The sequence below is a fragment of the Corynebacterium sp. MSK019 genome, from assembly GCF_030232425.1.
GTDB classification, from domain to species: domain Bacteria; phylum Actinomycetota; class Actinomycetes; order Mycobacteriales; family Mycobacteriaceae; genus Corynebacterium; species Corynebacterium jeikeium_D.
This window is the reverse complement of record NZ_JASPJT010000010.1, coordinates 57,672-114,750: the sequence shown is the minus strand read 5'-3', so window position 1 is coordinate 114,750 and position 57,079 is coordinate 57,672. Positions and strand designations below refer to the sequence as shown.

Sequence of the window (57,079 nt, the reverse complement as noted above, 5' to 3'; positions counted from 1 at the left end):
CGCTTCGAGGTGGGCAGGCCAACGTATGCGCATTCGATGGCCGAGCGCAACCACGCGGCGGCCTCGGGTGCCTCGTACTCCAGGAAGGGCGCGAACTCTCCCCAGGTAACGGGGCCGTCGATGAGGAGCGCCTCGCGAGTGGTGACGCCACGGAATTTCACTGCCATGGGCAGAGCCACGACGTGGGCGCGGCCGAGGATGTCGTCGATTGGCGGAAGCTGGATGTTGGGCGCAGCGGACACAGACATACCCCTCATGCTAGAGACCTTTATGCTGGAAGCCATGACTGATACCGCGAAGTACTCGACCGATAACCCCTTCCGCCCTGAGCAGTGGAAGACGGTTGATGGTTTTGAGGATTTGACCGACATCACCTACCACCGCCACGTCGGCGAGGGCCGCGAAAACGGCATTGTGCGCATTGCTTTTGATCGCCCGGAGGTTCGTAACGCGTTCCGCCCGCACACTGTCGATGAGCTCTACCGCGCGCTCGACCACGCGCGTCGCACCCCGGATGTCGGCGTTGTGCTGCTGACCGGTAACGGCCCGAGCACCAAGGACGGTGGCTGGGCATTCTGTTCGGGTGGTGACCAGCGCATTCGCGGTCGTTCCGGCTACCAGTACGCCACATCCCACGAGCATGACGACGCTACCGCGGACGCATCCACCATCGATACCGCGCGTGCCAAGGTCGAGGGTGGCCGCCTGCACATCCTGGAGGTGCAGCGCCTGATTCGCACTATGCCGAAGGTTGTCATTGCCGTGGTCAATGGTTGGGCCGCAGGTGGCGGACACTCCCTGCACGTGGTGTGTGACCTGACACTGGCATCCCGCCAGGAGGCCCGCTTTAAGCAGACCGACGCTGACGTGGGATCTTTCGATGCCGGCTATGGCTCGGCCTACCTGGCGAAGCAGGTTGGTCAGAAGTTTGCCCGCGAGATTTTCTTCCTCGGCCGTTCCTACGACGCTGAGACCATGCACCGCATGGGCGCTGTCAACGAGGTCGCCGACCACGCTGAGCTGGAAGATGTCGCGGTGGAGTGGGGCCGCATGATCAACGGTAAGTCCCCAACGGCGCAGCGCATGCTGAAGTTCGCTTTCAACCTGACCGATGACGGACTGATGGGCCAGCAGGTCTTCGCGGGCGAGGCTACTCGCCTGGCGTACATGACCGACGAGGCCGTCGAGGGCAAGGAAGCGTTCCTGGAAAAGCGTGACCCGAACTGGGACGAGTTCCCGTTCTACTACTAGGGGCAGTTAGGGGGGCGCCGGCTGGGGCGCTCGTCGGGCCCTGCACTTTAGCGCTCATTCGTGGCTGTAGAACAGCCGAGAGCGTGCGCTACAGTCACGGGTCTGCGCTAGAGTGCCTCCGACGCTTCGACCGCCAGCCCGCCATTGCGAGTCGGGAGCACCGCACCTTCTACCTGATAAACCTCTCGCAGCATAGCTTCATTAATGACCTCTGCCGGAGGCCCTGCACTGCTGACCCGACCATCGGCTAGAACAACCACATGTTCGCAAAAGCGCGCCGCTTGCCCCAGGTCATGAAGTGTCATCACTACCGCGCAGGGCAATTCCCGCGCACACTTGCGTACCTGCCCGAGAAGCATCAATTGGTTACGCAGGTCGAGTGCGCTGGTGGGCTCGTCGAGAAGCAATACCCGAGGTCGTCGCACAACCGCCTGCGCAAAACTCACCAACTGCCGCTGTCCCCCAGACAACTCAGACATCAGCCGCGATGACAACGCAACCAACCCAAGCCGTTCAATGGTGGCCTGCACTTCTGCCCGCACTGTGGATCCGACACGCAGTGCGGAAAACCCAGAAAACGACTGTTGCCGGGCAAGCAGGACGCTTTCGTACACGGTCAATGAGCTCAGCGGCGGAGGGTCCTGTGGCAAATATAGAGATCTTTCAGCACGTACCTGCCCCGAGCAGTTTTCAAGGCCCGCCAAACACCTCAGCAGTGTCGATTTGCCAGCTCCGTTGGGACCGACCAACGCAGTCACGCTTCCCATCGGAAGAGGCCCAACGTCGACATTGTGCAGGACATGATGGCCGTCGTAAGCAAAAGACACTCCTCGCGCGCTAAGAGCGGACGATTCTGGAGGGGTTTCGCCGAGGGGTTTACCGTCAGGTTTACTGGGGCTGTCGTGATGACCATGTACAGCGTCGTTCCCGACAAAGCGACTTGCCTTTAGCCAACCCACATTTTCCTCCTCTGGCCAGCGATAATCGCGACAAATACGGGCACTCCTACAATTGCGGTAATAATGCCTACGGGAAGAATTACACCCGGTTGAATCACCTTCGACACTGCCGATGCCGCAACCAGAAGCAGCGCCCCTACCAAAGTCGAAGCAGTAAGAAAATAACGTTGATCTTCGCCTACCAATAAGCGCGCAACGTGTGGGCCGACGAGACCGATAAATCCAATCGTACCGGCCATCGACACAGCGGTTGCCGCCATAAAGGACACCACGATAAGGGTCAGCGCACGCAGTCGATCAACGTCTACGCCAAGGGCTTTTGCGCGGTCATCGCCCATCCGGAATGCAGTCAGCGACCAGGCATTGAGGTAAAAGAAGAGTAGCCCCATCACGAATATCACCGCGAGCAACGCAATCTGCGTCCAGTTCGAGCGGGTGAGACTACCCATCGTCCAGAACACAACCTGTTCCAACTGCGTCTCCGAGGCCAGGTATTGCATCAGGGCCAGTAGAGCGTCGAAAAAGAATACAATCGCGATACCGAGGAGAATCATCCCCTCGACTCCTGGGCCACGAAATCGGGAAAAGAGCAGAATCGCAGCGCAGGCCAGCATCGCGAACACCCACGCAGTCCCGGCCATCCCCAGCACCGCACCGATTCCCTCAGAAGCGAAGCCGGTGACCACAGCCAGGGCAGCACCGAATCCGGCCGCCGCTGACACGCCCAGGGTGTACGGCTCGGCCAGGGGATTTCCCAGAATTGTCTGCATTTGTGAGCCCGCCGCTGCCAGCGTCGCTCCGACGAGCACTGCAGTCACGGTCATCGGAAGCCGAATGTCGAAAACAATCTGGTGGTCAATGGGTCGCGCACCAACCGGATGGGTCAATGTATGCAAAACTTCGCTGGCAGGCATGCTACCGCCACCGAGTAGAAAGTCAGCAAGCGATGTCAAAGCCAACACCACAGTAATCAGAGCGATTATCACCCACTTCTTCCGTGCTGCGCGCTGATACCAGTGAAAAGTTGACTGCACCATTACTCTATCAGGGCTGACTTCCTGCTCCCCGCGAACGGCGTCTCCGCTCCCCTGCGTTGTTGCCAGGTTTCCGTGCGAAACTTGCATGTTCGACATCACTCCAGCCCAGTCCAGAAGGTGCCCGAGGCCTCGATTGGCAGGAACTTATCGTGCAGGTCCTGTACCTCTCGTTCAGTGTCAATGTCGCCGAACAAGTCCGGGTGCATGGCCTTTGCAAACATCTCGACTGCCAGGAAGTTATATGGCGAATCGTAAAAATGATGCCATGCGACGAAAGTACGCTTACTTTTCACCGCGTCGACTTCACGCACAGCGGGCTGCTTACCGACGACATCGTGAAGGGCCTTTTGCGCCTCTTCCTTCGATTCCGAGTAACCCAGCGGTACGTAATTTCCTTCCTTGACCGGAGTCTTACCCTGATCCCAGTCTGCGCCTGTGGCAATGATGACTTCAGGATTCTTCCCGGCCAATGCCTCTGGCGATACCTGCCCTTGCTTCGCATCAATCATTTCGTCGCCAAGGTTTAGTCCACCGGCAAAATTGACAATCTGCGCCAGGTTGGACTTGGCGAAGGTTGAGCAGCAGTCAAAGTAACCGGGTGCTCGCCACAGGAATGTCGGTGTCGGTGCTGGTTTCTTCTCGGCAAGGCGGTCAGCGACCTTGTTGACCTTCTTCTCGTAGTAGTTGATAAAGTCTTCCGCCTGCTTTTCACGCCCCAGCAGTTGTCCCATCATTCGAATACTGGGCTCGGTGTTTTTCACTGGGTCAATGAAGTAGTCGACAGTCACCGTCGGCACGCCTGCCTTTTCTAATCCATCAACGATTCCAGCATCTTTAGCCGCGTCGAAGACACCCGCATTTACTACGAAGACATCGGGTCGGGACTCCAGAGCCTGTTCCAGCGACATAGTGTTGTTGTAAATCTCGCCTGTGGTCGGGATGTCCTTGATTTTGGGGAACTTCTCAACGTAGCGGTCGTAAGTGGCTTTGTCGTTTTCCTTCAGGTCCTCTGGCCAGGCAACGATCTTGTCAGTTGGATTGTCTGGGTTCAGAAGCGCCGTCGTGTAAAGCATCTTCTGCCCGCCCATCAGGATTCGCTCGACATTCTGCGGGACTTTAACTTCGCGTCCTAGCGCATCGACGACGGTACGCTTCTCACTGCTAGCGGATGCGTCTCCATTTCCATCTGAGCAAGCGGCGAGAAGGACGAGCGACATGCATAGGAGTACCGCGAAAAGCACCCTTGCGGGGAAGTCACGCAGTAGCACGCTTGGAGTAAGAGGAGAACTAACCTTCATTTTCTTCATTTTCTTCTTTCCGGAGCAGGCGGTCAGTCGACCGCATATTCAGCTCCTCGGATCCCCTTCGGTAGAGGGAAAACGTCATCTTTACGTGGATGGTTCAGACTATTTCTGGATGGGTGTTACGAAGCTTCGGTCGTCACACGGAACTAGTGGGTTGCAGGTGACGCTGCAGAGCGCGGTAAAGCAGAGCAGCGGTCGTGGAAAAGCCAAGGATGAGCCCAACCCAAACGCCATATCCTTCCCAACGAAGGCCAAGGCCAAGAATCAGGAGAGCTGGAACCCCCACCGCCCAGTAGCCCCAAAGGGTCGCACTGAGACCCGACTTCGTGTCGCGCAGCCCACGAAGGAGCCCCACCAGCACGTTCTGGGAGCCTTTAGCGAACTGCTGAAGCACGGCAAGGCACAACAAGATTGTCGCTATATGGCGTACATCGGGATTGGCACTAACGTTGGAATCAGTAAGGAACAGTCCAACGACGTACTTGCCCAGTAGCAACCAGAGCAAACCGACGACGGCAAGATAAATACCCACTGCGTGCAAAACCCGACGTGATACCTGTTTGACTGCCTCGGCACCATCCGCTAATGCACGGCTGACCAGTATAGATCCTCCGTGCGAGAAGCCGATACATACTTGGTAGACGATATAAGCGAGTTGGTTAACAACGGTGTGCGCTGCCAGCATGACTGGGCTAACCAGGCCCATCGCTAGACCTGCGATAGTAGTAATCGCAGCTTCAGAGCCGTAGGTAAGCGAAACTGGAATCCCAAGCCGAATAATGCGCCTCATGCATGCTGCGTCGCCGGGCCTCGGAATGACCGCGAAGAATTTCCGTAGCTGACGGTCTCTTTGCAGCAAGCCAGCAAAGGACAGCAGGGTAAAAACCTGGACGCAGGTGGTCGACAGACCGATGCCCACCAGTCCCCATGCAGTTCCCCATTCATTGACACTTGTTAGCCGGAGGAATCCAGCGTTGAGAGCAGCGTTGACAACGATGGAGATGAGCGTAACCACCAGCAGAGAGCCCGGCCGACGCATGCCGACTGCAAACTGCCGCAGGACATTGAGCCAAATCATCGGGATAAGGCCTGGTGCAAGTGCGACCGTCATCGAGAACGCTAGCTCGGCAACAGTGTCGTCGATGGGCAAGATGAGTGCAAGCGCACCAAATGAAATCACGATGAGGCCACCAATGATTGCAGTTGCGGTACCGACGGCCATGCAACTGCGTACCGCTTGGCGGATTCGCTCAGCCGCAACTTCCTCGCCTGTCTTTTCCCACTCCGACGCGGCCTCGGCTACTAGGTTGCCTCCGGCGGTGACCATACCGACACACATGGTGCGAATCTGGTTGTAGAACTGCATTGCGAGTCCGCCGCCGGCAATTGCCACTACACCGAGGGTCTGCAGCATCAGCACATCGGTCGTGGTTAGCGCAACCCCCGCTAGCTGAACGCCCGCGATGGGTAGCGCAAGCGAATAGACATCACGGTAGGACACGGTTTGCTGGCCAATTGCACGAGCTGGATTTATCACCCGGCCACCTCGAAGGAACTAGCAATGGCACGAGAATCACCATAGGCTCTGAGCATTCGCGAAACTTGACGCTCCATAACTTCTGAATACAAATGATTTTTCTGAAGCCAATCAGTATCAAAAATTGTGTCGAGATATTTCTCACCAGCATCACAAACAATGACGACCATTGTTGTTCCTGCCTGAAACTCGTGTAGATGACGCAAACCTTCGTAGATTGCAGCACCTGCTGTGCCTCCAACCATGAGCCCATGTTCCCTAGCCAACACTCGGGCCACGGCGAATGCCTTGACATCGCTAACTTTGACTCCATGGTCGATGAGGTCGTAGTGGGAGTTCGCGAGGCTCCAACTTTTTGGCAGTCCATTAGCGCGTATGGCATGCCGCTTTCATCGTCGTAGAGACTAATGGTGGTGTAGTACTTATCTGGGTTGTCGCTTCCGTGGCGATAAGAGGTCTTGTATCCAACGAGATCACGGTTGGCATCAAAACCGAGCATCGAAAAAGCAATCGAGTCCCGGCTCTCAACCGGTAAGTCAATCATCATTTTTGTCGGGCACTGCGAGGAACCTTCCGCGAATGCCAAGTATCCATCTTCTACTGCACGGATAACCAGCGAAGGTTCGAGTTCGATATCTTCCAAGTCCGATCGGGTCAAAAGTCGAAGCCTTGGAGTTTTTGAATCAATCAATAGAAGTCCTTCAAGCAAGTAACGATTGATAGCCAACCATTCAATCAACAACAGGATAGCCTACAATATCCACCATAGGTATGGCTACCCTAAGTTCTAAATTCTATCGGCGATCACAGGCAGTGAAGGTTCAATGACTCCAAGCTGGGCGCTAAGTAATATCGCTACTCTAAGGCGACGACGCCGTCGCACACGGCGGCGAGAAGCCTGTGTTCATGGCTAATCATGAGAACACCGCCGCCAGATACGGCGAAATCCCGGATGACCTCGACGATTGCCGCGGAGTTGGCGGCGTCGAGCATGGCGGTCATCTCGTCGCAGATGAGGTAGCGTGGACCGGCGGCCAGGGTGCGAGCGACTGCGGCACGCTGGAGCTGCCCGTCTGAGACCTGGCTAGGGAAGCGATCGAGAAGGTCCGGAGTCAGCCCAACGTTTCGGATGAGCTCGTCGATGTCCACACTTTTCCCGGTTCGCTGACCATCCCGCCGCCCTTGCCGCCCCTGTCGTGCGGCTGAGCGAATGGTGCGCCCCAAAGTCATCCGCGGGTCGCAGGACCTTCGGGGAGACTGAAACACCATCCCAATCTGGCCACGAACCCGCTGCCCGGCGCGGCTGCGCACAGCGCCGACCGGCACCCCGTCGCAGAAGCACTGCCCTAAATCGGGCACTTCCAGGCCTGCGAGGATACGGCCGAGCGTGGACTTGCCAGCCCCCGAAGGCCCACGAAGCCCGACGATCTGCCCTGGATCAACCCTGATGGAAACGTCCGATAAAACGACTCTCGCAGAGCCGTCCTTGGCGCCGAATGACTTCGACACGTTCTCGGCGACCAGCGCTTTGCCACTCGCCTGCGCGTCACAGCTCACCGAAGCCTGCTCACTCACCAACGCCTTACTCACCACAGCCTCCTCGTTCATTTCCCCGCCTCCTCGAGCCTGCGCGCGTAGCAATAGTCCTCGTCCAGGTTCGTCAAGCTCGGCACCACGCCGGGCATCGGCCGCATGCCGTTTTCGGGCAGCGCTGCGAGCAGGTCGCGCATGTATTCGCTGGCTGGGGCCTCAATCACCTGTTTTGCCGGTCCCGTCTCCTCAAGGCGCGATGCGTACATCACTGCAACTCGGTCGGCGATGCCGCTATCGCGCAGCTCGGAAATGTCGTGCGTAATTAGCATGACTCCCACACCACTGTCGGCGATTTGGCGAAGCATGCGCAGCAGGGCCATGGTCAGGTCGGGGTCGAGGGAGGCCGTCGGCTCGTCAGCAATCACCAGAGCAGGGTCGCCAGCCAGGGCGAATGCCACTGCTGCGCGCTGCGCCATACCCCCGGAAAGTTCGTGGGGATACAGCGCCGCGACCTCCGCATCCAGGCTGACTCGCCGCAGCATCTCCTCCACCGTGTGGTTGCGCCCCAGAACGGAAATTGTTTCTTTTAGCTGTGCCCCGACCGTGCGCACCGGTGTCAAAAACGTCGCCGCCGACTGCGGTACTAGCGCGATTTGCCGCCCCGCCAGCTCCTCGTCAGTGCGAGCAAGGCCCGCGCCGGTACGTCGCCGCGCCAGAATTTCGATGGGCTCGGCGTTCCTCTCCGCTTCTGCACCACTGTCAGCTGCCCCTTCGCGCGGATAGAAACGCACCTGCCCCTCTACTCTCGCGTGCGGCGGCAGCATGCCAACCACCGCCGAGGCAATAATCGACTTTCCGCAGCCCGACTCACCCACAACCGCGACGACCTCTCCCCTACCCACAGTCAGGGACACGCCCGTCGCGGCATGCACCACGTCACCACCGCGCAGGGGAATCCGCACTGTCAGTCTCTCAATGTCCAGCAGCTTCTCTCGCTTGCCGACGCCCTCCCGAGCACTCACACCAGCACCTCCTGTCCGGTCACCCGCTCCTTCAAATGCGTGCCGACGGCCGCAATACACAACGTTGTGGCGACGAGGAAAAACGAGGGAAACACCAAAATCCACCAATGGCCGAGAAGCAGGGCGCCCTCGGCGTCGGCAAGCAGAGTCCCGAGAGACGGCTTGTGCGGCGGCAGGCCCACCCCAAGGAAAGACAGCGTCGACTCGTGCCAGATTGCGTGCGGGATCAGCAAGATAAGGCCGACCAAGGACTGCCCCAGTGCCGCCGGAACAACGTGCCGAGCTAGCACGCGTGCGCGGCTCATTCCGGACAGGAGCGCGGCCTCGACGAACTCGGCGCCCCGCAGATGCAGCACGGACGCACGGACCGTTCGGGTGATGGTCACCCAGTGCGTCAGTACCAGGGAGATGATGATTGCGGGGACCGAGCCTCGGAAAAGGCTGACGATGAGCAGCCCCAGTAGCAGGTGCGGCAGCGCGTTGGTGACGTCGGCGCTGCGCATAATGACGCGGTCGACGCGCCCGCCGAGCATGCCTGCGGTAACGCCGAGGACGATACCGACGATCGCCGAGCACACTGCCGTGACCAGTGCAATGAAAAGGGAAATGCGCATTCCCGCAGCAACTCGAACGAAAACGTCGTGCCCCTTCGAATCGGTACCGAAGAAGTGCTCAGGCCCCGGGGCGACACCGGAATTGGCGAAGTCGGTGAGCACCAGGTCGGAGTCGTGAAACAGCGGAGTTAAAAAGGCGTAGGCAGCGATGAGGACCAGGCACGCCACGGCCACGACCGGGGCGACCGGCCTCTTTGTCGTTTTAAGCATCTGCATCCACCCGTGGGTCGAGGACGACGAAGGCGACGTCGGCAAGCAGATTTCCGAGCAGGACGATAGCCGTCGTCGCGATAGTGAGAATGCTCAGCAGCGGAAAGTCCAAGCTCTGAGCCGATTTGACCAGCGCGGTTCCGAGCCCAGGCCACGCGAAGACCGCCTCCACCAGTGTCGATCCGACGACCAGCTCAGACAGTCGCGCGCCGATGAGCGCGAGGAAAGGCGGCACTGCGGTCGGCAGGATATGGGAGAAAATAATCGTTCGGCGCGGAATGCCGCGGACCTGCGCTCCGGTGACCGCGCCGGAGTCCATGACCTCGACGATGGACTCACGCAACGACAGCACCAGCCACGGCACCTGCGTAATCGCAAGAACGACAGCTGGCAGCGTAAGGTGCGCCACCGTAGAGGAGAAAGTCACGGGCTCGCCCGGGTAGGTCAGGCCTCCGGTGGGAAATAGCTTCCAGGCCAACGCAAAAAGGCCGAGGCCGCCGAGTGCAACGACGAAGGGCGGGGTCGCCTGAATCACCGTCGAGATCGACAGGACTAGCCGGTCTAGCACTCCCCCGCGCCGCACCGCAGCCCACAGTGCCAGAACGAATGACAGCGCGATAGCTCCGGCAAGTCCGCAGGCGCCGAGCAGCATCGTCCACGGCAGACGCTCGGCGAGCACCTGCGTCACCGGCTGTGAGTAGGACCTCGAAATGCCAAGGTCGCCCACCGCCAGGCCCTGCAGCCACACCAACCACGACTCCCACCAGGGCCTATCCAGCCCCAACTGGTGAGAAATCGAGACTCTCTGCGCTTCGGTCAGGTTGCCCGCCTGACCTTTGAGATACGCATCCAAAGGGTCGAAGGGGCTCACCGCCGCCAGCGCGAACACTGCTGCCGTCACCGCCACAACGATGGGAACGGCTACCAGCACTCGCCTCACGACGATTCCTGCGACCTGCCGTTTCCGGCTCTTGAAACGGGGTTGATGCTCAGAGGGGTGTAGACGCGGGTGTGAGTGCGGGCGCGAGCGAGGGTGAGGACGTGGGTGTGGCTCGGCTTTTGTCATTTACTTGTGCCATGCCCCCAGGTTGAACCACGGGCCGAAGTTCAGGCCGTGGGCATGGGGCTCAAGGATGGCATCCGGGTGCGTGTAGCCACGGTCGCGCTCGACATAGACATGGTCAACGTAGACCAGCTGCAGCATGGCGGGCTTTTCGGCGTAGAGCTTCTGAATCTTACGGTAGAGCTCGTCTCGCTTGGCCTGGTCCGCTTCGACGCGCGCCTGGTCGAGCAGCTTGTCGATCTCCGGGTTGACGTAGTCGGAGCCGTTATCCCACTTGGCACCGGCACCCGGCTCAGCGTACTTGGAGTGCAAGATTGAGTAGATCTGGCCGTCGACGGAGTACGGGGTACCGCCTCCTCCCAGCATGACCGGGGTCTTGGCGTAGTCCTCGCGGGTGACAGACTTGGAATCACGGGCGACCGGATTGACCTCAATGCCGACCTTCTTCAGGTCGGAGGCTGCGGCCAACGTCAGGTCTGTGCGGGCGTGATCGCGGTTCGGGAAGTAGATGACATCGAACGCGGCGCGCTGGCCGTCCTTGACGCGGATGCCGTCCGAGCCCTTCTTCCACCCGGCGTCGTCGAGAAGCTTCTCGGCCTTCGCGGTGTCGTGCTTGATCTCGGCGGTCGGGTCGTAGGCGTCGCCGTAGAAGTCCGCGAGGAAGGTGGAGTTCGGCTTCGCGTGGCCCTTCATCACGTCTTTCGCCATGGCCTCACGGTTGACAGCCAGGTTGACCGCATTGCGGATTGCCTGGTCACCGGTGACCGGGTTGCCCGCTGGAAGGGTGATTCCGCGCCAGTCCGCCGAATGCGCCGACTCGACCTTGAATCCCTCCTGGCCTTCAAATTCCTGCGCCAACGCCGGCTCCATAATGGTTCCGTCGCCCTCGCCGCCGCGCAGCTGCTGAGCACGGGAGTTTTCGTCCTGATTGACTCGGTAAATGACTTTCTTCAGCTCAGGGGCCCCGCCGTGATAATCCTCGCGGGCCGTGAAGATGGCCTCGTCGGCACGCAAAGATTCGAGCTTGAACGGGCCAGTTCCCACGGGCTTGGTATTGAGATCTGAGTCCTCGGCGGGCTTCAAATCATCGAAGTTGAAGGCCTCCGACGGGGCGATGCCGTTGAGGAGCTGGTGATCGAATTCCGCGTACGGGATATTCAGCTCGAAGACGACCTTGTCTCCGTCGGCGTGCACCTCATCGAGCATTTCCCAGTTCGGAGCCTCAGAGGAGGCCGAGCGCTCGTCGAGGATGGCCTTGTAGGTCGCCACGACGTCCTCCGGCCCGAAGGTGGTCCCGTCGGAGAAGGTGATTCCGTCCTTGATTGGAACGGTCCACGTTTTGTTGCCATTGCTCGGCTCGGCGGGGCCGGAGGCTAGCAGAGGCTCAAAGTCGACGGGCTTCGTGGAGGTGTCACCCGACACCGGCTTGAGCCGGAAAAGGCCCTCGTAGACCGGGGAATCGCCGGACCTGCTGTAACCAGCAACCGGGTTGTATCCGCCGGTTTCGTTGTTATCCAGCAGGACCAGGGTCTGCTCGGCGCTGGCGCCGGAGTCCCCGGCGGCACCGGAGGCGGACTTATCATCGGGGTTCGAACAGGCGGTCAACCCGAGGCCACAAATCGCAAGTGCAGAGACCGAGACAGCCAGGGTTCGCCCCGTGCGGGTAGAAAACATTTACTCCCCTTTATTGAAGGATAGGCACAACTAAGTAGTAACCGTTTTCATTATCTACTCATTGGAAACTTTATTTCAATGGTTCAAAATCTTTTCTTCTTGTTGCGCAAATGTTTAGAACCCAGGTAAAAGGCAGAAAAATCCCGAAGACCTGGTACGACGATGGCGGCAACACATAAGTGCTGCCGCCATCGACTCCCCCCATATTCGCTTATAAAGCGCTACGCTACCTTCGTAACCTCAAAACGCTGCTCCGGATGAACGTAGGCCTCCTGCGCGCGCACGAGCTCCAGCTCGCCAGAGCCGGACTCGTGCGTGACCTTCAGCAGCTCAAAGATACTGGCCGCTGTGTTACCCAACGCGACCGAAAGGTCACCGTAAATACCGCGACCGCGCAGCAGGTTGCCTGCAAACAGCGCAGCCGCGACATCGCCGGAACCGTTGCGCTTCAGGGGCAGGTACGGCGTCGCCACCAGCCATGCGCCCGCACCATTGACGGCGAGCATCTCAATCTCGCCCTCCTTGCGCTCCGGACGCAGCACACTGGTCACCAACACGGCCTCCGGACCCATCTCACGAGCAGCATGAGCTGCCGCAATGGTGGACTCCAGGTCGCTGACCTCGCGGCCCGTCAGGTATCCCAGCTCGAACTGGTTTGGCGTAATCACATCTGCCACCGGCACGACCTTGTCGCGCAGCAGCGGCGGAATGTCGTCCGAAACGTGGCAGCCACTCTTGGCATTTCCCATCACCGGGTCACACGAGTAGATAGCCTTCGGGTTGCGCTGCTTGGCCAGCGCCACGGCCTCGATGATGACATCCGCAATATCGCTACCACCCTGGTAGCCGGAGATAATCGCGTCGACGTCGTCAAGCTTGCCCAGCTCATCGATACCCTTGATGACCTCGCGCACATCCGTGGCCGGAATCATCGGGCCGCGCCACTGGCCGTAGCCGGTGTGGTTGGAGAAATCGACGGTGTGGACCGGCCACACTTCAAAACCTGCGCGCTGCAGCGGGAAGACCGCAGCGGAGTTGCCCACATGGCCATAGCTCACATGCGACTGGATGGACAGAATCGAGGGCACGCGGTTGAACTCCGCGACAGTTTCAGCTGCCTTTTCAGTAGGGGCCTGGTTTTCGCTCATACCATCTATATTGCAACGGATGCACGAAAATCCCATATTCCCTAGTAGGCGCTGGGGCGACGTCGGCTGGCTTTGAGCTCGGAGCGGCGCTGCTTCTGCGCTTTACGACGGGCAATCGAGGCCCGACTCGGTCGAGTCCGCCGGCGCCTCGGAGGCGGTGGCTGCACAGCTTCTCGGATGAGTTCCGCTAAGCGCCGCCTGGCTTCCGCGCGGTTGCGTACCTGGGAGCGCTGCGTGGTGACCGACACGGTGAGTGTCGTGCCGTCGAGGCGGTGGCTGAGGTTCTGGAGGGCGCGGCGGCGGTGGACGTCGGAAAGCACGCTGAGCTCGGCAATATCGACCGATAGCTGCACCTTGGAGTCGGTGGTGTTAACGCCCTGACCGCCCGGCCCACCGGAGCGCGCGAAGCGTTCAGTGAGCTCCGCTGAGGGGATGACAAGGCCCTTTGGGATGCCGGGACCTGGTGGAATCTTCAGGGGTTTCATGATGGCCAGTGTAGAGGGCTCGTTTGTAATCGGATCTCGTTTTCCGATTCGCCTGTTTGAAGGCAAATGCTCATCTAAGCTGACGAATAACATTTATCCACTTATAAAAACAGCAAGAAAAGGCAGGATTGAGACACCATGGCCACTTCTGATTCCCCGTCCATTTTCATCTCCGGCGGCGCACAGGGCATTGGCCGCGCGGTGGCCGAGAAGTTCCTGGCTGCAGGCTGGACCGTAGGTGTCTACGACATCAACGAGGACGCCCTGGCGAAGCTCAAAGCTGAGCGCCCGGAGGTAATCGTCGGCAAGCTGGACGTGACAGACTTTAAGCAGTGGGAGGACGCGCTTGCGGACTTCACCTCCCACACCGGCGGCAAGCTGACAGTGCTGGACAATAACGCGGGCATCATCGGCGATGGCGATACCACCGACCAGTCGCCGGAGATTATTCGCGCGCAGGTGGACATCAACTGCACCGGCCTGACACTGGGCGCGAAGGCGGCGCACCCGTATCTGAAGCGCACCAAGGGATCTCACCTGGTCAACATGGGTTCGGCTTCGGGTATCTACGGTCAGCCGCACATCGCGCCGTACTCCGCGTCGAAGTTTTACGTCTCGGGTCTGACGCAGGCTCTGGATCTGGAATGGCGCAAGGACAAGATTCGCGTCGTCGCAATCATGCCGCTGTGGGCGAAGACCAAGCTGGCGGACGTTTCCGCTGGTTCGACCCGCCGTCTTGGCGTGCGCATCACACCGGACCAGGTCGCTGATGCCGTATGGAAGGCAACGCACCCGCAGAACTTCATCGAGCGCCAGCGCCACTTCTACTCGGTGTCAGCAGCGGACTTCATCCTGCGCTACCTGGGCAAGATTGGCCCGCAGTTCCTGTCCCGCCCGGTTAACGCAATCATCGCGGGTTAAGAGGCAAACTAGACCTATGCTCTTTGATCAACTCCCGCGCGACGATGCCCGCATCACGCCGGGAGTTGTTCATTTGCCGGGGTGGCTTACGCTGGAGCGGCAGGCGGGCATCATCACGCAACTCCGCGACATCGCCCGCGACGTTGCCGGCACTCCCCTGGCCATGACTCGCCCGCAGCTCAAAAGTGGTCAGATGCAGGTCTTTATGCTGCATCTCGGTCGCATGTGGGCCACCAATCCCTACCGCTACGTCACGCACGCAGGCGGCGTTCGCGTCCCGCCCGTGCCTGACAACCTGCTACAGCTCGCTACCGAAGCACTCGGCGCTGCCGCGCTTTACGACGAATCCCTCAGCCAGTGGCCCACCACTTTTCGGCCCGACATGGCGTTGGTCAACTACTACCCGCCCGGGGCCACCATGGGGATGCACCAGGATCGAAACGAAAACTACCCTGCCCCGATTGTGTCACTCTCTATCGGCGATGAGGCTCTGTTCCGCATTGGCGGGACTGAAAACCGCAACAAACCCTGGGATGACGTGACTCTCGCCAGCGGGGATGTGATTGTGTTTGGTGGTCCGAAGCGGCTTGCGTTTCATGGTGTGCCCAAGACTCGTCCGGGCACGCTGCCGGAAGGGTGCGGGCTTAAAGAGGGCCGCATCAACATCACATTCCGGCAAGTGGAAAACTCACACTAAACCGCGCAAGCCACCGACCGCTAGCCTAGACACATGCAGCGCACCGCTTCCTCCATGCACGCACAGCCTGCCACCGCGCAGACCCCTGCCCCACTCGACTGGCGCAGCCGGGTACGTTTCTTTGTCGGCTCGTTCCCAACTGCCGATCTCGCTATTGCGACTGCTTTCCTGCTGTGCTGCTGGTTGAGCATGACGCCGCTACTTACTTATGGCCCGAGCTTTACTTATGTCACCAATGTGATTCTGTCCGCGATGATTGCCGGGGCCGCAGCGTTTCGTCGTAAAGCAGTGCGTGCATCGTTTGTGGTTACGTACAGTGCCCTAGCGGGTCTCGCCTTGCTGGTGTGGCTATCCCCAGTGAACCTTGGGCTAGACCCCATTATTGTTGCTGCCCCACTATCTCTATGGGCTGTGACCAGGTGGGAACCGAATCGCACCTGGGGCATCGTTGGGCTGTTTTTAGGGTTGATTGGCAGCTTCCTCAACCCGGCAGTTCCTGCCTTCGGCTTTACCCCGGAACGACTATTGGTCTTCGGACTACCGGCGGTGCTTATCACGGCGAGCGCGTACGCAGTGCCACTATGGCTGCGCATCAACGCCGAGGAACATGCCGCGGAGTTGGAGAACGTCGTGGCGCTCAACAAGCTGGAGTTGTCCAGGGAGCTTCACGACGTCGTGGGGCACGGACTCACCTCTATTAAGGTTCAGGCCCAAACCGCTCTGTACCTGGCGGAGATGGATGGCTCACGAGCGGAATCCGCTGCTGAAAAGACCACGCTGGAAGGTATTGCCCAGACCGCAGACCAATCGTTGCGGGATGTGCATGCGCTTGTCGATGCGCTACGTGATGGCGGCGAGATTAGCGCTGACCCGAATGAGATTCCGCGTCTGGTTGCGGCAGTTTGTCCGCCGGGTCGCGATGTTTCGGTGACTCTGCCGGAGTCTTATGGAGACCTGGCGGATTGGCCACTCGCGAAGCGTTTGACTTTGGTGCGGGCAGTGACGGAGTTGGCCGCGAATATGGCCAAGCACTCATCGGGCGCTGGTCAGCTGGCACTGGTAATCGATCCACCTGCCGATGCTGATGACAGCCCGGCGCGGGTTCATTTGGTGACTGCAAACCGGGCTGAGAGCGAAACTTTGGAACCCAGGAAGCGAGCTGGCGCTGGCCTGATTGGTCTGAATGAACGCGTGGCGCAGCTCGGTGGCGAGATGACTTATGGTGAAAGCGACGGCATGTTCCGCGTCAGTATTCGGCTGTAAGCAGTTCGACCGAAGCAGGGCTGACTGTCAATCCTGTCGAGAAAGACGAGCAATGGATGTAATTCGAGTATTAGTGGCTGAAGATCAGGCTCTGATTCGGCAGTCTTTCGCGCAGCTTATTGATGCCCACCCGCAGATGAAAGTCATTGGTGCCGTGGGCGACGGCGCCGAGGCTGTGCGTCTTGCCTCCGGAGCCGATGTGGTCGTCATGGACATTCGAATGCCCGTGATGGACGGTATCGAGGCCACACGACAGATTGTGCAAGGCGTGCCGTCCGGAGGTGCGGCTCGCGCTTCCACTCCAAAAGTCGTGGTACTGACCACTTTCCGCGAAGAAGACCTGGTGCTCGGCGCTTTAGAAGCTGGGGCCGCAGGCTTTTTGCTCAAAGACTCCAATCCCCGTGAGCTGCTTTCGGCCATCATGCGTATCCACCGTGGTGAAGGAGTCATCGATCCGAAGGTGACGCCGATGGTGTTGCGGCATGTTTCACCGCGCGCACCGCACTCAGGACAGCCAGCGAGAGCGTTCTCGACACATGGCGCTGACTCAGACCCCACTCACACAGGAACCCAATTCACACCCCGCGAACAGGAGATTTTGAACCTCGTCTGCCAAGGGCTTTCCAATGACGAAATTGCTCGCAGGTTGGTTGTCGCTACAACGACAGTGAAAACCCATGTGAAATCCCTGTTGACCAAGACAGGCTCACGCAGTCGCGTGGATCTTGTCATTTGGGCTGCGAAAAACGGGCTGCTGTAGCTTCTCCTCGCTGGTACCGTCATCCTCGCTATCGCCTCCTCCCTAGGGAGGATATTTCCGCCACCTCATCCTCAGGGAGGGCGCGAACCGTGCCAAACACTCCTATTACTTAAGGCATGAACGCACCAACCCCCACCTCAGGCCCTTCCGCAGACGCCGCCGCTCCCCTCCTCCAGCTGCGCGGCATCACTGTCTCCTACGGCAAGAACGAACCTGTCCTGAACGGCCTCGATATGAACGTCCGCGCCGGCGAGGTCTACGGACTATTGGGACTCAACGGCGCAGGTAAATCCACGTTGATGAGCACGGTGCTTGGGCTAATTCCCTACTCCGGTGAAATCAGCATCGCGGGACACCCGTGGTCCGTTGTCGACCTGGACCGCATCGGCGCCTCCATCAATGGCCCGGCGTTCTACCCACAGCTCTCAGCCACCGACAATCTCAAAGTGCACGCACATCTGACCGGCACGGACAAGAGCCGTATCGCCGAAGTCCTCGACTTGGTCGGGCTTCATGCTGGTAACAAGCGTGCCCGCGCTTTCTCAACGGGCATGAAGGTTCGTCTTTCCCTGGCGATGGCGCTGCTCACCGACCCCGACATTGTGCTTCTCGACGAGCCCACCAACGGCCTCGACCCCGAAGCTATCGTGGGCCTGCGCACCTTGTTGCGACATCTTGCCGCTAGTGGCAAGGCCGTCGTGGTGTCCTCCCATCAACTCGGAGAAGTCGAAAAGAGCGTTGACCACCTTGGTGTCCTCGCCGGTGGCCGACTGGTCTACGAAGGCCCGCTGACTGACTTTGCGGCCTCTGGTCAATCCCTCGAGCAAGCTTTCTTCACCGCAGTAGGTGTTGCCCGATGAGCACTCAACCGCACACGCGCACTCTTAACACGCGCACCGTTCCTGCCCGCCGCTACTTCCGCGCCGAGCTACTGCGGGCGAAGTGGTCACTCACCATGTTTCTGCCCATCATCATGGTGGCAATCGCGCTGGTCAGCATGGTCTTCTCTACAGGTGTTGACGCCACCGCCATGGCGAGCGCCCACATCTACTCGCTTATCCTGCTTCCTCCCCTGGCTGCTATTACGTCCGTCATCGGCCAAAACCGTGAAGAAAAACTCCGCCAAGGCGGCCTAATCTGGCGCAATATCTCGAGCACTCGAGTGCTCCTCGCGCGCGCCGCTACTGTCATCGCCTCCGCGGCCCTCGGCCACGCACTGATGGCCACTCTCCTTGCCCGGAGCGTGAGCACCGCATTGCAATTCACGATCTTCAACACTTTGTCATTCTTCGTCTTCTGGACATTCGGCCTTGCCCTATGGCGCCTTGTGCCACGCGCAGCTCTCTTCCTCGCTCCGCTCGCTTCCATCGCTTGGGCCATCGCAGGAACACTGGACGCCATGAGCCCAAACTGGCAAATTCTCCCGTGGACCTGGGCAATCCGCCCAACGTTACCTATCCACGGAGTGCAGGCTAATTCCATCTCGGCTCCCGCAGACAGCGAGATCTGGAACATCGCCATCCTGCCGCCCACACTGCTGCACTTGCTCCTCGGGCTAGGCTTCTTTGCCATCGCATTGCTTGCGCACGGAAAACCTCTCAGCTTGCCGACGGGCCGGGAACGCAGCACTTCGTCGTTAAGCCATGGCATGAGCGCGACCCTTCCCTGGCGCACCTGGTGGAGTCTCGCAGCGCTGATGCTTGCCGGACTTGCGGTCGTGCGTGTGGTGTGGAACCCGGAGTATGCGCTGGGGCTGCTGAGTTTCGTCTGCGTGCCGACGGCCGCAACCATGGTGGCCATCATGACATGGACTTCGCAAGCCGATGCCTGGCCAGCACTGATGTATCGGCGTGCGCGACGCAGCATCACGCTCCGACTGTTTGCCTTGGATATGGCGTTTCTCGTACCGGTGCTCGTGGTTGCGGTGGTTATCAGTGGTGCAGGCGGCGAGACCAATAGCCAGACCGGCATTAACCCCTGGCCGTACCAGGCGGTAATCGCGTCTCTTGTGGCCGCGATGATTGTGGCCGTGACCGGCTTACTTGCGCGTCGAAGTGTGGCGGCCGCAATCTTTGTCTCGGTGGCGCTCGGCGGTTGGGCGGTGATGGTTGGCGGTGATGTCCTCAGCGCCTCACCGCTGTGGTGGACCTCGGAATGGGGATGGACTTGGGTAGTCCGTGATTACCCCGATCGGTGGCCAGTGATGGTTCTCGTGTCCGCCATTGTGATGGCGGCGTTCGTGGCTTGGGCTCGGGCGACATCATTGAAGGCGATCCGATCCCAAGACTGACGGCGGCGCTACGAGCAGCCCACCTACTACTCGATCGCCTCGCGAACCTCTTCGACACTGAGGTTGGAGTCTTCAATCTCCTCGCGGGCCTCCTTGTTCCGGCCACGGCGGACCAGACGGAAGATGCGCTTGCGGCGGGAAGTCTCTTCACTGATGCGCTCGCGGCCGCGCAACCAGGCAACAAGCATGACAGTAATGAGCAGCAGACCGATGTAGCCCAGGATTGGGTAGACCCAACCGATCAGGTTTTGGAAGCCCATGAAGCTCAAGGCGAAACCGAGCAAGACCAGCGCGACGTAGACAATCTTGAATTTTTCCGGGTGATTTGCGGTGACGCGACGCCCCAGTGCGTAGAACATGCCAAGTGCCGTGTTGAAGATCATGCCAAGGATTACCACGGCCATGGCCTGGCCCAGCCACGGGTGCAGACGATTAATGACAGTGAGCATTGGCACGGCATCGGTGGCGACAGTACCAACAGTGTGGAACAACGTGATGGTGGTGATCAGCAGCATCGCGGAGTAAATCAAACCACCGGTAAACCCACCGGCTCCAGCGGCGCGGGGATTGAACAGGCTACCGCCAATAACAATCGCCATGGAAACCGCAACCATCAGGTTAAAACCAACATAGTTCACTGCGGCGACAACCCAGTTCGGCAGAGTGGTCGGGACTTCCGCAACGGCAGCTGCCTGCTCCGCGGCTGGGGTGGCATCGGTGAACGCCAGCGTATAAACACTGGCCAGCAGAATAAAGCCGACGATAAACGGCGTGATAGAACCGATTACGGTGGTCACGCGGTCCACATCGAGGAAACCGGCTGCGATGGTCACCAGCACCATGATTACGGCACCAATCCACACGGGGATGCCCCATTGCTGCTCCATGTTGGCACCGGCACCGGCGAACATGACGAACCCTGTGGCGAAGAGCGTGATAATCACGCCAATGTCCAGTACTCGCGAGAAGATGGGGTGCGATACGCGTCGGAAAACTTCGCCGTGCTCGCTGGCCTGAAAATAGCTTCCCAGCTGCAAAATGATCATCGCCATCAGGCTCATGATCACCGCTGAGAGAACGGCACCCCAGACACCATTGATGCCAAAGGCGACGAAGTATTGCATGATTTCCTGACCCGTCGCAAAGCCCGCGCCGACGACCACGCCGACGAAGGCAAATGCAACGCGCAGTACTTGCTTCACCACAAAGGTTCACTCCTATTCGACTATCGGATTAATACAACCACCTTACTTTTCTCAGTGAGTTTTACTAATCGCGACTGACCGTTCTAAAAAGCTTTGCCTTTAAATTCCGCAGGCCACGCCGGTCGAATGCACCGGGCAGTAGCCGTTCGGATTCTTAAACAAGTACTGCTGATGCTCATCCTCAGCCCGGTAGTACTCCCCTGCCGGGGTCTCCGACAGTGGCTTAATCTCCGTGGTGATGGGGCCCAGGCCAGCGTCGGCAAGCTTCGGTGCGTACGCATCGGCGATCTCCTGCGCCCGGCGCGCCTGCTCGGGCGTCTTCGTGTAAATCGCGGAACGGTACTGCGTGCCGACATCATTACCCTGGCGGTAGCCCTGCGTGGGATCGTGGGCCTCGAAGGCCTTGGCGATCAGCTGGTCGAAGCTAATCTGCTCCGGGTCGTAGACGACCTCCACAATCTCGGTGTGGTTGGTCCGCCCAGTGCAGGACTCGCGGTAGGTGGGATTCGGCGTCACGCCACCGGCGAACCCGACCGACGTGCTGAGCACGCCCGGTGTTTCCCAAAACAGCTTCTCAGCACCCCAGTAACAGCCAATCCCGATGTAGACGACCTCCTGGCCATCCTCCCATGGACCGGTGATCGGCGTGCCAAGCACCGCATGCGGCTTTGGGTTTTCCAACACCGGGTGCGAGCCGCCCTTGAGCGCCTCATCTTCCGGCACCAGCTCCGCTGACCTACCAAAAATCCAACCCATCTTCTACGCCTTTCTATCTATGACTGTCTTTGGTCTGCGCAACGCGCCCGAGGCCACGATTGTTCCGACCTCGCCACCAGAAACTACGGCACAACACGGGCTATGGTTTGGGTTGTGCGTACGCTCAGCCTGCTTTCCGTCAATCCCCACGACCCGACCGCCATCCTGCCCGACCTCCGCGCCGCGCTGGACGGTGAGGTCTCTCTTCTTCCCGTTCCGCTTCACGACGGCACGCGCGCCTCAATCTTGCGGAACTCGCAACGCGCAGGTGAGCCAATTGATGAATCCATCGCGCTTGTTGTCGGCACCTCCGGTTCCACCGGCACACCGAAGGGTGCACAGCTGACGGTGGATAACTTGGTCTCCTCTGCTACCGCTACACATCAGTGGCTCGGCGGTGACGGACAGTGGCTACTGGCGATGCCGGCCTACCATATCGCTGGCCTGCAGGTTCTCATCCGTTCGCTGCTCGCGGGCACGGAGCCGGTGTGTCTGGATGTGACCGACGGTTTTGATGTGGCCGCATTCGCCGACGGCGCCGAGACCCTCACCAGCGATCGCGCCTACACGTCGCTGGCTCCGATGCAGCTGGCCAAGGCCATGGAAGAACCCTTTGGCGCGGCTGCTCTGCGCCTCTTCGATGCCGTCCTTGTCGGCGGCGCAGCCTTGAACCCGCAGGTGGCAGCGCGCGCCGAAGAACTCGGCATCAACGTCGTGACCACCTATGGTTCCTCCGAGACAGCCGGCGGCTGCGTCTACGACGGACAGCCCATCGAGGGCGCACAGGTCGCCATCGAAAATGGTCGTGTTTGGCTGGGCGGGCCGATGATTGCACACGGTTACCGCAACGCGCCCGGTCACGAGGCTTTCCATAAACCAGGTTGGTTCGCCACCTCCGATGCGGGCGAGATCCGCGATGGCCGACTGGTCATCACGGGCCGCTTGGACACCATCATCGACTCCGGCGGGTTGAAACTGCACCCGGAAGTTCTCGAACGTGAACTGCTCGCCATCGACGGAGTAACAGGTGCCTGCGTGGTCGGTGTGCCACACCCACGGCTCGGCCACGCTATCGTCGCAGCGTATGAAGGCACCGCTGAGCTCGGCGATATTATGGACGGGCTCGGCGATGCTGAAGACGCCGGGCGAATCAATCACTGGATGATTCCCAAGGACCTGCGTCGTGTGGAGGCTCTGCCACTGATTGGTCCGGGCAAGGTCGACCGGAAGAAAGTCGCGGCGCTCTTTTAGCTCATTCAGACACGCATTAGTTCAAGGCATTTGGTGTCACGTCCTATTATTAATTCATGTCTGAAGCACCAAAGAGTCCTGCAACGGCGTCGTTAAGCGATTGGCTGGAAGGCGCGCGCCCCCATACCTGGGCGAATGCGTTTGCGCCGGTCATCGTCGGTGTCGGAGCGGCATCGACGCACGCGCCGATTATCTGGGGACGTGCGGTGCTCGCGCTGGTTGTCGCGTGGGCGTTGATTGTGGGCGTGAACTTCGCCAACGACTACTCCGATGGCATCCGCGGCACTGACGATGACCGCTCGGGCCCGCTGCGCCTGACGGGTTCTGGTCTGGTCGAGCCGAAGGTTGTGAAGTACGCGGCGTTCGGTTCCTTTGGTGTCGCCGGTCTTGCCGGTGTGGCGCTGTCCCTGATGAGCGCGTGGTGGCTCATTCTGGTCGGTGCACTGTGCATCGCGGCTGCGTGGTTCTACACCGGCGGTAAAAATCCCTACGGTTATCGCGGGCTTGGCGAGGTCTCGGTTTTCGTCTTCTTCGGTCTCGTCGCGGTGCTCGGCACGGAGTTCACGCAGACCGGCTCGCTGTCCTGGGTGGGCCTGGCCTGCGCAATTGGTATTGGTTCGGTGTCTTCTGCCGTGAACCTGGCGAACAACTTGCGCGACATCCCCACCGACGCCGCTACCGGCAAGATCACCTTGGCAGTTCGCCTGGGCGACTTCCGCACCCGCATCGTCTGGCAGATTCTCTCCCTCATGCCCGCGCTGGCCAGCAGCTTTATCGCTTTCTGGCGCCCATGGGCGCTGGTGGGTCTGCTCATCGTGCCGCTGTGGGTGAAGGCCTCCGAGCCAATTCGCATGCATAAGAAGGGCAAGGAGCTCATCCCGGTACTGGGGCTTACCGGCAAGATGATGCTTGCCTGGTCCGTCATTACGGCACTCGCACTCGCGCTCAGCTAGGGGGTACCGATGGACTTCCGCACACTGACGCACAAGGCGCTTGACGACGTCCAGGAGGCCGCAACCCGAGTTGGCGACACAGCAGCCAAGGCTCCAGCTTTCGCCCGCAGCGCTGCTCTGCGTTTGACCAAATCGGGACGCCGCCGACTGGCGCTGGAGCACGGTGCGCTGCATTCGCAGACCCGTGAACCGGGACTCACCGATCTCACGTCAACCGGCGTGGTGCATATCAAGACCGCACCGGTCACGGCCGAGATTGCGGCCAAGGACGACGAGCGGAAGGCCAGCGACAAGCCGGATGCTGTCACCACCGATATTCCGGTGCACTGGTACGAGGTTGAACCTAGCGAACCCGCCAAAGAACCCGTGACCATCGTCTTCGTCCACGGCTTCACCCTGGCTGGTGAGTCCTGGTACCGGCAGTTCAACGCGCTGCGCAAGTCGCACCCGGAAGCACGCCTGTTGACTATGGATCTGCGCGGCCACGGCCTGACCGGAGCGGTTCCGGCTTCACTCTGCACGGTCGAAGGGGCTGCGGCCGATGCGCTGGCCGTGATCGCCGAGCGTGCCGCGACCGGAAAACTCATCGTGGTTGGGCATTCGCTAGGCGGTTTGATTGCACTGCACATGGTGCGGGCTGCCGAGGAAAGCATTCGCCGTCGGATAGCAGGCGTAGTGTTGATTTCCACGTCTATCGACAAGCTGGCCGCCCAGGGTGTGCCGCAGATTCTGGCGTCCCCGGTGGCGGATGCGGCGCGCAATGCAATTGAGTCCTCGCCGAAGGAGATTCGCAAGTTCCGCGAGGCAATCGCGTCACTGATGGCGCCGTCGTTGGCGGTGGCGGTGTTCGCCCGGCGCACGGACTACGAGATCATCGAGTTCCACGCGGCCATGATTAATGAAACACCGCTGGAAACTTTCGTGGGATATCTCGACGACCTGCAGGATCACGACGAGTTCGCATCCGGGCCTTACTTGGAGGGCTTGCCAGGAGCGGTACTGGTGGGCACGAAGGACGATGTCACTCCGCGCAAGCAAGCAGACCTAATTATGGAAAAGTGGCCGGACGCCGAACTGGTTGAAGTCGACGGGGCCGGCCACATGTTGCCGCTCGAGGCTCCGGAAGCGGTGAACCGGGCTATCGAGCGGGCCCTGGAGAAGGTGCGCTAGTTTTCCTCGCGGTCCTTAATCTGCTGCGCAATGTATTCCTTGTGCGCGCGGCGGTTCTCCGACCACACTGCAACAGACTCATTGGCCTGGACGCGCAGCTTCGGGAACACAAAAACCGACAGCGGCATCGCAATAATCAGTGCGAACACAGCCGTAATTGCAGCCGGAATCTGCACATTAACGAGGTAGATAATCACGAGCAGAATGAAGAACAGCACTAGGAATAGCAGCAGACGAGCAAGGCCGTACCAGAACAGCCCCTTCATGGCATTGCCGCGACCAGCATTCTTGGTCACCGGAGCTGCTGGCATCTGAGCCTCAGAAGCCAACTTGTCCTGCTCTGCTGGATTGGTCATTAAACCCTCACCTCTACGTGTTACGCCTGTGCTGTGCCCGGGCGTTGCTAGCGTCCATGGCTGTTCGTGTCCAACGTTCCTTTGTACCCTAACGAACTCTGTACGCCGTACCGCATGCAGTGCGATACCCCTCGTGGGCACTACGGGACTCGTTGCGTATTCTAGTCGGTAAATCCAGGAGGTTAGCTATTACATGGGTCGGCTCATTCTGCTGCTGTTCATCATCCTTGTCGTAGTCATGCTGTGGAAGGCATTTGGCCCCGGCAGTCGCGGCAACGGCATGCGACGTATTTCCGCTCCGCAACCGGAACCCCGTCCGCTCGCTCCCGACGATGATCCGGAGTTTCTCTGGAAGCTCAAGAAGGCCGAATTCGATCGCCGTAAACGTGAGCAGGAGCTGCAGGAGCGGCGCGAACGGGAGCAGGACGACAACCCCGATAATCCCGGCGAAACTGACTAAACGTCCTTGCCACGCAGCAACAACTGCTGTAGATATTCCCCGTAGCCACTGGCGCTGAGGGCGTCGGCACGCGCGCTAAGCGCAGCATCGTCAATGAATCCCATGCGCCACGCCACCTCTTCCGGCGAGCCAATCTTTAGCCCCTGCCGCTGCTCAATCGTGCGCACGAAATCACCCGCGGCCATCAGATTGTCCACCGTGCCCGTGTCCAGCCATGCCGTGCCGCGCGGCAGCACCTCTACCTGCAGTTTCCCGCGCTCCAAGTAGGCGCGGTTAACATCCGTGATTTCCAATTCGCCGCGTGACGACGGTTGCAGCGAGCGAGCTATCTCAACAACCTCGGCATCATAGAAGTACAAACCAGGCACCGCGAAATGGCTGCGTGGTTTCTTCGGTTTCTCCTGGATCGCCACGGCTTTGCCGCTTTGGTCGAAGTCCACGACTCCATAGGCTGTGGGATCTGCGACCCAGTAGGCGAAGATCGCTCCGCCATCGACGTTATGGAAGCGGCGCAGCTGCGTGCCCAAGCCAGCACCGTAAAAGATGTTGTCGCCGAGGATGAGGGCAACGGAGTCATCGCCGATGTGGTCCGCACCGATGATGAACGCTTCAGCGAGACCACGGGGCTCGTCTTGGGTGGCAAAGGTGAGGGTGAGGCCCCACTGCGAGCCGTCGCCAAGCAAGCGTTCAAACTGCGGGGCATCATGTGGCGTGGTGATGACGAGGATGTCCCTGATTCCCGCTAGCATCAGCGTGCTCAGCGGGTAGTAGATCATCGGCTTGTCATAGACGGGAACCAGCTGCTTGCTTACGCCAAGTGTGATGGGAAACAGCCGAGAGCCCGTACCACCTGCGAGGATGATGCCCTTCATAGTGCTCGCGCCTTTCTGCCTTACTGCCCGGCCGCTTCGTTGGCGATTGCCCACTCGTCGCGAGCCATGTTCTCAAGATCCTTGCAGTCAAACTCACTGGGGAGCTTATTGCCCTCGGCCTCGAACTGCTCGATAGTCGGAGCCTTCTGATCGCGCTCGGAGAGAATCATGTCCGCGTCGGTGAGACCACCCTTGGCCAGCAGCGCAGCCAGGTCAATTCCGAGAGTCGGGTCCTGGATGCTAACAGCACGCTCTGCCTCCGGGTTGTAACCGGTGGAAGTGAGGTAAGTGAGCACAGAGTCGTCGGCAAGCGAGACGAAGCCATGTCCGATGCCGTTGGGCAGATAGACCACTCGGCGGGTCTTGCTGTCGAGCTCGAAAACCTCGACCTTGCCGAAGGTATCGGAGCCGCGACGCAGGTCAACCGCAATGTCGAGGATGTGGCCCGCGGGACAAGTAACCAGCTTCGCCTGGCCGGGGTGGCCATCTGGCGCGGTGCTGACGTCAGCGAAGTGCAGGCCACGGACAACGCCTGCAGCGGAGACACTCATATTGGCCTGCTCCGGGAAGAACGGGTAGCCCGTAGCCTCGGCGAATGCGTCGAGGCGATACCACTCGTGGAAACTACCGCGGCTGTCGCCGTGGATGACCGGTTCGAAGGTGAAAACGCCGTCGATAGAAGTGGGCTGGAATGTGCTCTTAGGGCTCATGGGTAACAAGTGTAGACGGGGCGCCCGGGCTGAGGCTGTGGCACGCGTTGAGTGTGCACTGAGTGTGCGTTGAGGGTTCGCTAGGCATGCCCCAGCAGCGAACTACAACTCCTGCTCGCGCTCCGCGTAGCCAGCCTCAGCGGCATCGTAGGCCGCCGCCCACCAGGACTCGTTGGCGCGATACCAGTCGATGGTCTCGGCGAGCCCCGCGGAAAAGTCTTGGTAGCGCGGCTGCCAGCCAAGGCTGCGGATGGATGCGGGGTCAATCGCATAACGACGGTCGTGCCCCGGGCGGTCAGTGACATGGACAAAGTCGGACCGCTCACGACCGAAGCCCTCCAGGATGTCTCCGACCACGTCGAGGTTGGAACGCTCGCCATCGGCACCAATCAGGTAGGTCTCCCCCACCTCGCCAGAATCCAAGATTGCCCAGACCGCGTCGTTGTGGTCATCGACGTGAATCCAGTCCCGAACATTCTCGCCAGTGCCGTACACGCGAGGGCTACGACCGCGCAACAGACCACAGATCTGGCGGGGAATCAGCTTCTCCGGATGCTGCCTCGGCCCGTAGTTGTTCGAGCAGTTACTAATCGTCGCAACCAACCCGAAGCTGCGCACCCACGCCCGGACAAAGTGATCCGCTGAAGCCTTGGAGGCCGAGTAGGGGCTGGAGGGTTTGTACGCGGTGGCCGTCGTAAAGCGTGCTGGATCGTCGAGAGCGAGATCGCCGAAGACCTCGTCGGTGGAGATGTGGTGAAGGCGGACGTCGTGGGTGGCGCAGGCCTTCGCCAGATTCACGGTGCCCATGACATTAGTGGTGACGAAGGGATCGGCGTCCACCAGCGAATTGTCGTTATGGCTCTCTGCGGCGAAGTGGACGACCACGTCGAAGCGGGGCACGAGGCGATCGATCAGCTCCGCGTCACGAACATCGCCGCGGATGATTTCACAGTCCGCGCCATCCAAGCTCGCAGGGTTCGCGGCATAGGTGAAAGCGTCCAGCACCGTGACATTCACATCGGGCCGTGTAGCCAGAGTGCGGAGAACGAAGTTGGAACCAATAAAGCCGGCACCACCGGTGACGAGAACGCGCATGGAAGCGATTCTAGTTCACCCGGCGATGCCGGCTTTGTACAAGTGTGAAGACTTAGTTCAGACCAGCGTAGGAGTGCAGGCCCGAAACCACCTGGTTGATGAAGAAGAGGTTGAACACCATGGTGGCAAAACCGAAGATGTTGATCCACGCGGCCTTCGTATTACGCCAACCCGAAGTCGCGCGAGCGTGCAGGTACAGGGCGTAGATAATCCAGGAGATCAGAGCGGTGGTCTCCTTCGGGTCCCAGCCCCAGTAACGACCCCATGCGGACTCGGCCCAGATAGCGCCCAGCACAATGCCCAGACCGAACAGTGGGAAGGACCAAATAGCGGTGCGGTAAGCAATCGCATCCAGCTTTTGAGCATCCGGCAGCGGCGCGACCAGTTTGCCCAGGAAGCCCTTTTCCTTGCCCTCGCGGTTGTACATCCGCAGCATGTAGAGAATCGAGGCAACACCGGAAATCAGTGCGATACTGCACCCGATAGAAATAATCGAGACGTGAACCGGAATCCAAATCGACTGCAGTGCCGGCACCACCGGAGCAGCCTCAACATATAGGTTCTTACCACCGTAAAACATCAGCGCCAGAATCGGAGCCAACAGCCACGGCCAGAACACACGCATGGTTTCACGATGCAGTACGCCAGCTGCAATTGCCATAGCAAAGAGGATTGAAACTGATACGTACTCGTAGAGGTTGCCCCACGGGAAACGCTGCACGGCCAGGCCACGCAGCAGCACCGATGCAAAGTGCACGGCCACCCCGACGTAAATCAGCATTTCCGTCACAACGCCGAGTCGGTTCGTCAGCACCTGGTTCTTAGGCTCGCTTGCCGACGACTTCGTCGCCGACTCCCCCGAGTCAGCAACACTAGCGGTGGTAGCTCCCTCACCCGCACCGGCGGCTACCAGCTCGCGTTCCGCAACCTGGCTTTTCGCTTCAGCGGCCGCGATACGACGACTGTAGTAGGCAATGGAAATAACAAAGGCCACAAGATAAAAGGCGAAGGCCGTGAAGTACGACCAGTCCGAAAACTGCGCCAGTGTCTTATTGACGAGCATGTACTTGGCTCCAAAGTGTGGAATTAGCGGAATACTTCTTCAAACCCTAGTACTAAAGCAGGACTAAGCAAAAGGGGACCGGGGACACGGGGGACGCAAAAATGCGCGGAGGCGCAATTCTCGCCCCCGCGCATTCACCCTGCAGTAATGATGGACCAGACTTAGTGGTCAGTTAGCTTTTGTCCTTGTCGTCCGCGCTCTCGTCGGTCGCAGCATTGTTGTCAGCAGCATCCTCGTCATCACTGTCACGTTCCAGGATGTCATCTACGATGTACTGGAACTCCTCGCCCCAACCTGCCTTGTCGGTGCGGGCAAGGCCACCGAACTCAACGCGAGTGCGGCCATCTTCCAGCGGGAACATGCGCACCCAAACACGTCGGCGCTTAATGCCCAACGAAAGAACCATGCCCGCCAGTGCGGCCACAGTTGCCACCAGCACCCAGAACTGCGTGGGATCGTGCGAAACCTGCAAGTTGACGAATTCCTTCGCACCGAGGAATTCAATCTTGGTGCCGTCGGCAAGCTCGGTGGATTCGCCCTGCTTGAGGTTGACGCGGGCTTCCTTAGCCAGCTGACCCGAGTGCATCAGATCGCGGTCGAGGGAAAACAGCCCCTGCGAACGACCGGTGTCCAAGCCCGCGTCGCCGCGGTAGATGTCGACAGCCACGGCCGGGTCTTGCATCGCCGGGTAAGAGGACTGCAGCAGAGCACCCTTTTCACCAGTAAACTCCGCGGTCGGAGCGAACAGTCCCTCGATTGCAATCTGGTTCTGGCGGCGCTCGAACAAGTCCGGGTACATGCCTGCTGGTGGGTCGAAGCGCAGCGCACCAGAGGACAGGAAGAAGGTCGGATCATCCGGACGGAACTGGACAATCGACGTACGCGACTCGCCATTCGGCCAGGTCACCTTGAACGCAGGCGCAAAGCCGTGCCCCTGCAGGTAGACGCGGTCACCGGCGATGCGCAGAGGGTGGTTGACCTGCAGCGTGGTCTTCTCCCACTCATCGACAGGCTTACGCATATCCTCTTCTTCTGCGAATCGGATGTGCGAGGTAAACATCTTGGCCTGGCCGTTCGGCAGGTAATCGGCCGCGAAGTCCTCTACCTGAATACAGAACGGGTTCAAAGTCGTACCGTCGAAGGTGTTTCCCGAGCGCAGCGAGTCATAGTTCGCCGCAGCGGTGTTACAGAACGGAACGCCCACCGCGCTGTTGACGTTGTCATCAGAAATCTCGGTGCCGGTGTTGGTCAGCAAAATGACCTGGCCCTCGTAATAGATCATGCGGCCCAAGCCGACGATGATAATCAGCAGCGCAATGCCCAGGTGGAACACCAGGTTGCCGAACTCACGCAGGTATCCCTTCTCCGCGGAAAAGGATCGTGCCCCAGCGCGATCTTCATCTGCTGGAGTCTCGGTCAACGCCCACTTGTTCAAGCGCTCACGCACCCGCTTAGAAACTTCATCCGCAGAGGCATCGACCACGGCTTCGTCGTGAAGCGGAAGACGCGCCAACCGTTTCGGCGCCCTAGCCGGTGGTGTCTTCATGGCCTTGTAGTGGTCGATGGTGCGCGGAATAATGCAGCCGATCAGGGAAATCAGCAGCAAGGCCACGATGGCGACGAACCAGACGGACGAGAAGACATCGAAAAGCTGCAGCTTATCCATGATCTCGGCGGTCTTGCCGTTGGCGGCAAGATACTGGTCGACCTTGTCCTTATTCAGCGAGCGCTGTGGCAACAGGGCACCCGGAACCGCTGCGAAAGCGAGGATGAACAGCAGAATCAGCGCCGTGCGCATGCTGGTCAACCAGTTCCAGACCTGCTGGAAGGGCTGTCGTACCTTATTCCAATTCACCGACATCGAAAAATCTTTCACTAAATTGGCGTTACCGTATCAGTAATAAAAGCGGCCTGAACCCAGGCAACAAAAACATCCCACAGTCCCGTGACCAGGGCAATTCCCACCAGCACCAGCGCCACACCACCGATGATCTGAATGGTCCGCGAGTGCTTACGCAGGAAGTCCACACCACGCATCGCGCGTGCCGACCCCAGCGCCACCAAAATGAACGGCAGCCCCAGCCCCAGGCAGTAAGCGATAATCAGCGCCACTCCCCTGGCCGCGGTCATACCCTGCGTGCCCGCGGACACCGAAATAATTGCAGTCAGCGTCGGGCCCAGACACGGCGTCCACCCCAGCGCGAACACCGCGCCGAGCAGTGGCGCACCCAGCCACGTGGTCCAGCGCTTCGGCGCCATGCGAGTGTCCTTCTGCAGCGCTGGCACCATACCCATGAAGGCAAGCCCCATCACGATGGTCACCACGCCACCGACAATCGTCAGCGTGCGCGCCTGCAAACGCAACGTGGACACGAGCCCGAAAATAGAGGCCGAACCCAGCACGAAAATGACAGTAAAGCCCAACACGAACAGCAACGCAGCCAGGCCGGCGCGGGCAGTCGAGGAACGCTGGCCACGGCCTCCATCGCCGTCATGCTTATCGACGGAGGTTGCGTCCGCAACTCCCGTCGTCACGCCATTGCCCTGCGCCCCCGATGCTCCGGAAATACCAGTGAGATAGGAGACATAACCGGGTACAAGCGGAATAACGCACGGGCTGGCGAAGGAGACGAGACCGGCCAGCGCAGCGGCGAGCAGCCCCAACACAATGGGACCGCCGGTGGCAGCGTCGGCGAACTGTTGGCCGATGCCATCGGCAGAAAAGATCGTGTCCATGGCAAGAGTTGACATGCCGGGGCCTAGCCCTCCGCCTTCACTTCATTGACAGCCTTCATCAGCATGGTGTGATCGACCTCGCGGAGGAAGACCTTCGCCGGGCGGTGCTGCTTGTCCAGGATGATGGTCGTCGGAATCACCGACGCCGGGATACCACCGAGCGCACCGGCGTTGACGAAAGCCGGATCGTAGATGGACGGGTAGGTGATGCCGTTGTCCTTCACAAAGTCGATGGGAGCTTGGCGGACATTGTCGCGGACGTTAATGCCGAGGACAGTGCCGATGCCTTCCTCTTCCATCTGTTCTTGGACGTACTGCAGGTCATCCGACTCGGAGCGGCACGGTGCGCACCACTGGCCCCAGGCGTTCAGAACCACAATCTGGTCCTTGAAGTCATCGAGGGAGATTTCCTTGTCGTCGTCCTCGAGAGAAGGACCGAAGACATTGCCGACCGGCTTGCGCTCCTCCGGTGCGTAGTCAATGATTTGCTGACCACCCGGAGAAACGAACTCGAACTGACCGCCAACGGCAACGGCGTCGTGTCCCACCGACTCTCCGGGGTTACATGCCACGAGCGACAGAGACAGAGTTGCTGCCGCCAGCGTTGCTGCAATTCGGGACGATGAGACCTTGGCCACCTGGGGTGCCACCTTCCGGGGTCAGTGAAACTTCAACAAAACTATTTATTCACCTTACAGGTGACCGGCCGGCTCACTGTAGCGCACGTCGACAATGGTGTCTCCGACGAAGATCAAAGAGGTCACGCTCGCCAAATCACACTGCCTAGTTGCCGGGTTGTGGGCGAGCTTCAAGTACCGCGCACGACGCTGAGCTGCAATGATGCACAGCTGGTGCGTCACCAGCACCGCTTCCCCTCCCTCGGCGGCCTCGCGGGCTCGCTCGATGGCGTGGAACATACGGTCCGCGATCTCCTCGTAGGGCTCGCCCCAGCTGGGCACGCTCGGACGACGCAGCCGTGGCCAGTACTTCGGATTCCACAGTGCGGAGTCAATGCCCTTGATGTGCAAACCCTCAAAGGAGTTGCCAGCCTCCAGCAAATCTTCATCCAGGGTCGGCTTCATGCCGATTACCTCGGTGAAGGGCCGTGAGGTTTCCTGCGTGCGCTGCAGCGGAGAGCAGGCGAAGTAGCGGATGTCGTGGCCTTCGAAGGACGAGGCCGTGGCCGCCGCCTGACGCTGACCGCGCTCAGACAAGTGCCAGCCGGGCAGGCGACCGTAGAGAATCTTATCCGGGTTATAAACCTCGCCGTGGCGGACGAGATGTACGACCGTGGTCTTGGCGTGCTTTGTTGCACGCTTGGATGCCGGGTTCTCCGGCTGTGTCGGCTGCGATTCCTGCTGCTCGGCCTGCGAATTGGTCTTGTTCGGCACGTGTCACCTACTCCGGCTTGGCGGTTGCCGCCGCCTCGGCCGCGCGGGCTGCTGCACGCTCGATAATCTCGAAGTCGGCGTCGGTCAGCGCAGCGGAGACGAACCAGGTCTCGTAGCAAGAAGCCGGCGGGTAGACACCATTGGCCAGTAGGGCGTGGAAGAAAGCCGGGTAGCGGAAAGTATCCGCTGCCTGCATCTGCTCAAAGTTATGGCCCTCGCCCTCAGCGAAGCGTGGCGAGAGCATCGTGCCCGCACGCTGAATGTGGTGGGCCACGCCCTGCTTGGTCAGGGCGTCGGACAGAATCGTGGCCAGGCGATCTGCATTGGCTGCGACGGTGTCATAGACATCCTTCGTGGCATTCTCCAGGTTGGCCAGGCCAGCTGCCATAGCGACCGGGTTACCGGAGAGTGTGCCTGCCTGGTACACCGGACCGTTCGGAGCCAAGTACTCCATGACGTCGCGGCGACCACCGAAGGCAGCTGCCGGCAGACCACCGGAGACGACCTTGCCGAAGGTGGTCAGGTCACCGGCCACACCATCAATGCCGTACCAGCCGTTGTAGGAAGCGCGGAAGCCAGTCATGACCTCATCGAGAATCAGCAGTGCGCCGTCTGCGTGGCAGACTTCCTTCAACTTCGCGTTGAAGTTGTCCTGCGGTGCGACGGTACCCATGTTGCCCGCTGCCGCCTCAGTGATGACACAGGCAATCTCGCCCGGGTTCTCAGCGAATGCGGCCTTGACGGCCTCAATGTCGTTATAAGGAACAACAATGGTGTCGGCAGCCGATGCACCGGTGACACCCGGCGAATCCGGCAGACCAAAAGTAGCGACACCGGAACCGGCCGATGCCAGCAGCGCGTCCACGTGACCGTGGTAGCAGCCGGCGAACTTGATGATCTTGGAACGGCCAGTGAAACCGCGAGCCAGGCGTACTGCGGACATAGTGGCCTCAGTGCCGGAGTTGACCAGACGCACCTCATCTACCGACGTGCGCTCAACGATGTGACGAGCCAGGTCGGTCTCAGCCGTCGTCGGAGCGCCGAAAGACAAACCGCGAGTGGCGGCGCTCTGAACGGCCTCCACCACTGCCGGGTGCGCGTGGCCCAGAATCATTGGACCCCACGAGCAGACCAAGTCCACATATTCGTTACCATCAACATCCACGAGACGAGAGCCCGCGGCGTGGTCAATGAAACGTGGGGTGCCACCGACGGAACCGAAGGCGCGGACCGGCGAGTTCACGCCACCCGGCGTCACTGCCTGAGCCTGCGTAAAGAACTCTGCCGAACGATCGGTGAGCTCAACGTTTTCTGGGACATGAGGAGCATTAATGTCTTGAGTCACGGTGACCATCGTAGACGGCCACTCGGATTAAGGGCTACCCTGCCCTACCAACGTCCCAGCTTCACCCTGAATAGATGCTTGCGGCGAGAGGACACTCGACGGGATCGCCAGTCGATCCACAAGCTGGAGAAAATCATCAAAAGCGATGCCAGCAGCGGGTGAATCATACCGGTCATACCCAGCAGGATGACCGCAACGTTGTAGAACCACGCAAAGTAGATGTTGGAGTCCATCATCCGCACCACAGCACGCGCGATTTCAATGGCCTCCGGAATCGACAACACGTTGTTACGCAGTGCCACGACATCGGCGTAATCAACATCAAGATTCTGATTGCCTTCGGTGTTGTCCATCAAAACACCCACGTCAGCGGCACGCAGAGAGTCCCGGATGTCCTTGTCGCCAACCATCACGACAGTCTCGCCGTCACTGTGGACCGAACGCACCGCAATGGCCTTGCGGGAGGCAATGATGCCCGCGAATACTCGTGAGATATTCAGCCGGTCAGCAAAACGACGGGCTACTGGATACGGATCTCGCGTGATCATCATGGTGTCCACGCCCATATCCTCAAGCTGGTCAATGCTCTCGACCGCATCGGGCTTAATGTCCTCACCAATGGTGATGACACCACGAACCTTGCCACGCCACGACACCACCATCGGAGTACCGCCACTGAGCGCAGCCACGGCCATTTTCTCGCTGAGTGCAGTGAGATCACGCGGACGCCAAACACGCCCTTCAACAAAGCGCATCTCCAATTTGTCGTCGGAGTCCTTCACCGGGATTTCTACCTGGCCAACGAACGCACCGTCTTCCGCAATTGCGACGTGTACGGTCTCAATCCAGTGTGGCACCTCGCCACCGCCGGAACCGGCGTCGCGGGATGCACGGCACGCGCGCACGATTGCCGCTGATGCCGGGTGGTTGCTCTCCATCATGAGAGCGCCCGCCACACGCAGAACCAGATCCGGATTTTCATTGCGCTCAGCGGCGACACCGAGCACGTGGGTGTCACCCTCGGTCAGCGTTCCAACTCGGTTAAAAATCACCACATCGGCAGCGGCCAGGTTTCGGAAAGTCTCATTGCCACGAATCAAGATTCCGTTACTAGCACCGGCCAGAATCCCGATGCGCTGCACGGTCGACGTAGACATTGCCAAAGCCACCGGCGCGATGCCCGAGAGCATGGCCAGCGCCACCGCGAGGGCACCGCTCATCGTGCCCGTCGCCAGCCACCAACCGCAAAATGCCACGCCCGCCAACGACAGCGTCCATGGCACCAGCTCTGATGCCGAGTGCACTGCGGTCTGGTGCATCACCGTTTCTTCTCGAACCGCTTGACGCAGCCAACGCGCTATCGATGACGCCCGGGTCTTGAAACCAGTGCGCTCCACACGCACCTTGAGCTCCGAATCCAGGTTGATTGCGCCGGCCCAAACCTTGGAATTGACCTTGACCTTCTGCGGTTCAACGCCGATCCCGAGTAGCTGCGCATCCATCGTGGAGGCTCCACCGATAACCGAGCCATCGACCGGAATCACCGAGTGCGGTGGAACCACGATGTCATCACCGATATTGAGCTCCGCAACCGTCACCTCCACCCGTTTCGGCTCCGCGGATTTGGCACTCTTGCGCACGACTGTCACGTTTCGCTCAGCTGGAATGCGCAGGTTGCGCAAAATCTGTCCAGTACGCACCTTGTTGTAGCGCGTAAACATGCGACCTGTTAGCAACAGCACGGTCAGGCCGCAAGCAACGTCGAAAAACACCTCTGCCGAGGCGCTTTCCCGGTAGTTGAAAGCAAACCACGTGGGCGCAGTGGTATATCCAATCTGTCCCGCGGGGCCAAAGATAAGCTGCGCCAGCGACCACAGCCACGCCAGCAGGATGGCAATGGAGCTCGCCCCATCCAGCGCCGACATCCGCCGACGCAGAGACGCCGCCATTGCACGGTGGAACGGCCAGCCACCCCACCACACCACAATCGTGGTCAGCACAAGACACATCCACTGCCAACCCGGGAACTGCCAGTTGACGTTCAACGACGTCACCAGCACCGGAATCGATAGGAACAGGCTGCCCCAAAAGCGCTGCTTGGTCACCAGTTCACGCGCCGTGAACAGTACTTCCGAGCCGCCGCCGCTTCGGCGCAAGGCCGCTTCACGACGGCGAATGCGCTCCTCCTCATTCTGTTGAGCGGCAACCGGAACAGCGGGACGGCGATGTTGTGACACATCCAGCCGAGTTGCACGACGCCGAAGCGTGCTGCGCGTGAGGTACGACTCGACCCCAATTTCGCGGAGAGCTTCGATGAACTGATTCGGATCGATGGTATCGGGCGCGGTAATCCACGCGCGTCCGGGCTTGTAGACCACAGAGGCCGTCACATCTGGAAAGGATTCCAAAACATGCTCAGCACGCTCAGCGCTCTCGGCGTTTTCCAAGTTTTCCAGGATGAGTGCGAAAGCTGTGTTGGACTGGCCTCTGCGGTGTGCAAGCCGCTGATGGGCACTTTCTTCGTCGATGTCCTGACGGCTTCGTGGCAATGCCTTACGAGCAGCGACCTTGGCATCCACAATCGCTTGTTCAACGCGATTGTCCAGAGAGAAATCAAACTCACCGGTGTCACTCATAGCCTTTGAAACTTTCCGTCTAATCCTGTGGCTGGTTGGCGCGCGTGAGCGCTAATTCACGATAGAGCAACAGTAGTCCATACGCCATTGCCAGGCTGGGCACGATAACCCATACAGTCAGCGCGCCGGCCATAACGGCAAAGAACATGGCGAGAGCCGTGATAATCACCATGATGAGCAGGCAGTTCCGGGAGAGTTTGAACTCAGTGGCCGTCGGCAAGCAGCCGCTACCAATAAGCGAGCAGACCAGCGTCACACCGGCGACGATGTAGATATCGCGGCCAACGGCGGCGGGAGCCTGCGAGTAGTCGCCGGTGACCAGTATCAAGCTCAGGACAATCTGGGCGATGAGCGCGACGAAGAGCACCCACTGCCAGGGCCGACTCGGCAGGGACATCATCGCTTGGACTCCTCAGGCTGCTTGGATTGCTTGGGCTGTGACTGGCCCAGCTGCTGTTGCCGCTTTGGATCAGCGCCATGCTTCGACGCTCTCGGCAGATGCGATTGTGAGGCGGACGGGGTCCACGGTTTCGACGGGCGCTGATGATCGAAGTAGTCCTTGGATTCCTTCGAAGCGGCGAGCACTAGGCCCGCTAGCGCGGCAGTGGCCGAGGCGATTCGCACAATTCCGCTGATAAGAACGAGGGATGCCGGCACTCCCGATTCTGAAGCCGTAGAAGAGAAGAAGGACATCAGCGCCGACAGTGCCAGGTAAAGCGAGCCGATAACCAGCACGGTGCGAGCACCTTCGCTCCCCTTGCGCATTCGCTCGATAATGGCGAAGAACGCGATGCAAAGCCCCACTGCGAAAAAGAACGCGATAACGATAGTCGCCTTCATGGCAGCATCAATCTGGCCCTCGCTGAAACCCGGGAAATTCTCCTTAGCGGTTGAGGGGCTCATCAGCATTTCCGGATGCAGCCAGTAGGTCACCGTAGCTACCGCAGCGACGAGCAGCTGCAACACGGCCGTAACCCGCCACGCCTGCCTAGCTCCCTCGACCTGCTCGGGAATTGCGGGCTTCTTCTCTTCTTTAGTCATCCGTCCACTTCTCGATATTTATTACTGCACGTTCACCCGAGCGAATTAGAACTGGGCGCGCAGCTTCTTCGCCAAGTCCACCGCTGCGTACGTCAAAATCTGCTCCGCACCGGCACGGCGAATGCTCAGCACTGCTTCCATCATCGCAGCATCCAGGTCAATCCACCCGTTGGCGGCAGCGGCGTGAATCATCGCGTACTCACCAGAGACCTGGTAGGCGGCAACCGGCACCGGCGACATATCCGCGACCTCGCGCAGAATATCCAGGTAGCTCATGGCCGGCTTGACCATCACCATGTCCGCACCTTCGTCAACGTCGAGCTGCACTTCAAGCAGGGACTCACGACGGTTTGCAGGATCCTGCTGGTAGGTACGGCGATCACCCTGTAGCGAGCTGCCCACAGCTTCACGGAATGGACCGTAGAAGGCGGAGGCGTACTTTGCCGAGTACGCCATGATGGAGACATCCTCATGGCCAGCGGCATCCAGGCCCTCGCGAATTGCGGCAATCTGGCCGTCCATCATGCCCGAAGGGGACACGATATGGGCACCGGCGTCGGCCTGCGCAACGGCCATCTTGATGTAGTTAATCAGCGTGCGGTCATTCTCAACGACCGTGTTGCCGAAGCGATCCGTGCCCAGCACACCACAGTGGCCGTGGTCAGTGAACTCATCCAGGCAGGTGTCGGCCATGATCAAAATGTCATTCCCGAACTCGTCGCGGAGACGACGCAGGGCACGGTTGAGTACGCCCTCCGGATTCCAGGACTCAGAGCCCTCGCCGTCCTTGTCCGCATCCAGCGGGACACCGAAGAGGTCAACTGCCGAGATACCTGCCTCAACAGCCTCGCGCACAGCTTCTACCAGGGAGTCCTCGGTATGCTGCACTACCCCGGGCAGGGAGCTGATGGGCTTCGGCTCATCAATACCATCTGCAACAAACATGGGCAGGATGAGATTTTTCGGAGTCAGTGTCGTCTCCGCCGTCATCGCACGCATCACCGGGTTGGTGCGCAGCCTGCGTGGGCGACGAATCGGGAGAGGAAATCCAAACTGTTCGAGATCGATTTCGCGGGATGATTCAGAAGCTCCAGATGTAGTCATAAAGACAACCTTAATCAAAACGCGAACTCGCTCCGGTACGCCCCTGCTCAGTCCTTGGTTTTACGCGAACGACGACGCTTCTTGCGCGGTGGTGGCAGCTGCCCTGCCGCCCGCAGTTGCGCAACATGCTCTGCCAGCGCATCCACCAGCTCCGGGATGCTTGCGCGCTCCGGCACGACATCTACCCGCAGGCCGTACTCGCGAGCCGTGGCTGCGGCCATCGGCCCGATGCAGGCAATGATGGTGCGAGCATGCGGCTTACCCGCGATGCCGACCAGGTTCTTCACCGTCGACCCCGAGGTAAAGCACACTGCGTCGAAGCCACCGGACTTAATCATGTCGCGGATATCCGCACTCGGTGGCGCTGCCCGCACGGTACGGTAAGCGACCACATCATCAACTTCCCAGCCCAGGTCAATCAGACCGTCGACAAGCACATCGGTGCCGATATCGGCGCGCGGCAGCAGCACGCGGTTGACCGGATCGAGATCCTCGATGTACTCCGGGAACACGTCGACAATGCCCGCGGCGTTCTGACGAGTGTCGTCCGGAAGCAGCTCCGGGGTAATGCCGAGATCACGGATGGCAGCAGCGGTGCGATGGCCGACTGCTGCGATGCGGACCCCGGCGAAGGAGCGCGCGTCCAAGCCGAATTCCTGGAACTTCTCCCACACTGCGGTGACGGCGTTGACGGAAGTGAAGACAACCCACTGGTAACGGCCGTCGACAAGCCCCTTGATGGCGCGTTCCATCTGCGCCGGGCTGCGCGGTGGCTCGATTGAGATGGTCGGGACCTCAATCGGGATGGCGCCGTGCGCAACGAGACGGGCACTCATCGGCCCTGCCTGCGCCTTGGCACGTGGGACCAGCACCTTCCATCCGTAGAGAGCGCGGTTTTCCCACCATGAGTACTTCGAACGATTGTCCACACCCTTGCCAAGCGTGACCACCAGCGGACCGGTCAGGTCACCCGAGAGCTGCGCCAAGGTGCCCAGCGTGACGTCGTAGGTGCGCTGCAGACGAGTCGTACCGTTGACAGTCACCGACACCGGCAACGACGACGGCAGGCCGCGTTCGCCGAGCTCAGTTGCAATGGCGGACAGGTCGTCCTGCACGGCCTGCAGTACCAGCGGCTGTGGTGCCTGGGCCAGCTCGTCCCAGTCCACATCGGCGCGACCGAGATCGGTCTCCGTGTACGTCGAGCCCAACGCGATACCGGCAAATGCCGGGACGGTGGAGGGCACGGACATGCCAGGGACAATCTGGAACTCAACATCGGCGTGCGAGACGTCGTTGATTTCGGCCAGCAGCGAATCGTTGGTCAGCGGATTGCCTGCCACCAAACGCACCACGTCATTGCCTTTAGCGGCTTCTTCGACGAGCAGGTTGGCCATCTTCTTGGGATCGTCGATAGGCGTGCGCAAATCTGCGGCGGTCGGTGGTGCCGGACGCGGCGGCTTACGACGAGATCCCTTGGCCTTGGCTGCGGCGCACATGCGCTCGTACTCTTCCTCGGCTTCCTTCAGCAGCTCGGGAGGAACAGGCACATCGGTTGCGACGAGCTCTCGAACCCCCGGCATGACATCGGCGTCGACGTAGGCGATAGCGGTGTCTGCGAGAATCTCACGGGCGCGAAGCGTCAGCAGGTCGGGATTTCCAGGACCAGCGCCGACGAACAGGATGCGTCCCGTTGCTGAGGGGAGGGAGGTGTTCATCGTTGCGGAGTGATTTCTTTTCTATTGGTTGTTCACTTTTCGTGCCGATGAGTCTTGAAGGAAGAAAGCGGACATGCGCCAACGCATGTGAGTGGCAGGTGGACACCTGAATCTCACATGCGAGCACACGAAGGAAACCCTTATCCCAACGGCATGCATACAGGCCTATTAGCATAAAGGGTTTGAGCCAAATTAACTAACCGGCTACTTTTGAGATTCCCGCAGGGTATCGCCCATTACCTCATGAGCACCCCGTTCGAGCAGGGCCGCCGCAACCTTCCGGCCAAGCTCATCGGCCTTATCCACGTTTGCGGTAGCGGTCTCGAGCAACTGACGCGAACCGTCGAGTGCGAACACCCCCGCCTGCAGGGTGAGTTCACCACTGTCGCTCACGGTTGAGTAGGCCGCGACCGGAGCGGTGCAGCCCGCTTCCAGCTCATTGAGTACCGCGCGCTCAGCGACAGCCCGGGCATGGGACACCGGGTGGTCAATCTTGCGCAGAATATCCACAATTTCGCGGTCAGCAGTGCGGCACTCCAGCGCCAGGGCGCCCTGAGCCGGGGCTGGCATGAGGACATCCACATCCAGGGATTCCGCAATCTCTCCGAGGCGACCCGTGCGCTCCAGCCCAGCGCGAGCCAGAATGACAGCGTCCAAGTCCTCAGAGACGCGCCCCATGCGGGTTTCGATGTTTCCACGCAATGGTACAAGTTCCAGATCGGAGCGCAGCGCACGCAGCTGAGAGACACGACGCGGCGCGGAGGTACCCACACGAGCCCCCTCAGGCAGGTCCATCAGCGGCGTGGCATCGCGGGAAATCAGCGCTTCTCGCGGATCGACGCGCTCCGGCACGGCTGCGACCATCATGTCGTCTTCCGGCAGGGTCGGCAGGTCCTTAAACGAGTGCACGATAATGTCGCACACCCCCTCGCGGAGTGCATGACGCAGCGCCTGGGTGAAGACACCGATGCCAATCTTTTCCACCGGGTCGTGGCGGTTATGGTCACCGGCGGTCTTTACAATCACCAGCTCTGCAGGCTGTCCCAGCTCAATCAGTGCATCACGGACGTGACCGGCCTGTGTCGTGGCCAGTTCCGAGCCCCTGGTACCGATACGAATAGTCGCTGGGTCAGGCATGTTTCCCTCCGGGTGTTAATTTTTGGTGGTTTCAGCAACGCCTTCAATGATGGCACTACTGTCAAGACCATACTGCTCAAATCCCTGCATCCGCCCAATTCGGCCCTCTACCATGAGATCTGCGGGGATATCGGTGTCAGCATACAGGCCAGAGGGGGTGGATAGGGGCAGGTCGAAGAGCTTCTGCAGGGCAAGCGCGTAGTTGCCACCACCCTGCTGGCTAGAAAGCTTCTTGACCTGAACCGTTGGCGCGTGCAAGAGCTTATCGACGACGCGGCGAACCGTGGACTCGACCTCGCGACGTTCCTTTTGAGTAAGACCCGGTGTCTTCGCCTCCAGGCGAGCGAGCTCAGCCGCCGCCACATCCGCCGCGCGCTCACGCAGAGCGCGAACAGTCGGTGCTACCTCGCTTGCGCGCTGCGCCGTGAGGTAGGACTCCAACTCTTCGGCCACAATGTCGCGCGCTGCAGCCTCATCATCACGACCCGGAACCTCCGTGCGAGTCATCTGCAGCAATTCGATGTTGAAGAGTGCGATCCCCTCAAGCCCGGAGACATCCTCCGCGACGTCGCGAGGCATAGACAAATCGACGATGGCGAGCGGGCCGTGGTCGACAACATCTGCAGCTGAGACCACTGGAGTCATGGCTCCGGTGGCACTGACGAGAATGTCCACATCATCGAGGACATCAGCGAAATCATGCAACGCAATAGCAGTAGCGGGGATGCCCGCTTCGATCGAGTGGTTAGCCAGGTTCTGCGCCCGGTCAACGGTGCGGTTGGCAATAATCAGACGATCAATGCCGCAGCGCCCCAGGTAACTGGCGGCCAGCGAACTCATCGCACCGGCGCCGAGGATAAGGGCCGAACGTCCGGCCAGAATATCGGTACCCTCAGCGACGTCAACACCAGAGTTGAACCCAGGATGCAGCGCAGCAATCGCCTCGTCGATGGCCACGGAGACCATCGATGCGCCCGCATTATCAATCAGTGTTTCGCTGTGGACTCGCTTGCCTGTGTGCAGCGCCTTCTGCGCCAAGTCATGCAGCATGCGACCGACGGTGCCGGCTTCGTCCGCTTCCTGGTAAGCATTGCGAAGCTGACCGATAATCTGCTGTTCCCCCAGCACCATCGAGTCAAGACCAGCACACACCGAGAAGGCATGCTCCGCTGCGGCCTGTGCGTACCGCACATAGAGGTGCGGTGTCAGTTCATCGAGTTCGAGCCCAGTACGACCGACAATTTCACGGACCACGGCCGATAGGCCAGAGTGGAAGCCGTTGGCCACCACGTAGTACTCAACGCGGTTACAGGTCGACAACAGCATCGCTTCGCTGATCGCTTCATCCGCGACCAGCCGAGCCAAAATGGCCTCTCGCTCAGTTTCACCGACGGAGACCTTTTCAAGAAGGGTCACCGGTGCAGACCGGTACGACATTCCGACGAGAAGCACACTCACCGCTCAATCACCGCTCTATTGCTCCTTCACAGGCCCCGCTACGGGCTTTTTCACACAGCTATGACTGTTAACGCTAGACAACTCTGCCATCTCGTCACAACAAAGGCATACTTTACTTAGTCTCTACCTCGATGTTCGCAGCACTCCCCTACTTCTTTGCCGCTACTCCACATTCTGCCATGTCTCCGCAGCTCCTAGCAGTTCGGCAGAGTTGTCTCCCGAACTTATTCGGCCTCCGCTATCGCTTCCAGGAGTTCATCATCATCGATTTCCCAGCAAGCGATTTCCTCATCATTGACCAAAATCACCGGCACGCGATCGCCAAATTCCATGGCCAAGTTCGGATCGGTATCGACGTCTTCCACCTGGAACTGCGCATTTTGGTCCCGAACTAGCGGCTCAATCTGCGCAATCACTCGGGCGCACGAACCGCACGTCTTCCTACTCATCACCGTCACAGTCACCATAACGGCCAGTCTAAAGGTCGACTGTTTCGCTTTACGACGTCCCCCTCCCCACACTTCCCCTGCAAAAGTGACTCTTCTTATCCTTGCCCCATCCGCTCCTTGAATCTCAGCGCGCAGCTTTGCCTAAAGAGCGGATACTATTCAACAAGAGCTTCCGATAACGGATGTCGGTTGCATACACCGTGGAAAGAGATTTTCGTGCCGTGAGTGAGTTCAGTGCCGACAACCGCTCCCCCTTCCCCATCGACATGCTGGGTGACCTTGCGTCCTCGCAGGGTAACGTCCGCAACTTCCTCGAGCAGGTAGTTCTCGCTCCGCTCAATGACGAAGCACAGGAGGAAGCTGGTGCTGCAGCGGCTGCCAATGCACTGGAAGCTCTCGGCGAGGTCTACGACGTCGGCGGCGAAGAACTGGCTACGGGATTTCGCAGTGTAGCTGGTGCCGAAGATGCCGCTGGCGGTGCACGTGTGCTCTCGCAGCCCATTCCAGGTGTCGAACGCGATCAGGGCGCAGCCGCTTTCTTCGATGTGGACAACACGCTTGTCCAAGGCGCATCAATCTTCCTCTTTGCCATGGGTTTGGTCGAGCGCGGCTTCATCAAGAAGCGTGATTTGGCCGGCATGATTTGGAAGCAGCTGAAATTCCGAATCTCAGGCGCGGAAAACGCTGCCGACGTAGCTAAGGCCCGTGAACAGGCATTGGAGTTTTTCGCCGGCCACGATGTGGATGAAATGGTCAAACTCGGCGAAGAAATCTTTGAAGAAAAGATCAGCGACCGCGTTTACCAGGGCACCCGCGATCTTGCGGAATTACATATCCAGGCTGGCCAAGAGGTCTGGCTGGTCACCGCTACCCCGGTGCAGCTGGCCCAGGTTATCGCTAAGCACATCGGACTGACCGGCGCCCTTGGCACGGTCGCCGAGGTCAAAGATGGCAAGTTCACTGGCCGCCTGGTAGGCGATATTCTCCACGGCCCGGGTAAGAAGCACGCGGTGGCAGCTCTGGCGGCCTCTTCCGGGTTGGATATGTCTCGCTGCACGGCATACTCAGATTCCGCCAACGACATTCCCATGCTGTCCATGGTGGGCACCGCCGTGGCCATCAACCCGGACCGCAAGTTGCGGAATTACGCCCAGAAGATGGGGTGGACTATCTACGACTATCGCCACTTTCGCTCCGCAACCTTCGCCACGATGCGGTGGCTCTCGATCGGAGCACTGCTGGCAGGAGCTGTCGGGGGCGCGGGACTCGTCGGCAAGCGACTGTGGGACGCGAACAAGGAAAGTTAAACGCTGCTAGGCGCACTCGAGAGTTAGTGACTGCGTTTATGACAAAAATGGCTCGAAAAATGGCATGAAAGTGTCATAAACTCCTACAGTTTCACATTTGCAGCCCGTAATCGGCAGCCCGTGATTAGCCCCCAACGACAAAACCCGCCCTATCTCAACGAGACCGGGCGGGTTTTGCTTTTAAAACGTGTACGCGACGCAGCACGCGCGCTCCTGCGATAACGGCAGGAATGCTGGCTTACTTGCCGAGCTTACGACGCTGCACGCGGGTACGGCGAAGCATCTTGCGGTGCTTCTTCTTCGACATGCGCTTGCGACGCTTCTTAATGACGGAACCCATCGGCTCGACCTCGCTATTCGTTGACGGAAATTTCTTTTCTTGCACAATGGCGGCGTACTCAATGCGGCCTTACAACCGCCGAGATGTCACGCCCTTTTTCCTTCCGCCTTCACAGCTAGATACTTCATGACTTGAAGACGATAGGAAACAGGGGCGCAGCACAGCACCATGTACTAATCGGATTAATCATAGCGGGGACATATGCGTTCAGGTCAAACAGCCCCGCTTAAAAGGCAGAAAAAATTAACCCGCGTTGTAGAAAGAGGAGTCCAGGTATTCCTTGACTGCGGACTCATGGACGCGGAAAGAACGGCCAACGCGCACTGCCGGCAGCTCGCCAGCGTGAACCAGGCGGTAGACGGTCATCTTGGATACGCGCATGATGTCAGCAACTTCCGCAACGGTCAGAAAGGTGCCTTTATCTGCATTCTGCATTAGTAAATATTCCCTTCAGCGCACGCGACGCGCTGCAGGCTTCCCCTCCTGCAGAAAATCGTGACACGCACGTGCTTTTCATATCCTACCGGTAGGCAAGGTGCCGGTGCGATTTTTGATAAAAAATAGGGGCATTGGCGAATGGTGTGACAGTTGTGACTAACCCATCGTCCCTGCGTATCGGATTAGCTACTGCCCCTAACCATTTCTAATGCCCCAAATATTGGGGTTACTTGTACACCCGCGACCACTCGGCGAAATACTTATTTACCCATCTCATTGGCCTTGTCATAGCAAGCCTGCAGCGCGCGATGCACCGCGCGGCGAATACCCTCTTCCTCGAAAACTCGGGTGGCCGCTGCCGTTGTACCGCCCGGCGAAGTGACATCAGCACGCAGCGCAGTCGGGTCCGCACCTTCCTGCATCATCATCTCGGCCGCACCAGCAGCCGTAGCCGACGCCAGACGCTTAGCCTGATCACGTTTGAGGCCCAGATTCACACCCGCATCTGTCATCGCCTCGACAAACTGGAAGAAGTAAGCCGGACCAGAGCCCGAGACGGCAGTGACTGCAGACATCAGCGACTCATCGACAACCTCAACGCTGCCGACCTTCTCCAGCAGTTCGACAACCTCGTCGGTCTGGCTCTCCGTGACAAAGCGACCCGGCGCGACTGCACAGACGCCCTTACCCACCAGCATCGGGGTATTCGGCATAACGCGGATCACCGGAGTGCCGACAGCACAGACACCTTCCATCTTGTCCAGCGTGATGCCAGCCGCCATCGACACCACGATGGTGTCAACTTCAGAGTCATCGAGCACGTCGGCAATCTGCTCGAGCATGTCGATAATCAAGTACGGCTTTACGCACAAGAACACCACGTCGGCACCGTCGACGGCCCCTACTGGGTCGTCGGCATCGACAATGCCGTAGGTCTCCTTCAGACCGGCCAGGCTCTCCTTGGTGCGCCCCACCACATAAATCGAGGAGGGCGAGACACCACCGTCGATGAGACCACCGACGAGTGCGCTACCAATCTTTCCGCCACCAATTACAGCAATTCTTGTCATGGACGCTAAGTGTGCCAAAACTGGCCCACACATGCGAATGCAGGGACCGGAAAACTTCGCTTCCGGCCCCTGCATCAGGTGATGATTATTTTGTTGGCCCCACTACAACTGGAAGAGAATCCAGGGGCCAAATGTCAGTGCCAAACCGACAAGCCCCGCGAGAATCGGTGTCAGTTTGTCCTTCTCACGGCGCAGGTAGTTAGCCATTCCCGCGAAGCCACCAGCGACCACGAGAGCCATGATGACAACCACGATCTTTGGCAGCGACGACCAGGCCATGGTGAAGCCCAGGAACACCAATGCACCAGCAATCAGACCCACGAAGACCTGAACCAGCAGCAACGGCACCGAGAGGGAATTGTCCTCGGCGTAGCCATCGCGCGCGGCGACCTTGCCCTTGGAGCTCTTGGGTTTATCACGCTTAACGACGTCCCGGGGCTCCGACTGCTTCTCGTCAGCTGCGACCTGGGTCGGTGTGGTCTCGGCCTGTACGTCTTCTGGCTGTGCTACTTCAGGAGCGACAGCGGCTGCTACTGCCGCCTCGGAAGCGGCACCGGTATCGGCATCAGCGTCGGCAGCCTCGAAGGTATCCGTTTCCTGAGCAGCTTCGGTCTCACCGGCTGCGTCTGCCTCTTCCACCTGCGGCAGCACACGGGTTTGCTCTTCCGGAGCTTCTGTTGTTTCAGACTCAGCAAGCTGTTCACCGTCGACGTCATCCGATTCCGCGGATGCCGCAGCCTCTTCGTCGACACTGTCCTGGACAACCGGAATGGAGGCAGTCGGACGGTCGTCGTAAGCGTTGGAACCGGTGAGTACTGCACGAGCGACTGGCCCCGGCTCCCCAATCTGCTGCGACTCGTCTGCCATGTCACGCAGTTCGGTAAAGGTGTAGGTAATCTCCGAACGCTCGGAGTTGACCATGACCGGACGGGGTTCCATCGGAATTGCCAATGGCACTGCAGTGGCTGCTGGCTGCGTAGTTGGCATGCTCGGCGCAGCTTGCTCCTGCTGCGGAGTTGCCGGAGCAACCGGAACAGCCGGTTCTTCGGCAACTTCGTCAGCTTCGACGTCAGCGACCTCGGCGTCGGCTACTTCGGCATCAGCGACCTCGGTGTCAGCCTCAATTGATTCCAGCTCTTCCTCTTCCTGAGCAGCAACTTCAGCCTCGGCCTCAGCTTGAACCTCATGCTCCGAAGAATCCGCCTCTTCAGCAACTATCACTGACTCAGCAACGGCCTCCGAGTGCTCCGGAGCTTCTGCCTCCGGTTCGGAAGCCCGTGCTTCTTCGGTGCCGTTGGTCGCAGCTTCGTCGGCAAGCAAATCGCTCGTAGTCGTCTGACCGTCGTCTGCGTTGGAAAGAGCGTGCGCACCACGCCGCGGTTCGCCGGCCTTAACGCGAGGGATTGAGCCAGTGAGTTCCTGAACGGACACACCGCCTTCTTCAAGGCTGCGTCGACGGCGGCGCCGCGGTGGTTCAGAGGGGGCTCCCTCCTTCTGCCGCCGCGCCAGCAGTTCGGCAACGGTGAGCTTTTCCTCGCTCATCTCAACCCTTTCCGTATAGGTCACTGTCCAGTCGTCGGAAGATAATGCCCTCGCGCAGAGCCCAAGGACAAATCTCGACCTTCTCTAATCCCAATGCTCGCATACTAGCCTCTGCAACGAGAGCACCTGCGACAATTTGGTGAGAACGATTTGCACTAACACCCTCAAGTTCAGCACGGTCAGCCGCCGTCATGCGTGAAATAAACGCAATCAACTGACGCAAACCAGCCGCAGTCAGAGTGCGCTTAACCCTCGGACCAGCGGCGGAAGGCGCCGCACCAGTCAGGCGGGCGAGAGTGCGGAAAGTCTTCGAGGTGGCGACAGCCAAGTCCGGCTCACCAAGCGTACGCAGATGACGAGCTGGCTCAGCGAGCTCAGCATCAATGTAGTCGCGCAGCAGGTCAATCTTCTTACGCTCCGGCGGGTCGGTCTCGAACCACTCGTGGGTCAAACGGCCCGCACCGAGCAGCAGTGAGTACGCGGCCTCCGGATCCTCATCGTTACCCGACGTCAACTCGAGAGAGCCGCCACCGATATCCAGGTTGATTAGACGACCAGCAGACCAGCCGTACCAGCGCCGTACTGCCAAAAAGGTCAGACGAGCCTCCTCCTCACCGGAGAGAATCTGCAGCTTAATGCCAGTTTCCTTCTCGACGTGGGCGAGTACTTCGTCCGCGTTGGCGGCATCGCGAACAGCCGAAGTGGCGAAACTAATCATCTCTTCGCACTTCATCTGCTCAACCAATTCCTTGGATTCAGCGACGTAGCCCGTCAGCTTGTCAATGCCCTTCTTGGACAGGTTGTTGTCCTTATCCAGGTACTCGACCAGCTTCATCGTCGACTTGGAATCGCTCATCGGAGTCGGATGTCCGCCCCGGCGGGCGTCCACCATCACCAAGTGGACGGTATTACTACCTACATCTAATACACCTAATCTCACTCTTAGTAGGTTAGACGGTCTACGGTGTATTGGTGTGAATCAACCCCACCCCCGCCCCGGTCGTGGACCGCAACCGTCTCCCGCTGAAGTCGCCTATGACTTTCCCCGCGAGTGGTTCGAGTTCGCCCACCCGGAGGACCCAGAACATATCATCACCTGCGACCTAACCTGGTTGATGAGCTCCTATCAATGCGCTTTCGGCACCTCCGCTTGCCAGGGCATCGACTCCGCGAACGCGGATGTCGGATGCTGTGGCCATGGCGCCTTTATCACCGACGAAGAAGACCGCGAGAGGGTTATTGACGTCGTAAAGCGAATGGAAGGCGACTCCGCAGAGCCCCAGTGGTGGCAGAACCGCCCCGAACAAACTCTGAAGTGGCTTGAAACCTACGAAACCGACCCCTCCGAACCGTTGGAACCGTGGTTAGTGTGGGACGAGCTTGACGACGAAAACGGAGAGCCTGAGCCTGCTCTGAAAACGAAGGTCGTGAAGAATGCCTGCATTTTTGCCAACCGTGACGGATGGCGCAATGGTGCGGGCTGTGCCATCCACCAATGGGCGATGGCCAACGACATTGACCCCGTAAAGGTCAAGCCGGATGTGTGTTGGCAGGTGCCGCTGCGCCGACTGGAGGACTGGGAGGAACGCCCGGACGGCCAGGAGATTCTGCGCACGACCATTACCGAATACGATCGTCGTGCCTGGGGCGATGGCGGCGAGGACTTTGAATGGTTCTGCACGGGCGCGCCGGCCACACATACCGGTGGCGAGCCGGTGTGGCGCACGCACAAGTCCGAGCTAATAGAGCTCATCGGCGAAGAGTGCTACGAAATTCTGGCGGAGCACTGCCGTGCCCGAGAAATAGCGGGCGCGGCCAAGGCTTTCGGGCCGAGTGGCTACCCACTGCTGGCGATTCACCCGGCCACACGCGCAGCGGCCGAGGGGCTGGCGCCGGACGAGGTTTAAGTCGGGGTTTCTCAGACCGACGGCGGAGATTGTCGGCAGCAGTCTGCTGAGCTAGTCCTCGAACTTGTAACCCAAGCCGCGAACGGTGACCAGGAACTCCGGCGAGGAAGGATTGCGCTCGATCTTGGAGCGCAGGCGCTTGATGTGTACGTCCAGCGTCTTGGTGTCGCCGACGTAGTCGGAGCCCCAGACGCGGTCGATGAGCTGGCCACGGGTTAGCACACGACCACGGTTGCGCAGCAAGTACTCCAGCAGGTCGAATTCCTTGAGCGGCATTGCGACATCATCGCCGTCAACGGTGACTACATGGCGCTCGACGTCCAGCACGACCGGGCCGCCGCGCAAGACCTCCTCGTAGATATCCTCGACATCGTCGGAGTCGTCGTGGCGACCGCGGCGCAGCACAGCCCGGATACGGGCAATAAGTTCCCGAGAGGAATACGGCTTGGTCACATAGTCATCCGCACCAATTTCGAGGCCGACGACCTTGTCAATCTCAGTGTCACGGGCGGTCACCATAATCACTGGGACAGAGGACTTTAAGCGGATGTTTTTGCAGACCTCGGTGCCGCTCATACCTGGCAGCATGAGGTCCAGCAGCACAATGTCCGGTTCTGCCTTGGAGAATTCTGCAAGTGCTTCCTGGCCGTCAGCGGCCATCCGCACCTCGAATCCTTCGCGCTGCAGCAGAAACGCAAGCGGCTCCGCCAAAGCCGTCTCGTCTTCGACAATAAGTACCTCAGTCACGGATTACTTCATTCCTTCCTTGGAATCCTTGTTCTGGGAATCCTTATCCTTGCCACGGGTTTTGCCCGTACCTCGCTGCGCGTTTTTCTTAGCCGCAATTTTACCCGCAGGCTGGGTGTGGCCGATTGGCAAACGTGCAGATACATCGCCATCATTCGACGCGGAACCGTTCTTTTCCATCAGCGGGAGCTCAATGGTGAAGGTCGATCCTGTGCCCAGCCGACTCCACAGCTTGACGGTTCCCTTGTGATTCGCTGCGACGTGCTTAACAATTGCCAAGCCCAGACCGGTACCGCCTGTCGCCCGCGAGCGTGCCTTATCCGCACGGAAGAAGCGCTCGAAGATGCGCTTCTGGTTCGCCTGGGAAATGCCGATACCGCGGTCAGTGACGCGGATAGCGACGGTGTCGTTATCCTCCTTGACCGCAGTCACAGATACAGGCGTGGCCTCTGGCGAGTAGTTGATCGCATTTGAAATCAGGTTGGACACCGCGGTAATCAGCAGGCTGCGTTCACCTTCAACCACCAAATCCGGCTCACAGTCAACGGTGATTTCAATACCCGCCTGCTCCGAGAGCATCTGGTTACGACGCACAGCTCCCTGGACAATCTCTTCAACCCTCACGGGAGACATGTCCGGCAGCGGCTCTGCCCCCTGCAGCTTCGACAGCGAGATGAGTTCCGTAATCATGGTCGACATCCGCTTGGACTCCTGCGTCAGGCTCTCACTGAAGTGACGCACGGCAACCGGGTCGTCGGTAGCTTCATTCAGCGCCTCGACCAAGAGGCTGATGGCCCCCACCGGAGTCTTGAGCTCGTGGGAAACGTTAGCCACAAAGTCACGTCGCGCGGCCTCCATACGGGCCTGTTCGGAGACATCCGCCGCATAAATCACCACAAAACGGTCGTCCACCAGTGACAACGGAGTTAGCTGACAGCGGACAATTGTGTCCGGCGCCCCCGCCCGGCGCGACGGCAGCACCAGCGTTAGCTCCTGGTCCTCCTGCGAGTCAAAGACCTTGAGCGCAGCTTCCCAGCCCACGTCATTGAGGCGGCGCTCATAGACCAGCCCTAACTTGTGCGCCATGGAGTTCGACAAAATCAAATCACGTGAGATGTCAACGACCACCACACCCGTCGGAGACTTCTGAATGGCCAGGTGCATGACCTGCGCCATGGTGGTTATTGAACTTTCCTCGTCGCTCTTCTGACGCCGAGCGGCGTTATAGGCACCCGAGACAACTCCACCAAGAATCAGCACAGCTGCCATAACCGCAGCACCTAATAGAGCGGCGATAATGATTTTTGACACGGGTCTTACCCTAAGCTCTTTTCACAATCCGCGCGCGCTGAAAATCAGTGCGCTAGCTAGCTCTAAATAGACCAAGGAGCACAGCCCCACTTGGCTGCGCCCCTTATCGGCCTATCAAACACCTACATTTTTACTTGTTGCCCTGAGCAGCAACAGCAGCAGCACCTGCAGCTGCAGCTTCCGGATCCAGGTAGGTGCCACCCGGGTTCAAAACCTTGCCCTCAGCATCAAAGTCGTAAACCAGCGGGATACCGGTCGGGATGTTCAGAGCGGCAATGTCCTCGTCCGAGATGTTGTCCAGGTGCTTGACCAGTGCACGCAGGGAGTTACCGTGAGCTGCCACCATGACAGTCTCACCGGACTTCAGACGCGGCAGGATTTCCTCTTCAAAGTAAGGAATGAAACGCTTCACGACGTCCAGGAGGCACTCCGTGCGCGGAACCTCATCCAGGTTGGCGTAACGCGGGTCATTAGCCTGCGAGAACTCGCTGTCATCCGACAGCTCCGGCGGCGGAGTGTCGTAGGAGCGACGCCAGGACATGAACTGGTCCTCGCCGTACTTCTCCTTGGTCTCTGCCTTGTTCAGACCCTGCAGAGCACCGTAGTGGCGCTCGTTCAGACGCCAGTCACGGATAACCGGAATCCACAACAGGTCAGCGGTATCCAGGGCAATGTGTGCGGTGTTAATTGCGCGACGCAGCAGCGACGTGTAGAGAACCTGCGGCTTCAGGCCTGCCTCTACGAGCATCTCACCGGCACGTACTGCCTCAGCGCGGCCCTTGTCGGTCAGTGCAACGTCGACCCAGCCCGTGAACTGGTTGGATGCGTTCCACTCACTCTGGCCATGACGGACAAGAATCAGTTTTCCATTGCTCATACCCCTAATTGTGCCCCAAAACGGGAAAGCCCGCCGTTCGTTGCCCCGCTATGTGGGTTGCTACCCCCGGCTACTCAACCATGTGGCGGAACTGCTCCAGATTGGCCAGGTTTTCCCCACGGTCAACCCGCCACTCCCACTCGCGCTTAATTGCCGATGCAAAGCCGCGTTCGAGGATCTGGTTGAAGTCCCCATCGGCCGTCTCCAGCAGCTGACCGAGGAGACGGTCGAGGTCATCGTCGGAAAGCTCAGCGGGCAGTTGACCGACCAGGTAGATGTCGCCGGCGGCGTCGATGGTGTAACCGATGCCGAACAGACGACGGTTGCGCTGCAGCAACCACTTGTAGACGGCCTCGTGGTTTTCTTCGACCGCGCGACAGACGAAGGCTTCAACACGCAGGGAGTCCGGCGCCGGGATGAGGCCGACGACAGTCTTGAGCTTCTTCTTACCAGGCAGGACCACCACGGCGGCATTGTCTGCAAGACCATGCTCGACACCGAGGCGTTCCAGCTGCTCACCGAGGGATTTCAGCTGTACTTGGATGTCCGTGCTCATCGTGAATCATCTCCCTGCTTTTGTGGCTACGGCTCTGGCGGTACTGAAGCTAACGAAACCTACCGGGAGCCGCCCGCATCCCGGATAGAGCCGGGACAATTTTCCTTTTGGAGTTCGGTTCGATGATAGACATCGGCCAACCGATCCACGGTCTTTTGCCAGGAAAACTCCAGGGAGTGCTCGCGTGCCTGGGTGGCCAATTTAATGCGTAGCTCGTCGTCCTCCACCAGGCGACCGAGGGCATCGGCCCAGGCTGCGGGCTCGTGACCGTCGACAAGCAAACCGCTGACCCCATCGTCGACAGCGATGGAGAGTCCGCCGACATTCGCCGCGACAACGGGAGTACCGGTGGCCTGAGCCTCCATCGCCACCAACCCGAAAGTTTCGTTGTAACTGGGCACGGCGACAATATCTGCGGCCTGGTAGAGCTTCGCCAGGTCCTGCGGCGGGCGCGGGGGCATGAACCGGACCAGGTGGTCGATCCCCTCTTCCGCGGCGAGATTGGTGAATTCGTCGGGCGCATGCAGCCCAGAACCGGAAAGTCCACCGCAGATAATCACTCGGACATTAGTGGCGGGATGGCGACGCATGAGCTCACCGACACCCCGCAGCAATACCTGCGGGCCTTTCAGCCGCTGCAGCCTACCGACGAACAAAATGACCTTAGTGTGCAACGGGATGCCCAGCTCACGACGGGACCGCTCGGTGGCACGATCACTGCCCGGCGAAAAGAGCTCCACGTCCACCCCGGGCGGCACGACATTGATGCGCCACGGGTCGGCATCGTGGAGATCCGCGAGCTGCTTAGCCTCGGCATCTGTGTTGACGATGAGCCGGCACGCATTGTCCACAATCTGCTGCTCACAGATACGCCGAGACTCCGGCTCCGGCGTATCTCCCTCCGCCAGATGGAGATTCTTCACTGCCGCCAGCGTGTGCGCCGTGTGCACAAACGGAATGTCAAGCAAATCCGACAGCAACCACCCCACCTGGCCAGAGAGCCAGTAGTGCGAATGAATCAGGTCGTATTCAATCCCCTGTTTGCGGGCGAACTCAATAACCCCGCCAGCAAAAGCCGGCATCTGCGTAGCCAGGTCTGACTTCTCCAGCCCCTCATATGGGCCAGCCACTATGTTGATGACACGGAAATTCTCACTGACCTGAATCACCGGTCCATCGCTGGAACGCGTGGCGCGAGTGAAAACATCCACCTTCACACCGCGTCGCGCCAACTCCTCGCAGGTGCGCAGCACGTAGACATTCATGCCGCCAGCGTCACCGATGCCCGGTTGCTCCAGCGGAGAGGTATGCATGGAGATCATCGCGATGCGGTTCGGCCACGCCGGGGTATTAGAGGTGGTGTTTGGGGTGGCGGCGTCTGCGCCCGCCGTTGCCGACGGAAATGTTTCGGTCATACTGCCCAGAGTGCCTATTCCAAGGGCAACCCCGCAAATGAGTACCTCAAATACGTGTATAGAAATCCCGACATTGCAGTGCGACGTACGGCACAATAGGGGTCGATACCTACTACGTCGTAAGTTATTATCACCTCACGACGTGGTCAGGTCACACACAAAAACTAGGAGGACCCCATGGCCGATACATCCAGCTCGCGCGCTGAAAAAAACTCTGCCCCAGCTAACGGTTCGACACCCAACGCTGCTATTTCCAAGGCCTGGCTGAACCTGTATCCGGAGTGGACCCCGCCTCACATTGACTACAACTTCGACACCCTCCTAGATGTCTACCGCCACACTCTGAGCAACCACCCGCGCCGCAAGGCACTGACCTTCTTCGGTCGCTCTACCTCCTATGCCGAACTGGATGCCAAGGTTCGCAGCGTTGCCGCCGGCCTGCGCGCACTCGGTGTACGCAAAGGCGATCGCGTGGCACTGCTCATGCCGAACTGCCCGCAGCACGTCATCGCCTACTGGGCAGTTCTGCATCTCGGCGCTGTTGCCGTAGAGCACAACCCCCTCTACACCGCCCACGAGCTGCGCCATCCGTTCAACGACCACGGCGCCCGCTTTGCCATCTGCTGGGACAAGATCGTCCCCGTACTTGAAGACCTTCGCAACAACACCCCGCTCGAGACCATCATCGCGGTCAATATGCTGCAGGACCTGCCGTTTGTCATGCGCACCGCCCTGTCAATCCCGCTGCCGAAGCTCCGCGCCGCCCGCGCTAAGCTGCACTCCTCCGCACCGCAGGTCATGGGTTTTGACGCTTTGCTTCACGACGCCGTCGGCGGAGACGGCCACGACCTCCAGGCCGATGAATCCATCACTGCCGATGACACTGCAGTGATGATGT

58 protein-coding genes (2 of these 58 only partly in view) are annotated in these 57,079 nt (G+C 59.7%); 15 read left to right on the top strand and 43 right to left on the bottom strand.

The features are described 5' to 3' along the window. A protein-coding gene (locus QP982_RS08600) for an o-succinylbenzoate synthase (RefSeq protein WP_284870424.1) crosses the window boundary here: on the bottom strand, positions 1-257 show its start. The gene continues 769 nt to the left of window position 1, outside the view; the window shows 257 of its 1,026 coding nt (coding positions 1-257); it begins with the start codon at positions 255-257; its stop codon lies beyond the left edge, outside the window. A 13-nt stretch (positions 258-270) separates the two neighbouring features. Between QP982_RS08600 and QP982_RS08595 the strand changes: the two genes are divergently transcribed. Beyond that, positions 271-1,251 carry a 1,4-dihydroxy-2-naphthoyl-CoA synthase gene (locus QP982_RS08595; protein WP_016422029.1) on the top strand — a complete coding sequence of 327 codons (981 nt, stop codon included), beginning with the start codon at positions 271-273 and terminating at the stop codon, positions 1,249-1,251. A 107-nt stretch (positions 1,252-1,358) separates the two neighbouring features. Here the strand turns inward: QP982_RS08595 and QP982_RS08590 are convergent, their stop codons facing one another. The 5 genes from QP982_RS08590 to QP982_RS08570 all read right to left on the bottom strand — a co-directional run bounded on the left by QP982_RS08590 (position 1,359) and on the right by QP982_RS08570 (position 6,357). Then, the gene (locus tag QP982_RS08590) at positions 1,359-2,018 is read right to left on the bottom strand and encodes an ABC transporter ATP-binding protein (RefSeq protein ID WP_080969612.1); all 660 of its coding nucleotides are present in this window, start codon (positions 2,016-2,018) and stop codon (positions 1,359-1,361) included. A 179-nt stretch (positions 2,019-2,197) separates the two neighbouring features. Further along, a complete protein-coding gene (locus QP982_RS08585; RefSeq protein WP_042389120.1) occupies positions 2,198-3,247 on the bottom strand; it encodes a FecCD family ABC transporter permease in 1,050 nt (349 codons plus the stop codon). 95 nt (positions 3,248-3,342) lie between these two features. Then, a complete protein-coding gene (locus QP982_RS08580; protein ID WP_224783767.1) occupies positions 3,343-4,464 on the bottom strand; it encodes an ABC transporter substrate-binding protein in 1,122 nt (373 codons plus the stop codon). Positions 4,465-4,687: 223 nt separating this feature from the next. Then, positions 4,688-6,088 (bottom strand): MATE family efflux transporter, encoded by a 1,401-nt coding sequence (locus QP982_RS08575; protein WP_065421727.1) that lies wholly within the window; start codon positions 6,086-6,088, stop codon positions 4,688-4,690. Further along, positions 6,085-6,357 carry a hypothetical protein gene (locus QP982_RS08570; RefSeq protein ID WP_350309394.1) on the bottom strand — a complete coding sequence of 91 codons (273 nt, stop codon included), beginning with the start codon at positions 6,355-6,357 and terminating at the stop codon, positions 6,085-6,087. The genes QP982_RS08575 and QP982_RS08570 overlap by 4 nt, the downstream gene beginning before the upstream one ends. Between QP982_RS08570 and QP982_RS08565 the strand changes: the two genes are divergently transcribed. After that, positions 6,340-6,489 (top strand): hypothetical protein, encoded by a 150-nt coding sequence (locus tag QP982_RS08565; protein ID WP_284870423.1) that lies wholly within the window; start codon positions 6,340-6,342, stop codon positions 6,487-6,489. The genes QP982_RS08570 and QP982_RS08565 overlap by 18 nt on opposite strands. A 454-nt stretch (positions 6,490-6,943) precedes the next feature. On the opposite strand, the gene QP982_RS08560 is transcribed toward QP982_RS08565, so the two are convergent. The 7 genes from QP982_RS08560 to arfB form a co-directional block, all read right to left on the bottom strand. Continuing rightward, positions 6,944-7,696, bottom strand: coding sequence for an ABC transporter ATP-binding protein (locus QP982_RS08560; RefSeq protein WP_016422021.1), 753 nt, complete (start codon positions 7,694-7,696; stop codon positions 6,944-6,946). Beyond that, positions 7,693-8,643, bottom strand: a complete 951-nt coding sequence (locus tag QP982_RS08555; protein WP_016422020.1) for an ATP-binding cassette domain-containing protein — start codon at positions 8,641-8,643, stop codon at positions 7,693-7,695. Before QP982_RS08555 ends, QP982_RS08560 begins: the two co-directional genes overlap by 4 nt. Further along, entirely contained in the window at positions 8,640-9,467 is an 828-nt protein-coding gene (locus QP982_RS08550) for an ABC transporter permease (protein WP_016422019.1), read from the bottom strand. The genes QP982_RS08555 and QP982_RS08550 overlap by 4 nt, the downstream gene beginning before the upstream one ends. Then, positions 9,460-10,398 carry an ABC transporter permease gene (locus QP982_RS08545; RefSeq protein WP_224783768.1) on the bottom strand — a complete coding sequence of 313 codons (939 nt, stop codon included), beginning with the start codon at positions 10,396-10,398 and terminating at the stop codon, positions 9,460-9,462. Before QP982_RS08545 ends, QP982_RS08550 begins: the two co-directional genes overlap by 8 nt. 135 nt (positions 10,399-10,533) lie before the next feature. Further along, positions 10,534-12,204: an ABC transporter substrate-binding protein gene (locus tag QP982_RS08540; protein ID WP_016422017.1), complete on the bottom strand. Its 1,671-nt coding sequence runs from the start codon at positions 12,202-12,204 to the stop codon at positions 10,534-10,536. A gap of 221 nt (positions 12,205-12,425) precedes the next feature. Beyond that, positions 12,426-13,352 (bottom strand): pyridoxal kinase PdxY, encoded by a 927-nt coding sequence (pdxY, locus tag QP982_RS08535; RefSeq protein ID WP_284870422.1) that lies wholly within the window; start codon positions 13,350-13,352, stop codon positions 12,426-12,428. A 41-nt stretch (positions 13,353-13,393) separates the two neighbouring features. Continuing rightward, the gene (gene arfB / locus QP982_RS08530; protein ID WP_284870421.1) at positions 13,394-13,837 is read right to left on the bottom strand and encodes an alternative ribosome rescue aminoacyl-tRNA hydrolase ArfB; all 444 of its coding nucleotides are present in this window, start codon (positions 13,835-13,837) and stop codon (positions 13,394-13,396) included. Between the two features lie 138 nt (positions 13,838-13,975). Here arfB and QP982_RS08525 point away from each other — a divergent pair, with 138 nt between their 5' ends. From QP982_RS08525 to QP982_RS08500, 6 genes are all read left to right on the top strand, one after another. Then, positions 13,976-14,758 (top strand): SDR family oxidoreductase, encoded by a 783-nt coding sequence (locus QP982_RS08525; protein ID WP_284870420.1) that lies wholly within the window; start codon positions 13,976-13,978, stop codon positions 14,756-14,758. 16 nt (positions 14,759-14,774) lie between these two features. Further along, positions 14,775-15,455, top strand: coding sequence for an alpha-ketoglutarate-dependent dioxygenase AlkB family protein (locus QP982_RS08520; RefSeq protein ID WP_049192989.1), 681 nt, complete (start codon positions 14,775-14,777; stop codon positions 15,453-15,455). Positions 15,456-15,488: 33 nt separating this feature from the next. Continuing rightward, on the top strand, positions 15,489-16,718 hold the full coding sequence (locus QP982_RS08515) for a sensor histidine kinase (protein WP_284870419.1): 1,230 nt from the start codon (positions 15,489-15,491) through the stop codon (positions 16,716-16,718). A 52-nt stretch (positions 16,719-16,770) separates the two neighbouring features. Beyond that, complete coding sequence (locus QP982_RS08510) at positions 16,771-17,478, top strand: response regulator (protein WP_284870418.1); 708 nt, start codon at positions 16,771-16,773, stop codon at positions 17,476-17,478. A gap of 116 nt (positions 17,479-17,594) precedes the next feature. Further along, positions 17,595-18,338: an ABC transporter ATP-binding protein gene (locus QP982_RS08505; protein WP_284870417.1), complete on the top strand. Its 744-nt coding sequence runs from the start codon at positions 17,595-17,597 to the stop codon at positions 18,336-18,338. Then, a complete protein-coding gene (locus tag QP982_RS08500; RefSeq protein ID WP_284870416.1) occupies positions 18,335-19,768 on the top strand; it encodes an ABC-2 family transporter permease in 1,434 nt (477 codons plus the stop codon). Before QP982_RS08505 ends, QP982_RS08500 begins: the two co-directional genes overlap by 4 nt. Before the next feature lie 26 nt (positions 19,769-19,794). Here QP982_RS08500 and QP982_RS08495 read toward each other — a convergent pair whose 3' ends face one another. Beyond that, the gene (locus QP982_RS08495) at positions 19,795-20,973 is read right to left on the bottom strand and encodes a YkvI family membrane protein (protein WP_069359108.1); all 1,179 of its coding nucleotides are present in this window, start codon (positions 20,971-20,973) and stop codon (positions 19,795-19,797) included. A 99-nt stretch (positions 20,974-21,072) separates the two neighbouring features. Next, the gene (gene msrA / locus QP982_RS08490) at positions 21,073-21,729 is read right to left on the bottom strand and encodes a peptide-methionine (S)-S-oxide reductase MsrA (RefSeq protein WP_284870415.1); all 657 of its coding nucleotides are present in this window, start codon (positions 21,727-21,729) and stop codon (positions 21,073-21,075) included. Between the two features lie 102 nt (positions 21,730-21,831). Between msrA and menE the strand changes: the two genes are divergently transcribed. The 3 genes from menE to QP982_RS08475 are packed head-to-tail and all read left to right on the top strand — an operon-like array spanning position 21,832 to position 25,103. After that, positions 21,832-22,980, top strand: a complete 1,149-nt coding sequence (gene menE, locus QP982_RS08485; RefSeq protein ID WP_284870414.1) for an o-succinylbenzoate--CoA ligase — start codon at positions 21,832-21,834, stop codon at positions 22,978-22,980. Positions 22,981-23,036: 56 nt separating this feature from the next. After that, positions 23,037-23,933, top strand: a complete 897-nt coding sequence (locus QP982_RS08480) for a 1,4-dihydroxy-2-naphthoate polyprenyltransferase (protein WP_016422005.1) — start codon at positions 23,037-23,039, stop codon at positions 23,931-23,933. Positions 23,934-23,942: 9 nt separating this feature from the next. Next, positions 23,943-25,103 carry an alpha/beta fold hydrolase gene (locus tag QP982_RS08475; protein WP_016422004.1) on the top strand — a complete coding sequence of 387 codons (1,161 nt, stop codon included), beginning with the start codon at positions 23,943-23,945 and terminating at the stop codon, positions 25,101-25,103. Here the strand turns inward: QP982_RS08475 and QP982_RS08470 are convergent. After that, positions 25,100-25,459, bottom strand: coding sequence for a DUF4229 domain-containing protein (locus tag QP982_RS08470; protein WP_016422003.1), 360 nt, complete (start codon positions 25,457-25,459; stop codon positions 25,100-25,102). The genes QP982_RS08475 and QP982_RS08470 overlap by 4 nt on opposite strands. A gap of 193 nt (positions 25,460-25,652) precedes the next feature. Here QP982_RS08470 and QP982_RS08465 point away from each other — a divergent pair, with 193 nt between their 5' ends. Beyond that, positions 25,653-25,919: a hypothetical protein gene (locus QP982_RS08465; protein WP_016422002.1), complete on the top strand. Its 267-nt coding sequence runs from the start codon at positions 25,653-25,655 to the stop codon at positions 25,917-25,919. On the opposite strand, the gene rfbA is transcribed toward QP982_RS08465, so the two are convergent. From rfbA to QP982_RS08380, 17 genes are all read right to left on the bottom strand, one after another. Then, complete coding sequence (gene rfbA, locus QP982_RS08460) at positions 25,916-26,791, bottom strand: glucose-1-phosphate thymidylyltransferase RfbA (protein WP_016422001.1); 876 nt, start codon at positions 26,789-26,791, stop codon at positions 25,916-25,918. The genes QP982_RS08465 and rfbA overlap by 4 nt on opposite strands. A gap of 20 nt (positions 26,792-26,811) precedes the next feature. Further along, positions 26,812-27,501, bottom strand: coding sequence for a dTDP-4-dehydrorhamnose 3,5-epimerase family protein (locus tag QP982_RS08455; RefSeq protein ID WP_016422000.1), 690 nt, complete (start codon positions 27,499-27,501; stop codon positions 26,812-26,814). 102 nt (positions 27,502-27,603) lie between these two features. Next, positions 27,604-28,596, bottom strand: a complete 993-nt coding sequence (gene rfbB, locus QP982_RS08450; protein ID WP_016421999.1) for a dTDP-glucose 4,6-dehydratase — start codon at positions 28,594-28,596, stop codon at positions 27,604-27,606. 52 nt (positions 28,597-28,648) lie between these two features. Continuing rightward, complete coding sequence (gene ccsB, locus QP982_RS08445; protein ID WP_126107853.1) at positions 28,649-29,659, bottom strand: c-type cytochrome biogenesis protein CcsB; 1,011 nt, start codon at positions 29,657-29,659, stop codon at positions 28,649-28,651. Between the two features lie 172 nt (positions 29,660-29,831). After that, on the bottom strand, positions 29,832-31,520 hold the full coding sequence (gene resB, locus QP982_RS08440; RefSeq protein WP_284870413.1) for a cytochrome c biogenesis protein ResB: 1,689 nt from the start codon (positions 31,518-31,520) through the stop codon (positions 29,832-29,834). A gap of 14 nt (positions 31,521-31,534) precedes the next feature. Next, on the bottom strand, positions 31,535-32,395 hold the full coding sequence (locus QP982_RS08435; RefSeq protein WP_070566392.1) for a cytochrome c biogenesis CcdA family protein: 861 nt from the start codon (positions 32,393-32,395) through the stop codon (positions 31,535-31,537). Positions 32,396-32,418: 23 nt separating this feature from the next. Continuing rightward, positions 32,419-33,033, bottom strand: coding sequence for a TlpA disulfide reductase family protein (locus tag QP982_RS08430; RefSeq protein ID WP_049192980.1), 615 nt, complete (start codon positions 33,031-33,033; stop codon positions 32,419-32,421). A 54-nt stretch (positions 33,034-33,087) separates the two neighbouring features. Next, positions 33,088-33,786 (bottom strand): histidine phosphatase family protein, encoded by a 699-nt coding sequence (locus QP982_RS08425; RefSeq protein WP_083307894.1) that lies wholly within the window; start codon positions 33,784-33,786, stop codon positions 33,088-33,090. Positions 33,787-33,793: 7 nt separating this feature from the next. Then, positions 33,794-35,140: a glutamate-1-semialdehyde 2,1-aminomutase gene (gene hemL, locus QP982_RS08420; protein WP_049190552.1), complete on the bottom strand. Its 1,347-nt coding sequence runs from the start codon at positions 35,138-35,140 to the stop codon at positions 33,794-33,796. Positions 35,141-35,175: 35 nt separating this feature from the next. Beyond that, on the bottom strand, positions 35,176-37,767 hold the full coding sequence (locus tag QP982_RS08415; protein WP_284870412.1) for a heavy metal translocating P-type ATPase: 2,592 nt from the start codon (positions 37,765-37,767) through the stop codon (positions 35,176-35,178). 19 nt (positions 37,768-37,786) lie between these two features. Further along, positions 37,787-38,167, bottom strand: a complete 381-nt coding sequence (locus tag QP982_RS08410) for a hypothetical protein (RefSeq protein WP_256884789.1) — start codon at positions 38,165-38,167, stop codon at positions 37,787-37,789. Further along, on the bottom strand, positions 38,164-38,808 hold the full coding sequence (locus tag QP982_RS08405) for a hypothetical protein (RefSeq protein ID WP_284870411.1): 645 nt from the start codon (positions 38,806-38,808) through the stop codon (positions 38,164-38,166). Before QP982_RS08405 ends, QP982_RS08410 begins: the two co-directional genes overlap by 4 nt. A gap of 45 nt (positions 38,809-38,853) precedes the next feature. Continuing rightward, on the bottom strand, positions 38,854-39,912 hold the full coding sequence (gene hemB / locus QP982_RS08400; RefSeq protein WP_016421989.1) for a porphobilinogen synthase: 1,059 nt from the start codon (positions 39,910-39,912) through the stop codon (positions 38,854-38,856). 47 nt (positions 39,913-39,959) lie between these two features. Then, on the bottom strand, positions 39,960-41,627 hold the full coding sequence (locus QP982_RS08395) for a bifunctional uroporphyrinogen-III C-methyltransferase/uroporphyrinogen-III synthase (RefSeq protein WP_016421988.1): 1,668 nt from the start codon (positions 41,625-41,627) through the stop codon (positions 39,960-39,962). A gap of 204 nt (positions 41,628-41,831) precedes the next feature. Continuing rightward, positions 41,832-42,764, bottom strand: a complete 933-nt coding sequence (gene hemC / locus QP982_RS08390; RefSeq protein ID WP_049190547.1) for a hydroxymethylbilane synthase — start codon at positions 42,762-42,764, stop codon at positions 41,832-41,834. 15 nt (positions 42,765-42,779) lie between these two features. Next, on the bottom strand, positions 42,780-44,222 hold the full coding sequence (locus QP982_RS08385; protein ID WP_042388369.1) for a glutamyl-tRNA reductase: 1,443 nt from the start codon (positions 44,220-44,222) through the stop codon (positions 42,780-42,782). 224 nt (positions 44,223-44,446) lie between these two features. Further along, entirely contained in the window at positions 44,447-44,689 is a 243-nt protein-coding gene (locus QP982_RS08380; protein WP_016421985.1) for a glutaredoxin family protein, read from the bottom strand. 164 nt (positions 44,690-44,853) lie between these two features. On the opposite strand from QP982_RS08380, the gene QP982_RS08375 reads away from it, so the two are divergent. Next, positions 44,854-45,978: an HAD family hydrolase gene (locus tag QP982_RS08375; protein WP_070604613.1), complete on the top strand. Its 1,125-nt coding sequence runs from the start codon at positions 44,854-44,856 to the stop codon at positions 45,976-45,978. Positions 45,979-46,216: 238 nt separating this feature from the next. Here QP982_RS08375 and QP982_RS08370 read toward each other — a convergent pair whose 3' ends face one another. The 5 genes from QP982_RS08370 to QP982_RS08350 form a co-directional block, all read right to left on the bottom strand. Continuing rightward, the gene (locus QP982_RS08370; RefSeq protein ID WP_003855542.1) at positions 46,217-46,318 is read right to left on the bottom strand and encodes a 30S ribosomal protein bS22; all 102 of its coding nucleotides are present in this window, start codon (positions 46,316-46,318) and stop codon (positions 46,217-46,219) included. A 243-nt stretch (positions 46,319-46,561) separates the two neighbouring features. Continuing rightward, on the bottom strand, positions 46,562-46,753 hold the full coding sequence (locus tag QP982_RS08365; RefSeq protein WP_005509751.1) for a helix-turn-helix domain-containing protein: 192 nt from the start codon (positions 46,751-46,753) through the stop codon (positions 46,562-46,564). A gap of 263 nt (positions 46,754-47,016) precedes the next feature. Next, entirely contained in the window at positions 47,017-47,826 is an 810-nt protein-coding gene (gene proC / locus QP982_RS08360; RefSeq protein ID WP_070856781.1) for a pyrroline-5-carboxylate reductase, read from the bottom strand. 102 nt (positions 47,827-47,928) lie between these two features. Beyond that, positions 47,929-49,368 carry an Rv0497 family membrane protein gene (locus QP982_RS08355; RefSeq protein ID WP_284870410.1) on the bottom strand — a complete coding sequence of 480 codons (1,440 nt, stop codon included), beginning with the start codon at positions 49,366-49,368 and terminating at the stop codon, positions 47,929-47,931. Position 49,369: 1 nt separating this feature from the next. After that, on the bottom strand, positions 49,370-50,308 hold the full coding sequence (locus QP982_RS08350; protein WP_076773236.1) for a Ppx/GppA family phosphatase: 939 nt from the start codon (positions 50,306-50,308) through the stop codon (positions 49,370-49,372). A gap of 34 nt (positions 50,309-50,342) precedes the next feature. Here QP982_RS08350 and QP982_RS08345 point away from each other — a divergent pair, with 34 nt between their 5' ends. Further along, entirely contained in the window at positions 50,343-51,275 is a 933-nt protein-coding gene (locus QP982_RS08345; RefSeq protein WP_016421980.1) for a DUF3109 family protein, read from the top strand. 51 nt (positions 51,276-51,326) lie between these two features. On the opposite strand, the gene QP982_RS08340 is transcribed toward QP982_RS08345, so the two are convergent. The 5 genes from QP982_RS08340 to mshA form a co-directional block, all read right to left on the bottom strand. Further along, positions 51,327-52,022 carry a response regulator transcription factor gene (locus tag QP982_RS08340; RefSeq protein ID WP_016421979.1) on the bottom strand — a complete coding sequence of 232 codons (696 nt, stop codon included), beginning with the start codon at positions 52,020-52,022 and terminating at the stop codon, positions 51,327-51,329. Between the two features lie 3 nt (positions 52,023-52,025). Beyond that, positions 52,026-53,333, bottom strand: a complete 1,308-nt coding sequence (locus QP982_RS08335; RefSeq protein WP_069359363.1) for a sensor histidine kinase — start codon at positions 53,331-53,333, stop codon at positions 52,026-52,028. 130 nt (positions 53,334-53,463) lie between these two features. After that, complete coding sequence (locus tag QP982_RS08330) at positions 53,464-54,210, bottom strand: phosphoglyceromutase (protein WP_070643272.1); 747 nt, start codon at positions 54,208-54,210, stop codon at positions 53,464-53,466. Positions 54,211-54,280: 70 nt separating this feature from the next. Then, complete coding sequence (locus QP982_RS08325) at positions 54,281-54,766, bottom strand: type III secretion system chaperone family protein (protein ID WP_070643274.1); 486 nt, start codon at positions 54,764-54,766, stop codon at positions 54,281-54,283. Positions 54,767-54,825: 59 nt separating this feature from the next. Then, positions 54,826-56,088 carry a D-inositol-3-phosphate glycosyltransferase gene (mshA, locus tag QP982_RS08320; protein WP_172620248.1) on the bottom strand — a complete coding sequence of 421 codons (1,263 nt, stop codon included), beginning with the start codon at positions 56,086-56,088 and terminating at the stop codon, positions 54,826-54,828. A gap of 270 nt (positions 56,089-56,358) precedes the next feature. On the opposite strand from mshA, the gene QP982_RS08315 reads away from it, so the two are divergent. Continuing rightward, on the top strand, positions 56,359-57,079 hold the beginning of the coding sequence (locus QP982_RS08315) for a long-chain-fatty-acid--CoA ligase (protein WP_284870409.1). 1,115 nt of this gene lie beyond the right edge of the window; only the first 721 of its 1,836 coding nucleotides appear in the window; the start codon lies at positions 56,359-56,361; the stop codon falls past the right edge of the window.

Bases quoted from the DNA above. Each gene is read 5' to 3' on its own strand.
- hemC (WP_049190547.1), bottom strand. From the start codon at position 42,764: ATGCCTGACCCAGCGACTATTCGTATCGGTACCAGGGGCTCGGAACTG.
- QP982_RS08475 (WP_016422004.1), top strand. From the start codon at position 23,943: ATGGACTTCCGCACACTGACGCACAAGGCGCTTGACGACGTCCAGGAG.
- arfB (WP_284870421.1), bottom strand. From the start codon at position 13,837: ATGAAACCCCTGAAGATTCCACCAGGTCCCGGCATCCCAAAGGGCCTT.
- QP982_RS08580 (WP_224783767.1), bottom strand. From the start codon at position 4,464: ATGTCGCTCGTCCTTCTCGCCGCTTGCTCAGATGGAAATGGAGACGCA.
- QP982_RS08595 (WP_016422029.1), top strand. From the start codon at position 271: ATGCTGGAAGCCATGACTGATACCGCGAAGTACTCGACCGATAACCCC.
- QP982_RS08590 (WP_080969612.1), bottom strand. From the start codon at position 2,018: ATGGGAAGCGTGACTGCGTTGGTCGGTCCCAACGGAGCTGGCAAATCG.
- QP982_RS08500 (WP_284870416.1), top strand. From the start codon at position 18,335: ATGAGCACTCAACCGCACACGCGCACTCTTAACACGCGCACCGTTCCT.
- QP982_RS08410 (WP_256884789.1), bottom strand. From the start codon at position 38,167: ATGATGTCCCTGCCGAGTCGGCCCTGGCAGTGGGTGCTCTTCGTCGCG.
- QP982_RS08365 (WP_005509751.1), bottom strand. From the start codon at position 46,753: ATGCAGAATGCAGATAAAGGCACCTTTCTGACCGTTGCGGAAGTTGCT.
- QP982_RS08505 (WP_284870417.1), top strand. From the start codon at position 17,595: ATGAACGCACCAACCCCCACCTCAGGCCCTTCCGCAGACGCCGCCGCT.
- QP982_RS08480 (WP_016422005.1), top strand. From the start codon at position 23,037: ATGTCTGAAGCACCAAAGAGTCCTGCAACGGCGTCGTTAAGCGATTGG.
- QP982_RS08435 (WP_070566392.1), bottom strand. From the start codon at position 32,395: ATGGACACGATCTTTTCTGCCGATGGCATCGGCCAACAGTTCGCCGAC.
- menE (WP_284870414.1), top strand. From the start codon at position 21,832: ATGGTTTGGGTTGTGCGTACGCTCAGCCTGCTTTCCGTCAATCCCCAC.
- mshA (WP_172620248.1), bottom strand. From the start codon at position 56,088: ATGATCTCCATGCATACCTCTCCGCTGGAGCAACCGGGCATCGGTGAC.
- ccsB (WP_126107853.1), bottom strand. From the start codon at position 29,659: ATGCTCGTCAATAAGACACTGGCGCAGTTTTCGGACTGGTCGTACTTC.
- QP982_RS08465 (WP_016422002.1), top strand. From the start codon at position 25,653: ATGGGTCGGCTCATTCTGCTGCTGTTCATCATCCTTGTCGTAGTCATG.
- pdxY (WP_284870422.1), bottom strand. From the start codon at position 13,352: ATGAGCGAAAACCAGGCCCCTACTGAAAAGGCAGCTGAAACTGTCGCG.
- rfbB (WP_016421999.1), bottom strand. From the start codon at position 28,596: ATGCGCGTTCTCGTCACCGGTGGTGCCGGCTTTATTGGTTCCAACTTC.
- QP982_RS08375 (WP_070604613.1), top strand. From the start codon at position 44,854: ATGTCGGTTGCATACACCGTGGAAAGAGATTTTCGTGCCGTGAGTGAG.
- QP982_RS08370 (WP_003855542.1), bottom strand. From the start codon at position 46,318: ATGGGTTCCGTCATTAAGAAGCGTCGCAAGCGCATGTCGAAGAAGAAG.
- hemL (WP_049190552.1), bottom strand. From the start codon at position 35,140: ATGGTCACCGTGACTCAAGACATTAATGCTCCTCATGTCCCAGAAAAC.
- QP982_RS08585 (WP_042389120.1), bottom strand. From the start codon at position 3,247: ATGGTGCAGTCAACTTTTCACTGGTATCAGCGCGCAGCACGGAAGAAG.
- QP982_RS08525 (WP_284870420.1), top strand. From the start codon at position 13,976: ATGGCCACTTCTGATTCCCCGTCCATTTTCATCTCCGGCGGCGCACAG.
- rfbA (WP_016422001.1), bottom strand. From the start codon at position 26,791: ATGAAGGGCATCATCCTCGCAGGTGGTACGGGCTCTCGGCTGTTTCCC.
- QP982_RS08520 (WP_049192989.1), top strand. From the start codon at position 14,775: ATGCTCTTTGATCAACTCCCGCGCGACGATGCCCGCATCACGCCGGGA.
- hemB (WP_016421989.1), bottom strand. From the start codon at position 39,912: ATGACTACATCTGGAGCTTCTGAATCATCCCGCGAAATCGATCTCGAA.
- QP982_RS08330 (WP_070643272.1), bottom strand. From the start codon at position 54,210: ATGAGCAATGGAAAACTGATTCTTGTCCGTCATGGCCAGAGTGAGTGG.
- QP982_RS08470 (WP_016422003.1), bottom strand. From the start codon at position 25,459: ATGACCAATCCAGCAGAGCAGGACAAGTTGGCTTCTGAGGCTCAGATG.
- QP982_RS08355 (WP_284870410.1), bottom strand. From the start codon at position 49,368: ATGAGCGAGGAAAAGCTCACCGTTGCCGAACTGCTGGCGCGGCGGCAG.
- QP982_RS08455 (WP_016422000.1), bottom strand. From the start codon at position 27,501: ATGAGCCCTAAGAGCACATTCCAGCCCACTTCTATCGACGGCGTTTTC.
- resB (WP_284870413.1), bottom strand. From the start codon at position 31,520: ATGTCGGTGAATTGGAATAAGGTACGACAGCCCTTCCAGCAGGTCTGG.
- QP982_RS08540 (WP_016422017.1), bottom strand. From the start codon at position 12,204: ATGTTTTCTACCCGCACGGGGCGAACCCTGGCTGTCTCGGTCTCTGCA.
- QP982_RS08405 (WP_284870411.1), bottom strand. From the start codon at position 38,808: ATGACTAAAGAAGAGAAGAAGCCCGCAATTCCCGAGCAGGTCGAGGGA.
- QP982_RS08380 (WP_016421985.1), bottom strand. From the start codon at position 44,689: ATGGTGACTGTGACGGTGATGAGTAGGAAGACGTGCGGTTCGTGCGCC.
- QP982_RS08325 (WP_070643274.1), bottom strand. From the start codon at position 54,766: ATGAGCACGGACATCCAAGTACAGCTGAAATCCCTCGGTGAGCAGCTG.
- QP982_RS08395 (WP_016421988.1), bottom strand. From the start codon at position 41,627: ATGAACACCTCCCTCCCCTCAGCAACGGGACGCATCCTGTTCGTCGGC.
- QP982_RS08515 (WP_284870419.1), top strand. From the start codon at position 15,489: ATGCAGCGCACCGCTTCCTCCATGCACGCACAGCCTGCCACCGCGCAG.
- QP982_RS08550 (WP_016422019.1), bottom strand. From the start codon at position 9,467: ATGCTTAAAACGACAAAGAGGCCGGTCGCCCCGGTCGTGGCCGTGGCG.
- proC (WP_070856781.1), bottom strand. From the start codon at position 47,826: ATGACAAGAATTGCTGTAATTGGTGGCGGAAAGATTGGTAGCGCACTC.
- msrA (WP_284870415.1), bottom strand. From the start codon at position 21,729: ATGGGTTGGATTTTTGGTAGGTCAGCGGAGCTGGTGCCGGAAGATGAG.
- QP982_RS08415 (WP_284870412.1), bottom strand. From the start codon at position 37,767: ATGAGTGACACCGGTGAGTTTGATTTCTCTCTGGACAATCGCGTTGAA.
- QP982_RS08510 (WP_284870418.1), top strand. From the start codon at position 16,771: ATGGATGTAATTCGAGTATTAGTGGCTGAAGATCAGGCTCTGATTCGG.
- QP982_RS08565 (WP_284870423.1), top strand. From the start codon at position 6,340: ATGTTCCCTAGCCAACACTCGGGCCACGGCGAATGCCTTGACATCGCT.
- QP982_RS08560 (WP_016422021.1), bottom strand. From the start codon at position 7,696: ATGAACGAGGAGGCTGTGGTGAGTAAGGCGTTGGTGAGTGAGCAGGCT.